The organism is Rubrobacter calidifluminis, from assembly GCF_028617075.1.
Taxonomy (GTDB): Bacteria; Actinomycetota; Rubrobacteria; order Rubrobacterales; family Rubrobacteraceae; genus Rubrobacter_E; species Rubrobacter_E calidifluminis.
The window spans coordinates 1-49,849 of the sequence record NZ_JAQKGV010000018.1 but is presented as its reverse complement, the minus strand read 5'-3'; the positions used below and the strand labels follow the sequence as shown (position 1 = coordinate 49,849).

At 66.0% G+C, this 49,849-nt stretch carries 50 protein-coding genes, 2 pseudogenes and 2 riboswitches; of the genes and pseudogenes, 14 read left to right on the top strand and 38 right to left on the bottom strand.

Annotated elements, in window-relative coordinates; genetic code table 11:
- A pseudogene (locus PJB24_RS13590) lies at positions 1-274 on the bottom strand (aminomethyl transferase family protein); the annotation flags it as partial.
- 115 nt (positions 275-389) lie between these two features.
- Between PJB24_RS13590 and PJB24_RS13585 the strand changes: the two are divergent.
- Genes PJB24_RS13585 through PJB24_RS13570 form a run of 4 tightly spaced genes read left to right on the top strand, consistent with a single transcriptional unit; the run spans position 390 to position 4,557 of the window.
- Complete coding sequence (locus PJB24_RS13585) at positions 390-1,238, top strand: methylenetetrahydrofolate reductase (protein ID WP_273846740.1); 849 nt, start codon at positions 390-392, stop codon at positions 1,236-1,238.
- Between the two features lie 48 nt (positions 1,239-1,286).
- Positions 1,287-2,990: a formate--tetrahydrofolate ligase gene (locus PJB24_RS13580; protein ID WP_273846738.1), complete on the top strand. Its 1,704-nt coding sequence runs from the start codon at positions 1,287-1,289 to the stop codon at positions 2,988-2,990.
- Between the two features lie 47 nt (positions 2,991-3,037).
- On the top strand, positions 3,038-3,649 hold the full coding sequence (locus tag PJB24_RS13575; protein WP_273846744.1) for a cyclodeaminase/cyclohydrolase family protein: 612 nt from the start codon (positions 3,038-3,040) through the stop codon (positions 3,647-3,649).
- Complete coding sequence (locus tag PJB24_RS13570; RefSeq protein WP_273846736.1) at positions 3,646-4,557, top strand: bifunctional 5,10-methylenetetrahydrofolate dehydrogenase/5,10-methenyltetrahydrofolate cyclohydrolase; 912 nt, start codon at positions 3,646-3,648, stop codon at positions 4,555-4,557. The genes PJB24_RS13575 and PJB24_RS13570 overlap by 4 nt, the downstream gene beginning before the upstream one ends.
- Positions 4,558-4,560: 3 nt before the next feature.
- Here the strand turns inward: PJB24_RS13570 and PJB24_RS13565 are convergent, their stop codons facing one another.
- The 6 genes from PJB24_RS13565 to PJB24_RS13540 are packed head-to-tail and all read right to left on the bottom strand — an operon-like array spanning position 4,561 to position 11,150.
- On the bottom strand, positions 4,561-5,415 hold the full coding sequence (locus tag PJB24_RS13565) for an amidohydrolase family protein (protein ID WP_273846734.1): 855 nt from the start codon (positions 5,413-5,415) through the stop codon (positions 4,561-4,563).
- 13 nt (positions 5,416-5,428) lie between these two features.
- Entirely contained in the window at positions 5,429-6,586 is a 1,158-nt protein-coding gene (locus PJB24_RS13560; protein ID WP_273846732.1) for an acyl-CoA dehydrogenase family protein, read from the bottom strand.
- 9 nt (positions 6,587-6,595) lie between these two features.
- Positions 6,596-7,933 (bottom strand): MFS transporter, encoded by a 1,338-nt coding sequence (locus PJB24_RS13555; RefSeq protein WP_273846730.1) that lies wholly within the window; start codon positions 7,931-7,933, stop codon positions 6,596-6,598.
- Positions 7,934-7,965: 32 nt separating this feature from the next.
- Entirely contained in the window at positions 7,966-8,736 is a 771-nt protein-coding gene (locus PJB24_RS13550; RefSeq protein ID WP_273846729.1) for a 3-hydroxyacyl-CoA dehydrogenase, read from the bottom strand.
- A gap of 11 nt (positions 8,737-8,747) precedes the next feature.
- Complete coding sequence (locus tag PJB24_RS13545) at positions 8,748-9,512, bottom strand: enoyl-CoA hydratase/isomerase family protein (protein ID WP_273846743.1); 765 nt, start codon at positions 9,510-9,512, stop codon at positions 8,748-8,750.
- 33 nt (positions 9,513-9,545) lie between these two features.
- On the bottom strand, positions 9,546-11,150 hold the full coding sequence (locus PJB24_RS13540; protein WP_273846727.1) for a long-chain-fatty-acid--CoA ligase: 1,605 nt from the start codon (positions 11,148-11,150) through the stop codon (positions 9,546-9,548).
- A gap of 139 nt (positions 11,151-11,289) precedes the next feature.
- Here PJB24_RS13540 and PJB24_RS13535 point away from each other — a divergent pair, with 139 nt between their 5' ends.
- A complete protein-coding gene (locus PJB24_RS13535; protein ID WP_273846725.1) occupies positions 11,290-11,934 on the top strand; it encodes a TetR/AcrR family transcriptional regulator in 645 nt (214 codons plus the stop codon).
- Between the two features lie 70 nt (positions 11,935-12,004).
- Here PJB24_RS13535 and PJB24_RS13530 read toward each other — a convergent pair whose 3' ends face one another.
- Together PJB24_RS13530 and PJB24_RS13525 are read right to left on the bottom strand one after the other, a co-directional pair.
- Positions 12,005-13,366, bottom strand: a complete 1,362-nt coding sequence (locus PJB24_RS13530; RefSeq protein WP_273846723.1) for an aminomethyl transferase family protein — start codon at positions 13,364-13,366, stop codon at positions 12,005-12,007.
- A 99-nt stretch (positions 13,367-13,465) separates the two neighbouring features.
- Positions 13,466-14,137 (bottom strand): GntR family transcriptional regulator, encoded by a 672-nt coding sequence (locus PJB24_RS13525; RefSeq protein WP_420541949.1) that lies wholly within the window; start codon positions 14,135-14,137, stop codon positions 13,466-13,468.
- Between the two features lie 285 nt (positions 14,138-14,422).
- Here PJB24_RS13525 and PJB24_RS13520 point away from each other — a divergent pair, with 285 nt between their 5' ends.
- From PJB24_RS13520 to PJB24_RS13500, 5 genes are read left to right on the top strand one after another with little or no spacing between them, the layout of a single operon-like run.
- Positions 14,423-15,361, top strand: a complete 939-nt coding sequence (locus PJB24_RS13520) for a DUF6282 family protein (RefSeq protein WP_273846719.1) — start codon at positions 14,423-14,425, stop codon at positions 15,359-15,361.
- Positions 15,358-16,080: a PIG-L deacetylase family protein gene (locus PJB24_RS13515; RefSeq protein ID WP_273846717.1), complete on the top strand. Its 723-nt coding sequence runs from the start codon at positions 15,358-15,360 to the stop codon at positions 16,078-16,080. The genes PJB24_RS13520 and PJB24_RS13515 overlap by 4 nt, the downstream gene beginning before the upstream one ends.
- Entirely contained in the window at positions 16,077-16,706 is a 630-nt protein-coding gene (locus tag PJB24_RS13510; RefSeq protein ID WP_273846715.1) for a 4-carboxy-4-hydroxy-2-oxoadipate aldolase/oxaloacetate decarboxylase, read from the top strand. The genes PJB24_RS13515 and PJB24_RS13510 overlap by 4 nt, the downstream gene beginning before the upstream one ends.
- Positions 16,703-17,668 (top strand): VOC family protein, encoded by a 966-nt coding sequence (locus PJB24_RS13505; protein WP_273846713.1) that lies wholly within the window; start codon positions 16,703-16,705, stop codon positions 17,666-17,668. The genes PJB24_RS13510 and PJB24_RS13505 overlap by 4 nt, the downstream gene beginning before the upstream one ends.
- Positions 17,665-18,456, top strand: coding sequence for a DUF1932 domain-containing protein (locus tag PJB24_RS13500; RefSeq protein ID WP_273846711.1), 792 nt, complete (start codon positions 17,665-17,667; stop codon positions 18,454-18,456). The genes PJB24_RS13505 and PJB24_RS13500 overlap by 4 nt, the downstream gene beginning before the upstream one ends.
- Positions 18,457-18,466: 10 nt before the next feature.
- On the opposite strand, the gene PJB24_RS13495 is transcribed toward PJB24_RS13500, so the two are convergent.
- The 16 genes from PJB24_RS13495 to PJB24_RS13420 form a co-directional block, all read right to left on the bottom strand.
- Positions 18,467-19,051 carry a hypothetical protein gene (locus PJB24_RS13495; protein WP_273846709.1) on the bottom strand — a complete coding sequence of 195 codons (585 nt, stop codon included), beginning with the start codon at positions 19,049-19,051 and terminating at the stop codon, positions 18,467-18,469.
- Positions 19,052-19,064: 13 nt separating this feature from the next.
- Positions 19,065-20,450 carry a vanillate/3-O-methylgallate O-demethylase gene (gene ligM / locus PJB24_RS13490; RefSeq protein ID WP_273846708.1) on the bottom strand — a complete coding sequence of 462 codons (1,386 nt, stop codon included), beginning with the start codon at positions 20,448-20,450 and terminating at the stop codon, positions 19,065-19,067.
- A gap of 165 nt (positions 20,451-20,615) precedes the next feature.
- A complete protein-coding gene (fabF, locus tag PJB24_RS13485; protein ID WP_273846707.1) occupies positions 20,616-21,863 on the bottom strand; it encodes a beta-ketoacyl-ACP synthase II in 1,248 nt (415 codons plus the stop codon).
- The gene (acpP, locus tag PJB24_RS13480; protein WP_273846704.1) at positions 21,860-22,105 is read right to left on the bottom strand and encodes an acyl carrier protein; all 246 of its coding nucleotides are present in this window, start codon (positions 22,103-22,105) and stop codon (positions 21,860-21,862) included. The genes fabF and acpP overlap by 4 nt, the downstream gene beginning before the upstream one ends.
- A gap of 67 nt (positions 22,106-22,172) precedes the next feature.
- The gene (gene fabG, locus PJB24_RS13475; RefSeq protein WP_273846703.1) at positions 22,173-22,919 is read right to left on the bottom strand and encodes a 3-oxoacyl-[acyl-carrier-protein] reductase; all 747 of its coding nucleotides are present in this window, start codon (positions 22,917-22,919) and stop codon (positions 22,173-22,175) included.
- Entirely contained in the window at positions 22,916-23,353 is a 438-nt protein-coding gene (gene fabZ / locus PJB24_RS13470; RefSeq protein ID WP_420541951.1) for a 3-hydroxyacyl-ACP dehydratase FabZ, read from the bottom strand. Before fabZ ends, fabG begins: the two co-directional genes overlap by 4 nt.
- Before the next feature lie 8 nt (positions 23,354-23,361).
- A complete protein-coding gene (locus PJB24_RS13465; protein ID WP_273846699.1) occupies positions 23,362-24,171 on the bottom strand; it encodes an ACP S-malonyltransferase in 810 nt (269 codons plus the stop codon).
- Between the two features lie 10 nt (positions 24,172-24,181).
- On the bottom strand, positions 24,182-25,129 hold the full coding sequence (locus tag PJB24_RS13460) for a beta-ketoacyl-ACP synthase III (RefSeq protein ID WP_273846697.1): 948 nt from the start codon (positions 25,127-25,129) through the stop codon (positions 24,182-24,184).
- Positions 25,126-26,127 carry a phosphate acyltransferase PlsX gene (gene plsX / locus PJB24_RS13455; RefSeq protein WP_273846695.1) on the bottom strand — a complete coding sequence of 334 codons (1,002 nt, stop codon included), beginning with the start codon at positions 26,125-26,127 and terminating at the stop codon, positions 25,126-25,128. Before plsX ends, PJB24_RS13460 begins: the two co-directional genes overlap by 4 nt.
- Positions 26,128-26,145: 18 nt before the next feature.
- On the bottom strand, positions 26,146-26,331 hold the full coding sequence (gene rpmF / locus PJB24_RS13450) for a 50S ribosomal protein L32 (RefSeq protein ID WP_273846693.1): 186 nt from the start codon (positions 26,329-26,331) through the stop codon (positions 26,146-26,148).
- A gap of 44 nt (positions 26,332-26,375) precedes the next feature.
- Positions 26,376-26,834, bottom strand: coding sequence for a YceD family protein (locus PJB24_RS13445; protein ID WP_273846690.1), 459 nt, complete (start codon positions 26,832-26,834; stop codon positions 26,376-26,378).
- A gap of 10 nt (positions 26,835-26,844) precedes the next feature.
- Positions 26,845-27,300 carry an ATP synthase subunit B family protein gene (locus PJB24_RS13440; protein WP_273846688.1) on the bottom strand — a complete coding sequence of 152 codons (456 nt, stop codon included), beginning with the start codon at positions 27,298-27,300 and terminating at the stop codon, positions 26,845-26,847.
- Between the two features lie 2 nt (positions 27,301-27,302).
- On the bottom strand, positions 27,303-28,358 hold the full coding sequence (coaD, locus tag PJB24_RS13435; RefSeq protein ID WP_273846687.1) for a pantetheine-phosphate adenylyltransferase: 1,056 nt from the start codon (positions 28,356-28,358) through the stop codon (positions 27,303-27,305).
- 2 nt (positions 28,359-28,360) lie between these two features.
- Positions 28,361-30,505, bottom strand: coding sequence for an ATP-dependent DNA helicase RecG (gene recG, locus PJB24_RS13430; protein WP_273846685.1), 2,145 nt, complete (start codon positions 30,503-30,505; stop codon positions 28,361-28,363).
- On the bottom strand, positions 30,486-31,298 hold the full coding sequence (locus tag PJB24_RS13425) for a DegV family protein (protein WP_273846683.1): 813 nt from the start codon (positions 31,296-31,298) through the stop codon (positions 30,486-30,488). Before PJB24_RS13425 ends, recG begins: the two co-directional genes overlap by 20 nt.
- Complete coding sequence (locus PJB24_RS13420) at positions 31,295-32,869, bottom strand: DAK2 domain-containing protein (protein WP_273846681.1); 1,575 nt, start codon at positions 32,867-32,869, stop codon at positions 31,295-31,297. The genes PJB24_RS13425 and PJB24_RS13420 overlap by 4 nt, the downstream gene beginning before the upstream one ends.
- Before the next feature lie 158 nt (positions 32,870-33,027).
- On the opposite strand from PJB24_RS13420, the gene rpmB reads away from it, so the two are divergent.
- Positions 33,028-33,246 carry a 50S ribosomal protein L28 gene (rpmB, locus tag PJB24_RS13415; protein WP_273846679.1) on the top strand — a complete coding sequence of 73 codons (219 nt, stop codon included), beginning with the start codon at positions 33,028-33,030 and terminating at the stop codon, positions 33,244-33,246.
- A 27-nt stretch (positions 33,247-33,273) separates the two neighbouring features.
- On the opposite strand, the gene ribH is transcribed toward rpmB, so the two are convergent.
- The 8 genes from ribH to cytX form a co-directional block, all read right to left on the bottom strand.
- Entirely contained in the window at positions 33,274-33,777 is a 504-nt protein-coding gene (gene ribH, locus PJB24_RS13410) for a 6,7-dimethyl-8-ribityllumazine synthase (RefSeq protein WP_273846677.1), read from the bottom strand.
- Between the two features lie 13 nt (positions 33,778-33,790).
- Complete coding sequence (locus PJB24_RS13405) at positions 33,791-34,993, bottom strand: bifunctional 3,4-dihydroxy-2-butanone-4-phosphate synthase/GTP cyclohydrolase II (protein WP_273846675.1); 1,203 nt, start codon at positions 34,991-34,993, stop codon at positions 33,791-33,793.
- 2 nt (positions 34,994-34,995) lie between these two features.
- Complete coding sequence (locus PJB24_RS13400) at positions 34,996-35,610, bottom strand: riboflavin synthase (protein WP_273846672.1); 615 nt, start codon at positions 35,608-35,610, stop codon at positions 34,996-34,998.
- Between the two features lie 13 nt (positions 35,611-35,623).
- A complete protein-coding gene (gene ribD, locus PJB24_RS13395; protein WP_273846671.1) occupies positions 35,624-36,706 on the bottom strand; it encodes a bifunctional diaminohydroxyphosphoribosylaminopyrimidine deaminase/5-amino-6-(5-phosphoribosylamino)uracil reductase RibD in 1,083 nt (360 codons plus the stop codon).
- Between the two features lie 19 nt (positions 36,707-36,725).
- A riboswitch (FMN riboswitch) is annotated at positions 36,726-36,874 on the bottom strand.
- Between the two features lie 49 nt (positions 36,875-36,923).
- A complete protein-coding gene (gene rpe, locus PJB24_RS13390; protein WP_273846667.1) occupies positions 36,924-37,604 on the bottom strand; it encodes a ribulose-phosphate 3-epimerase in 681 nt (226 codons plus the stop codon).
- Positions 37,605-37,680: 76 nt separating this feature from the next.
- Complete coding sequence (locus PJB24_RS13385; protein WP_273846665.1) at positions 37,681-38,562, bottom strand: serine protease; 882 nt, start codon at positions 38,560-38,562, stop codon at positions 37,681-37,683.
- Between the two features lie 140 nt (positions 38,563-38,702).
- Positions 38,703-39,191, bottom strand: a complete 489-nt coding sequence (locus PJB24_RS13380; RefSeq protein ID WP_273846662.1) for a type II secretion system protein — start codon at positions 39,189-39,191, stop codon at positions 38,703-38,705.
- 149 nt (positions 39,192-39,340) lie between these two features.
- Positions 39,341-40,627: a putative hydroxymethylpyrimidine transporter CytX gene (gene cytX, locus PJB24_RS13375; protein ID WP_273846660.1), complete on the bottom strand. Its 1,287-nt coding sequence runs from the start codon at positions 40,625-40,627 to the stop codon at positions 39,341-39,343.
- 49 nt (positions 40,628-40,676) lie between these two features.
- Positions 40,677-40,797: riboswitch (TPP riboswitch) on the bottom strand.
- 104 nt (positions 40,798-40,901) lie between these two features.
- Here cytX and PJB24_RS13370 point away from each other — a divergent pair.
- A complete protein-coding gene (locus PJB24_RS13370) occupies positions 40,902-42,239 on the top strand; it encodes an NAD(P)/FAD-dependent oxidoreductase (RefSeq protein ID WP_273846657.1) in 1,338 nt (445 codons plus the stop codon).
- 153 nt (positions 42,240-42,392) lie between these two features.
- A complete protein-coding gene (locus tag PJB24_RS13365) occupies positions 42,393-43,463 on the top strand; it encodes an AI-2E family transporter (RefSeq protein WP_273846656.1) in 1,071 nt (356 codons plus the stop codon).
- Between the two features lie 21 nt (positions 43,464-43,484).
- Here PJB24_RS13365 and speB read toward each other — a convergent pair whose 3' ends face one another.
- The 4 genes from speB to PJB24_RS13345 all read right to left on the bottom strand — a co-directional run bounded on the left by speB (position 43,485) and on the right by PJB24_RS13345 (position 47,891).
- Positions 43,485-44,435: an agmatinase gene (gene speB, locus PJB24_RS13360; protein ID WP_273846653.1), complete on the bottom strand. Its 951-nt coding sequence runs from the start codon at positions 44,433-44,435 to the stop codon at positions 43,485-43,487.
- A complete protein-coding gene (locus PJB24_RS13355; RefSeq protein WP_273846651.1) occupies positions 44,432-45,280 on the bottom strand; it encodes a nitrilase-related carbon-nitrogen hydrolase in 849 nt (282 codons plus the stop codon). The genes speB and PJB24_RS13355 overlap by 4 nt, the downstream gene beginning before the upstream one ends.
- 42 nt (positions 45,281-45,322) lie before the next feature.
- Positions 45,323-46,345: an alcohol dehydrogenase catalytic domain-containing protein gene (locus PJB24_RS15960; RefSeq protein WP_420541950.1), complete on the bottom strand. Its 1,023-nt coding sequence runs from the start codon at positions 46,343-46,345 to the stop codon at positions 45,323-45,325.
- A 100-nt stretch (positions 46,346-46,445) separates the two neighbouring features.
- A complete protein-coding gene (locus tag PJB24_RS13345) occupies positions 46,446-47,891 on the bottom strand; it encodes a purine-cytosine permease family protein (protein ID WP_273846645.1) in 1,446 nt (481 codons plus the stop codon).
- Positions 47,892-48,039: 148 nt separating this feature from the next.
- On the opposite strand from PJB24_RS13345, the gene PJB24_RS13340 reads away from it, so the two are divergent.
- Entirely contained in the window at positions 48,040-49,488 is a 1,449-nt protein-coding gene (locus PJB24_RS13340; protein ID WP_273846642.1) for a PucR family transcriptional regulator, read from the top strand.
- Here the strand turns inward: PJB24_RS13340 and PJB24_RS13335 are convergent.
- Positions 49,458-49,849: pseudogene (locus tag PJB24_RS13335) on the bottom strand (alanine dehydrogenase); the annotation flags it as partial. The gene PJB24_RS13340 and the pseudogene PJB24_RS13335 overlap by 31 nt on opposite strands.

Sequence of the window (49,849 nt, the reverse complement as noted above, 5' to 3'; positions counted from 1 at the left end):
TATCCTTCCCAAAGCCCTCAAAGCTGTTTATCCCAAGCTCGGAGAGAAGCCTCTTTGTGTCAGGACCCTCTATGTAGAGGTCGGTCATGTGGTAGGACTGGTCGAAGAGCACGCAGCTCTCCCTCCACGCCCGCTGCTCGTCACGCCAGTTGGTGAACTCTGATGGTACCCCGGGGAAGGCATAGGGACCTATCTGAGAGTTGCGCAGCATCCGCGCGATCCCATCCCGCCCCGCCTCCCGCACCACATCTTCGAGGCTCTTCGATCCCTCCATCCCTCTCCTCCTTCATCCTCTCCGGGGAACGTTCCCCCGCTCTCCATTCCTTCCAATGGAGTATGATATATTGCACTCGACAAGATTGTCAACATTTTTGTAAAAGGTGGATGGGATGGGAAAAGCGGGCAGAGAAGATTTAAAAAGGTTTCTGCTTCATCCCCGCTATGAGATCATACCGCTCGGGGGGATCGAGGAGAGAGCAGGCAGGCAGCTTCGCAAAGTCGAGGGGTTGAAGCTCACGGTGACGGCCTCGCCGACCAAGGGGATCGGTGCGACGGTGGATCTCGCGGTCTCGCTCTCCGGGCGTGGGTACGAGGTGGTGCCGCATCTGTCGGCGCGTTTGATCCGTGACGAGGAGCACCTCTCGGGGATACTGGAGAGGCTCGGGGAAGCCGGGGTGAGAGAAGCCTTCGTCATAGGCGGGGATGCGAAGAGCCCTCTGGGCGTTTTCGAAGATGCGCTGAGCCTGCTCCGGGCGATGGATGCGCTGGGGCATCCCTTCCAGGAGATCGGGATAGCAGGATACCCCGAGGGGCACCCGCTCGTCGAAGAGGAAGATTTGGGGCGCATTCTCAAGGAGAAAGCACCCTACGCCAGCTACATCGCCACCCAGATATGCTTCGACGCCGAAGTCATCGGCGGTTGGATCGGCCGGGTGAGGCGCACGCTCGGGGTGGAGCTGCCCGTATACATCGGGTTACCCGGTCCGGTAGACGCCAGGAAGCTCGCCAGGATCGCGGGCGGCATCGGGCTCGGGCAGTCCGCACGCTTCCTGCAGAAGCAGAGGAGCTGGGTGTTGAGGCTGCTTCTCCCCTTCGGCTACAGGCCAAACCGCCTGCTCGAAGAGCTGGAGGGTGTATTCGAAGATCCCGAGGCCAACGTAGCCGGACTGCACATAAACACCTTCAACGAGCTCGCAAGAGCAGAGGCGTGGCGTGCCGAGATGCTGAGAAAGCTCTAGAGTAGAAACCAAACGTCGAGCAACCTTTTAAGGAGGTCCCGGAGGAAGATGAGCGGCAGGTTCCCGTCCAACCTCGAGGTCGCGAGATCAGCGAAGCTACTCCCCATAGAAGAGATAGCCCGCTCGATGGGGATAGAAGAGCGCCACCTCTACCCCTACGGCAAACACGTGGCGAAGATAGACCTCTCCGCCATCGAAGATCTCTCCGAGAGACCAAAGGCCAGGTACATCCTCGTCTCCGCCATAACCCCCACCCCCCTCGGAGAAGGCAAGACCACCACCACCGTCGGCCTGGCGCAGGGGATGAAGCAGATCGGCAAGAGGGCGACCATAGCCATAAGACAGGCCTCGATGGGGCCGGCTTTCGGGATAAAAGGCGGGGCCGCGGGAGGCGGCTACAGCCAGGTGGTGCCGATGGAGACGCTCAACCTCGGCCTCACCGGTGACGGGCACGCCGTAACAGAGGCACACAACATGCTCGCCGCCATGATCGACAACCACCTCTACCAGGGCAACGCTCTGGGGATAGACGCCCACTCCATAACCTGGAAGCGCGTCATGGACGTAAACGACCGGGCACTCAGGAACATCGTCATAGGCCTCGGGGAGAGAACGGACGGCATCCCGCGCCAGTCGGGCTTCGAGATAACCGCCGCCTCCGAGCTCATGGCCCTCCTCGCCCTCGCCACCTCGCTCGAAGACATGCGGGAGAGGATGGGCCGGATAGTCATAGGCTACACCGGGGAAGGCGAGCCGGTCACAGCGGAGGACATAAAAGGGGCTGGGGTGATGGCCGCGATCATGAAAGAAGCCATAAAGCCCAACCTCATGCAGACGACCGAGAACACCCCCGCCCTGGTGCACGCGGGCCCCTTCGGCAACATCGCCACCGGCAACTCCTCGGTGGTCGCGGACCTCATCGGCATCCACACCGGGGACTACCTCATAACCGAAGCGGGCTTCGGCACCGACATGGGAGCGGAGCGCTTCTTCAACATAAAGTGCCGCACCTCCGGGCTCACCCCCGACGCCGCGGTCATAGTCACGACCGTAAGGGCGCTCAAGGCCCACTCGGGGCGTTACCAGATCGTAGCCGGCAAACCCCTCCCAGAAGAGATGCTCGAGGAGAACCCCGAAGACGTCCTCGCAGGGGCCGAAAACCTCAAGAAACACATCGAGAACATAAAGCTGCACGGCATCCCTGCCGTGGTCGTCGCGAACTCCTTCCCTACCGACCACCCCTCAGAGCACGAGGCCATAAGAGAGGTCGCGGAGCAGGAGGGCTGCCGCATGGCCGTGAGCAACCACTTCGCAAAAGGAGGGAAAGGAGCGGTGGAGTTCGCCGAGGCCGTCGCCGAAGCCGCAGAGGAGAAGAGCGACTTCAGGATGCTCTACCCCGAGAAAGCTCCCCTCAAGGAGAAGGTAAAGACCATAGCCCGGAAAGTCTACGGTGCAAAAGACGTCGAGTACTCTCAGGAGGCGAACAGGCAGATAGAGAGCTTCCAGAAGAGAGGTTACGGCAACCTCCCCGTGTGCATCGCCAAGACCCAGCTCTCCATCTCCTCCGACCCCGCGCTCAAAGGAGCACCGAGAGGCTGGACGCTCCCGGTGAGGGAGGCGCGCCTCTCCGCAGGGGCAGGCTTCGTCTACCTCATCTGCGGCCAGATGCGCACCATGCCCGGGCTCTCGGCCCACCCGGCGGCGGAGAGCATAGACATAGACGAGAACGGCGAGATCGTGGGGCTCTTCTAGAGCCCCGGTCTTGCCCTGGAAGACCAACCTGGGGTACGGTGTTGCGCGTGAACGAGACCGAAGCATCCTCCAAAGGGTACGCAGCTCTACCTCTGCAGGATTTCCTGGAGATGGTCGGCTCCTCCGAGCCGGACCCGGGAGGTGGGGCGGTCTGCGCGGTGGCATCCTCGCTCGCGGCGGCTCTGGCCGAAATGGCCTCCCGCTTCTCCGAGAAGCACCTGGACGGCTCACACCGCCTCGTCCAACGTGCGAAGGAGCTGCGGGAAGAAGCCCTGCCGCTCGCCGGGAGAGACGCCGAATCCTACAAAGAGGTCCTGGCAGCCTACAGACTGCCGAAAGAAGACCCGCAAAGGAAACAGAAGATCAGAGAAGCACTCTCCAGAGCGGCTGATGTGCCCCTGCAGATAGCAGACATCTCCTGCCGCACCGCCGCCCTGGCCTCGACCCTCTCCCGCTCGGGCAACCCGAACCTGAAAGGGGACGCCGTCGCGGCGGTGCTCCTCGCCGAAGCCACGGCAAAAGCCGCGGCGAACCTCGCAGAGATCAACCTCAAACAAGCCGGTCTCAACGACGATCCCAGGCTGAAGGAACTCGGGAACCTGCAAGAAGAAGCAAAGAAAGCGAGAGAAGAAGCCCTCTCCCCGGAGGTCTCCGCTTGAAAGAGCTGTGCGGAGCCCGGCTCATAGACGGCATCTCCGTGGCCTCTTCTCTGAAAGAGCGCCTGCGTGGGGATCTCCTCTCCCACCTCTCTGCAGGCGACGTGGCACGCAGGCCGACCCTCGCGACGCTGCTCGTTGGGACCCCCCACGAAGCGGTGGCCTACGAGAGACGCCTCAGGGACCTCACGGGCGAGCTCGGATTCGGGTACCTATGCGCCTCCTTCGAGGAAGAGGCGACGGAAGCAGAAGTCCTGGAAGCCCTGCACCGGCTCTACGCCGACGAGAGCGTCTGCGGCATCCTCATCCTGAAACCTCTTCCGGAGCACATCCCGGTGGAAAGACTCTCCGAAGAGCTCTCCCCCGCAAAAGACGTCGAGGGAATCCACCCCTACAACGCGGGGCTTCTGGCGCTCGGAAGGCCGCGTTACGTCCCCTCGACCCCCAAGGCCTGTTTTCTCATCCTCGACGACTACCTGAAGAGGAGCGGGAGAGACCCGCGGGAGTTCTACGAGAAGAGCCACATCGTCGTCATCGGACGCTCTGCCAACGTAGGAAGGGCCGCGCTGCAGCTCGCGATGAGGCGGGGGGCGACGGTCACCTCCTGCGATGTGAACACCTACCGCGCGGGGAGGCTGCGCGAGTTCACCGGCCAGGCCGACGTCCTCATCTCCGCAGCGGGGGTGGCCGGCCTCATAGACGAGAGCCACGTAAAAGAAGGCGTGATCGCCATAGACGTGGGGATAAACCCGGTCGAAGGGCCGGGAGGCAAGGTCAGGCTCGTCGGGGACATGGACACCAGGAGCGTGGCGAAGAAGGCCGAGGCCATAACACCCGTTCCCGGGGGCGTGGGCCCCGTAACCGACGTGTGCCTGCTCGAGAACGTGCTGCTCGCGGCGAGAGCGACATGACTCTCACCGCAGGCCGAGCAGCTTAGCAGCGTTCTCCTTCAGGATGAGGGGTTTCACCTCCTCGCGGAAGCCCGCCTCCTCGAAGTCCTCGATCCACCGCTCGGGTTTTATGGCCGGGTAGTCCGAGCCGAAGAGCATCTTCCTCTTCAGCAGCGTGTTGGCGTAGTGGATTAGGTTCTCCGGGAAGTACTTCGGCGACCAGCCGGAGAGGTCTATGTAGACGTTTGGCTTGTGCAGGCACACCGAGAGCGCCTCGTCCTGCCAGGGGAAGGAGGGATGGGCGAGGATGATCTTCATCTCCGGAAAATCCACCGCCACGTCGTCCACGTACATCGGGTTGGAGTACTTGAGGCGCACCCCGCCCCCCCCGGGCATCCCGGTGCCCATCCCGGAGTGTCCGGTGTGGAAGAGGGCTACGAGCCCGGCCTCGTCGATGACCTCGTAGAGCGGGTAGGCCATCCGGTCGTTGGGGTAGAAGTCCTGCAGGTTGGGGTGGAACTTGAAGCCCTTGACCCCCATCTCTATGAGGCGCCTCGCCTCCTTTACCCCCATCTTCCCCCGTGCCGGGTGGATGCTGGCGAAGGGGATGAGGACGTCCGGGTTCTCCCTGGCGGCCTCGAGCACCTCCTCGTTTGGGACGCGCCGCTCGCCGGTCTTCATCTCCATGTCCACGGTGAAGATGACCGCGGCCATCCGGAGGTTGCGGTAGTACTCGGCGACCTCCCAGGCGGTGGGGTGTTCGCTCTCCCCGAAGTATCTCTCCGCGGCTTCTGCGAAGGCGTGTTTGGCGCCGGGTTCCTCGCGCGAGGTCTCGGCGTGGGTGTGCACGTCTATCGCCCTGAGCTTCTCCACGTCCACAGGTTCCTCCTTCTCAGACGAACGCGCTCACGCCGGTGATGTCGCGGCCGACTATGAGCGCGTTGATGTCGTCGGTCCCCTCGTAGGTGTAGACGGCCTCCATGTCCGCCACGTGCCGGGCCACGTGGTACTCGAGCAGGATGCCGTTGCCCCCGAGGATCTCACGGGCCTCCAGGCAGACCCTGCGGGCCTTCGCCGCGTTGTTCATCTTCGCCAGCGACGCCATCGGCCCGGTTATCTTACCCCGGTCTGCGAGCTGGCTGAGCCTGAGGCACAACAGCTGCATGGAGGTGATCTCCGCGAGCATCCCGGCGAGCTTTTTCTGCACGAGCTGAAAGGCGGCTATGGGCCGGCCGAACTGCCTCCTCTCCTTGGCGTAGGCGAGGGCCGCCTCGTAGCAGGCGACGGCGTGCCCCAGGGCGGCCCAGGCCGCCCCGTAGCGCATGGCGGCGAGCACCCTGTTAGTGTCCGCGAAGGTGCGGGAGTGCTCCAGGCGGTTCTCCGCCGGCACCCGGACGCCCGCAAGCTCCAACTCCGCCTGCCAGGAGGAGCGCATCGCGGTCTTGCCGGTCATGAGCCGGGTGCTCATGCCGGGGGCGCCCTTCTCCACGACGAAGACCCCCACCCCTCCCTCCTCGTCGCGGGCCCAGACCAGGATCACGTCGGCGAAGGAGGCGTTGCCGATCCAACGCTTCCTGCCGTCTATGACGTACCCGCCGCCCACGCGGCGTGCCCGGGTCTCGAGGGAGACCACGTCGGAGCCGTGCTCGGGCTCGGTGAGGGCGAAGGCCCCGACCTTCTCCATCCGCGCCATCGCCGGCAGCCAGCGCTCCTTCTGCTCCTCGGAGCCGAGCATGGCTATGGCGGGCATGACCAGCGAGGAGGTCCCCCCGAAGAGGATGTGCAGCCCGCCGTCTCCCCGGGAGAGCTCCATGTTCACCAGCCCGTCGGCCACCGCGCTCAGGCCCGGGCAGCCGTAACCCTCTATGGTGCCCCCGCAGAGGTTCAGCCCCGCGAGGGCCGGGAGCAGGGAGAGGGGCGGCTCCCCCCTCTCCCAGTATTCCCCTATGACCGGGAGCACCTCCCGGTCCACGAAGGCCCTCACCTTCTCGCGCACGGCGCGCTCCTCGCCGGTGAGGAGCTCGTCCAGGAGGTAGTAGTCAGGGACCACCGCTGATACCTACTCGTAGCCGACCGCGGGAACGTCCTCGAGCATATCCGCCCGCACCGTCTCGGTGAGCAGGTAGGTGCACGCCGCCGCCACCAGGCCCACTACCACCAGGTACAGCGAGATCGGCCAGGGCCCGCCGCCGGACCAGGCCAGGATCGAGGCCGCTATCAGGGGGGAGAAGCCGCCGCCGACGGTCGCCCCGAGCTGGTAGCCGATGGAGGCCCCGCTGTAGCGCAGTCGGGTGCCGAAGAGCTCGGCCAGCAGGACCGCCAGAGGACCGTAGATGGCCCCGCTGGAGACCATCATCACCGTTATCGCAAGCCACACCAGCGCCGGGACGCCGGTCTGCAGCAGCCAGAAGAAGGGGAAGGCGAAAGCCGCGGAGACCAGCGCGCCGCCGATGATCACCGGCCGGCGCCCCACGCGGTCGGAGAGCGCGTTGAACCCCAGGATGGTGGCTATCTGGAAGGCCGCCCCGATTATCGTCCCCACCAGGAGCATGCTGCCGGAGATCCCAAGCTGCGAGGTGCCGTAGCTCAGCAGGAAAATGATGGTGATGTAGAAGATCGCGGCGAAGCCGAAGCTGACACCCCCGGCCAGAAGCACCCTCCCCGGGCTCCTGCGCAGCACGTCGACGATGGGCATCCGGGCCTCGGTGCCGGTCTCCCTCACCCGCCTGAACGCCGGGGTCTCGTAGATCTTCAGCCGGATGTAGAGCCCGATGGCCACGAGCACGATGGAGAAGAGGAACGGCAGCCGCCAGCCCCAGGCGAGGAACTCCTCCCGCGGCATCAGGGCGACCAGAAGGACCGTGCCGTTGGCGAGCATCAACCCCACGGGCGAACCGGCCGGCACGAACCCGGAGAAGAAGCCCCGCCTCTCGGGGGGAGCGTACTCGGCGACCATCAGCACCGCGCCGGCGTACTCCCCACCGAAGGAGAAGCCCTGCACGAAGCGCACCGTCACCAGCAGGATAGGCGCCCAGATTCCGATGGCCGCGTAGGTCGGCAGCACCCCCATCAGGAAGGTGGCGGAACCCGCGATCAGGAGGCACAAAACGAGCATGCTCTTGCGCCCGATCCTGTCCCCGTAGTGGCCGAAGAAGATGCTCCCGAGCGGCCGGGCGACGAAGCCCACCGCGAAGGTAGCCAGAGCAGCCAGCGTCCCGGCCAGCTGGCTGAACTCCGGGAAGAACAGCGGTCCGAAGACCAGCGCCGCCATGGAACCGTAGATGGCGAAGTCGAACTGTTCGATGACGTTCCCGACGACGCTGGAAGCAATCACCCACCCCAGCGGCGTGCGCTCGCTTCGCTCCTCTCCCTCGACACGATCCAAGCTTTGCTCCACCTCGACTCCTCCTTTCCCCGCACAAAGAAGAACTACCTGGGCGCCATCCTGATGGCGCCGTCGAGCCGGATGACCTCCCCGTTGATCATCCGGTTCTCCACGATGTGCCTCACGAGCGCCGCGTACTCCCCGGGTCGCCCCAGCCGCCGGGGGAAGGGTATCTGCTCCCCGAGCGACCTCCTGACCTCCTCGGAGAGCTCCCCGAGCATGGGCGTCTCGAAGATCCCCGGGGCGATGGTGGCGACCCTGATCCCGCTGGAGGCCAGATCGCGGGCTATGGGGAGCGTCATGGCGACAACCCCTCCCTTGGAGGCCGAGTAGGCGGCCTGTCCGATCTGGCCGTCGAACGCCGCGACCGAGGCGGTGTTGACGATGACCCCGCGTTCGCCGTCTCCGTCGGAGGGCTCGTTCTCCATCATCAGCGCCGCCGCGAGCCTTATGGCGTTGAAGGTGCCCACGAGGTTGACCCGGATCGTCCGTTCGAAGAGCTCCAGAGGATGAACCCCCTTCTTCCCCACCACCCTCGCGGCGGTTCCTATCCCGGCGCAGTTGACGAGCCCGTGCGGCCCGCCGAAGGCCGACCTCGCCTCCTCCAGCGCCGCCCGCATGCTTCCCTCATCCGCCACATCGGCCCGCGCGAAGCGCACGCTACTTCCGAGCTCCCCGGCGAGGGTTTCGGCGCGCTCCCGGTCTACGTCGGCGATGAGTACGTTCGCCCCCTCACCCGCGAGCATGCGGACGGTCGCGGCACCGAGCCCCGAGCCTCCCCCGGTGACGACGAAGGTCTTCCCGCTTATCTCCACAGAGTCCTCCCTTAACGTCCCTTGAACTCCGGCTTGCGCCGCTCGGCGAAGGCCGCCATGCCCTCCCTCGCGTCCTCGGTGGTGAAGAGCAGGGCGAAGAGATCCCCCTCGCGCTCTATCCCGCTCGCCAGCCCCAGCTCCTCGGCGGTGTTCAGCGCGATCTTGGCGCTCTTCAGGGCCAGCGGGGCGTTCTCCGCCATCCGGCGCGCCATCTCCCTGGCGGCCTCCAGCGCCTCGCCCTCTCCCACCACCCGGTTGACGAGCCCGATCTCTTTTGCCTCCTGCGCGGAGACCATGCGGCCGGTGAAGATGAGCTCCCGGGCCACACCGCTGCCGACGATCAGGGGCAGGCGCTGGGTGCCGCCGGCGCCGGGCATGATCCCCAGCGTGACCTCCGGGAAGCCGAGCCGGGCGTTCGCGGCGGCGATGCGCACGTCGCAGGCGAGCGCGAGCTCCAGCCCCCCGCCCAGCGCATAGCCGTTTATGGCGGCGATAACGGGGAAGGGTGCACCCTGCACGGCCTCCATCATCCGGGTGCCGAGGCGGCCGAACTCCCGGATCCCGAGGGCGTCCAGCTCCTGCATCCCCTCGACGTCGGCCCCGGCGACGAACGCCCGCTCACCGGCCCCGGTGATCACGGCGGCCCGTACCTCGCCGGGGAGCACCTCCGCGAAGACCTCGGCGATCTCCTCCTGCACCCGGGCGTTCAGCGCGTTGAGCTTCTCCGGCCGGTCCACGGTGACCACCGCGACGGCCCCCTCGCGCTCCACCCTCACGTGATCCAAAACTCCTCCCTCCTCTGACACCCTCTACCTCGCCCCGCGGGCGCGCTCCTCCCGGGCGAGCACCCTCCTCAAGAGCTTGCCCACCGCGCTCTTGGGCAGCTCCTCCCGAAACTCCACCGCTTTGGGTACCTTGTAGGGGGCAAGCTCGCCCCTGCAGTGCTCCACGAGATCCTCCTCCGTGAGGGCGCTGCCCGCCCTCCTGACCACGAAGGCCTTCACCACCTCCCCCCTGTAGGGGTCGGGACTCCCCACCGCGACCGCCTCCACCACCTCCGGGTGTGCGTAGAGCACCTCTTCGACCTCCCTCGGGTAGACCTTGTAGCCGCTGACGTTGATCATGTCCTTCTTGCGGTCGACGATGTAGAGGTAGCCCTCCTCGTCCATCCAGGCGATATCACCGGTATGGAACCAGCCGTCCCGCAGCGCGAGAGAGGTCTCCCCGGGCATGTTCCAGTAGCCCTTCATGACCTGGGGGCCCTTGACGAGGAGCTCACCGGGCTCGCCCGGGAGCATCTCTCGCTCCCCCGTCTCGGGGTCCACGATCTTCACGTCCAGCGTCGGCATGGGAACGCCGACGCTGCCGGGAACCGGTCCCCTGAGGTAGGTGTTGATGGTGACCGTTCCGGCCTCGGAGAGGCCGTAGCCCTCCCAGATGGGCCGGCCGGTCCTGCGCTGGAAGGAGCGTAGCAGTTCGGCTGGGACGCTTGCCCCGCCGGAGATGTACAGGAGCACCTCGCCGAGCCCGTACTTCTCCATCTCCGGGTAGTTGTGCATGGCGGTGAAGATCGTGGCGACCCCGCCGAGCATGGCGGGCCTCTCGCGCTTTATGATCTGCATCATCTCGTCGACCTGGAAGCGCGGCACGAGGAGGAGGTTCATCCCGTAGTGGATGGAGGTGAGCAGGATGACCACGTTCCCGAAGACGTGGAAGAAGGGCGCGACGGCGACGGTCTTGCCACCGTCGAGAGCCCGCGGCTCCTCCATCGCGAGGCTTATGTTGGCCTCGATGTTGACGAGCAGGCTGCGGTGGGTGAGCATCGCACCCTTGGAGATCCCGGTGGTCCCCCCGGTGTACTGGAGCACCGCGACGTCCTCGTCGGGATCGACAGGCGCCTCGGGGACGGACCCGGCCCCGGAACGGAGAAGATCGCCGAAGGACAGATCCGAACCCTCAAGCCCCCCGCTCTCCCCCGCGACGACCGCGCGCTCGAGCGGCAGCCCCTCCCGCACCTCGCAGAGCGGGGGATAGCCCCCCTCGTGCACGACGATCGCCTTCGCCCCTGAGTCGGAGAGGATGTGCATCAGCTCGCGCCCGGTGTAGAGCGGGTTGAGCTGCACGACGATCGCCCCAAGCCGAGCCGCGGCGAAGAAGGAGATCACGTACTCGAAAGAGTTGGGCAGCATGAGCGCCACCCGATCTCCTTTCACCACCCCGAGCCCGGCGAGCGCCGCGGCGAACCGCTCGCTCCGCTCGAGCAGCTCCCCGTAGGTCACCCGCCGCCCCCCGAAGGTCATCACGGGCCTGTCGCGATACCTCGCCACGGCCCCCTCCAGAAACCGGGTCAGCGAGGTCTCGATGGTCCCGTAGGAGATCCTGCCCCCATACACCCCAAGCCAGGGCCTCCTCATACCCAAAGCCCTCTCCTTTCCCGCCATCCGCATTAATTCACCAACCGGTGAATTAACGTCTGGTATTCTACAGTGGGTTTCAGAACCCTGTCAACGCCATTGTCAACAATATTGAGATTGAGGGGATAGACGGAGAGGGATGAGCGGTCTCAGGCGGCGTGGGATAGGGCGTCCGCCGCTCTCCGGTCCGGAGGCGGAGGCCAACCCTTTGAGCGAGTTGAGCTTCGAGGAGCGGCGGGAGCTGTTTCTCGAGGCGGCGGTGAAGCTGTTCGAGGAGAAGGGGTACAAGAACACGTCGGTGGAGGACATCGCCGGGGAGCTGGGGTTCACCAAGAAGGTCTTCTACTACTACTGGAAGAACAAGCGGGAGATCGTGCAGGAGATCCACGACCGGGGCATGGCGCTGATGAACGCGCAGCTGGACGCCGTCATGGAGGAGGAGAGGGAGCCCGGCGCCCGGCTGGACGCGGCGATTCGCAACCACCTCAGGACGGTGCTGCGGGATCGTTCCATAGCCGGCACCCTGCTCGGCGACTTCGAGTTCTCCGAGGAAACGCTTCGGGCCCGCAGGGAGTACACCCGGCGCTTCCAGCAGCTCGTGGAGGAGGGGATGGCCGCCGGGGTGGTACGGAAGATCGACCCCCAGATGCTCACCTTCGCCATCCTGGGGCTCTGCAACTCCGTGGGTGCGTGGTACAGGAGCGACGGTCGTCTCACAGACGAGGAGATAATCGACATCTTCGCCGCCTTCGCAGCCTGCGGATGGCGCGCCGCAGCCAGCTGACGATTCCGCGCCGACCCGGCGGGTGAAGGCTCACGCGCCATAGAGGCAGGATACTCTCCAGAGCCCTGCCTCATCCTCTTCTGTAGGCAGTGCGGGCGTACTCGGCTACGGGCGCAGGGGCGACGGTGGCCTTTATCTCGACCTGCTCGTGCGGCTCGACCTGAGGCTTTCTGGAGTTCGGCTTCTCACCCCAAAGAAGGGTGACCTCCGTGCCGGGTTCGGCCAGATTCACGTCCACGCTCGCCAGAGAGAGCATCGATCTCTCGTTGTGGCTGTAGCCGCAGTCGGTGGAGACCCCGACCGTCCGGCCGTCCTTCAAGACCGTGTCGTAGTGGAAGAGGGCGTACCTGGCCTTGGGGAAATCTATGTATTTGGCGGGCAGGTCTTCTTTCTCGAAGAGGCTGCCAAAGGCTTCTTTTACGTCTTCTTTGTCCCACACGAGCGTGACTTTCCTGCGTGAGTGGCGCTCTGCCATCCGCTGGAGGGCTTCTCTTCCTACGAAGTCGTGGTCGAATTTCACAAAGCGTCCATACCCCAGCTCGTAGGGGGTGAAGTAGTAGTCCTCTATCCTCTCTGAGTAGAAGCTCCCGCCGAGTGAACCGGCTCTCTTTGCCGGAAGCCACTCCCTGTAGGGTTTCATCTCCTTACCGGTGTAGATGGCGGGACAGGGCGAGGGGATCCAACCGGATTCCAGGTTCGCCGCGGAGTATGCTTTTGATCCTGCACGCAGCATCCCGAACTCCTCCCCGGACCGCAGGAGCTCCTCGAGCACCCTCTCCCCCTCCTCCCAGGGACCGGAGAGTTCGAAGCCGGGCTGCCCGGCCATCCCGTGCCTGAGCGCCCGCACCCTGCATCCGGAGATCACGACCTCCGCCACACCGAAGAAGCGCACCTCAGGCAGTTCTCCTCCGGCCGCCCTCCGCAGGACCTCCGGCGCAAGCGGCCCCTGAACCTCGTACCTGTAGACCTTCGGGGGCCCCTGCCGCAGGAGAGAGTTCTCGTCCCTTTCTACCTCCACGTCGTATTCGCCGCTTTCGGCATGGTACTCGACCCAGTCGAGCGCCATGTGATGCCCGACCAGATCGAAGCTTCCCCCTCCGAGGCAGTAGAGGATTGCATCACCGATGACGTACCCCTCCGGGTTGCACGCAACAAACTGCTTGGCCCTCCCCGGCCCGAACCCCTCGAAGCCGTTCACGCCGAGGCGGGAGAGGAGTGCGAGAGCATCCGGTCCCTCCACGAACAGGTCGGTCATGTGGTGCGACTGGTCGAGAAGAGCGCAGCTCTCCCTCCATGAGCGCTGCTCGTCACGCCAGTTGGTGAACTCCGGGGCCACCGGAAAGGTGTACGGCAGAGCCTGCGCGTCGCGCAGCAGGTCCACCGGATTTCCCGCCCCCCGCAGCAAATCTTCCAGGCTTCTTCCTCGCTCCACGGCTCCTCCAGCATCCAGCGGGGACGAAAACCCCCGCTCACCACCAGATCACTCGAAGCCCAGGATAAACTGCGCTCTACAAAATTGTCAACAAAATCGTCAGGAGGAGACGCGGGCTGCCTGTCTGAGGGCCTCGGTGACGCCGGAGAGGTGGTTGCGCATGGCCTGCTCGGCCCGGTCGGGGTCTTTCGCTGCGACCGCTTCCAGTATGGCCTGGTGCTCGGCGAACGAGCGCGGTGGGCGTCCGGGGGCCAGGATGGTGCGGTACTGGAACCTTATGAGCTGGGAGTTGAGCATCCTGAGCAGCCGGGCGATGGTTGCGTGGTCTGCCGCCTCGATCAGGCGTCGGTGGAAGCGCCCGTTCACGTCGGAGGCGGCCAGGAGGTCTCCCTCCTCGAGACGCTGTTCCATCTCGGAGAGCAGCGCGCGCAGCTCCTCGACATCCTCCGGCGTACGTTTGAGGGCCGCGTGCCGCACGGCCATGCACTCGAGCGCCATCCTGGCCTCGAGGATCTCCACCGCCTCCTCCTCGGAGACGAGCCGCACCCGGGCCCCCCGGTTCGGCTCCCGGGTCACGAGCCCCTCCTGCTCGAGACGGATGAGCGCGTTGCGGATCGCGGCCCGGCTCACCCCAAGCTCCCGGGCGAGGTCAAGCTCGATGAGGCGCTCGTTCGGCTGGAGCCTCCCGCTGGTTATGTCTTCGTAGAGCCTTTCGTATGCTATGTCCGACAAGAAACTCTCCCCGCCATGCTCTCTTCTATTCTCCAGCATGTCAGTGCGTTCAGATTCAGACCCACACTCCATCAGAGATTATCATAATTGGCTACATTTTTGCATACTTCACAGTTGGATCCAATAAGAGTAAGGATTATTCCTCTAAGTTAACATCCGGAACATCCCGTGACGAAAGTTCGAGGCCTTCAAAACCACCCTTGACATGGGAATATGCCCCGCTTAGGATAATTGTTGACAATTATGTATGCGACATGGGAGCGCTGGGTGCGATGGATCGTGGGTTATCGTTTCGAGGGAGGACGGGCATGGTGAGGCGACGCGTTGGGTAGAGGACGAAACGTAGGGGCAGAGCCTTCCGGTCGGGCGAGAGAGCTCGTACGGGGAGCGTACGACAACCACGTCCATGTAAACCCGGACGTGATCGGACGACGCGTGGACGATCTGGAGCTGGCTCGGCGTTTCGGGGAGATGGGGCTCGGTGGGTTCACGCTCAAGTCCCACTACGTGCCGACGGCCGAGCGGGCGAGCGTCGTTCGTTCGGCGGTGGGCGGAGTAAACGTCATCGGCGCCATCGCGCTCAACGCCGCGGTGGGCGGGATGAACGCCCTGGCGGTCGAGATAGCGGCTCGGGAGGGGGCGCGCTTCGTGTGGATGCCCACGGTCGACGCGGTGAACGAGGTCCGGCGCATCGAGGAGGGTTCGGGGGGGCAGAAGCTCCCGCTGTGGGCGAAACTGCAGCGCGAGCTGAAGGAGAAGGGGCTCAAGGTCGATCCCGTACCCGTGGTGGACGAGACCGGAGCGGTGCTCCCGGAGACCCGGGAGGTGCTGCGGGTCGTCGCCGAGCACGGCATGGTGCTCGCCACCGGGCACCTCTCGCGGGATGAGATCTTCGCCGTGGTGGAGGCCGCGAGGGAGGAGGGGGTGCAGAGCATCGTGGTGACCCACCCCGAGTTCCCCTCGCAGAACCTCCCGGCAGAGGATCAGATCCGCCTCGTCGAGCAGGGGGCGCTCATGGAGCGCTGCTTCGCCCCGGCGTACGGCGGCAAGGTCTCGTGGGAGGTGATGTTCGAGAACATCCGGGCGGTCGGCGCGGAGAATTCCTTCCTCTCCACCGACCTCGGACAGCCGGCGAACCCGCCGGTGGAGGATGGGATCGCGCTCATGGCCGACCGGCTGCTCGAGGCGGGCTTCAGCGAGGAGGAGGTCAGGATCATGGCGGTCGAGAACACCCGGAGGCTCGCGAAAGGGGTCCTCGTATGACGCAGGGAGGCAGGACGCTCCTCGTCGTCGGCGCCCACTCGGCGGACTTCGTGTGGCGGGCGGGCGGGGCCGCGGCCGTCAACGCCGCCGCGGGCGGGCGCTCGGTGGTGCTCGCGCTCTCCTACGGGGAGCGCGGGGAATCCGGCGAGCTCTGGAAGGAGGAGGGGCAGACCGTCGAGAACGTGAAGAAGGTGCGCCACGCCGAGGCCGAGGAGGCGGCCGGGGCGCTCGGGGCCGAGTTCCGGTGCCTGGATCTCGGGGACTACCCCCTGCGGGTGGACGACGAGGCGCTGATGAGGCTCGTCGAGATCATGCGGGAGCTCGCCCCGGATGCGATCGTCACACACACCCCCGAGGACCCCTTCAACCCAGACCACCCGACGGCCTATCAGGCGGTCCGGCAGGCGCGGCTCCTCGCCGCCGGGGCCGGGGTGCCGAGCGCCTTCCCCGGCATACGGCCGCCCGCGCTCTACCTCTTCGAGCCGCACCAGCCGGAACTCTGCGGCTTCGTGCCGGACACCTTCCTGGACATAACGGAGGTCTTCGAACGCAAGAAGGAGGCGATGCAGGCCATGCGGGCGCAGAAGTACCTGCAGCAGTACTACCTGCAGCGGGCCGAGCAGCGGGCCAACCACGCGAGGAGGGTCTCGGGGGAGAAGGACATCCGCTACGCCGAGGCCTTCCAGCGGGTCCTGCCGCAGGTGGTGAGGTCGCTGTGAGCGGGGTCTACAGGGAACTCGCCCGGCTCGGGGTCGCGACCGTCTACGAGGCCTCCGGCAGGCGCGGGCTCGTGGACGCCTCCTTCGTGCAGGTCGTCCCCGGCTCGAAGGTCGCCGGCCCGGCCCGGACGGTCCTCTGCGGGCAGGACGACAACCTGATGGTGCACGCGGTGATGGAGCGGGTGCAGCCCGGGGAGGTCCTGGTCATAACCATGCCCGAGCCCGCCCCGGTCGCGCTCGTCGGGGAGCTGCTTGCGGTGCAGGCGAAGGTCCGCGGCGCAGCGGGCGTACTCGTGGACGCCTCGGTACGCGACCTCGAGGAGCTAAAAGAGCTCGGGCTTCCGGTGTGGGCGCGTTGGGTGCGGGTGCGCGGGGCGACCAAGGCGGAGGTCGGCAGGCTCGATGTGCCCGTCGAGGTCGGCGGCGCCAGGATCTCACCCGGGGACATCGTCGTGCTCGACGCCGACGGGGCGGTCGTCGTCGAGGCCGGGCGGGCCGAGGAGGTTCTCGAGGCGTCCCGGGCGCGGGAGGAGCGGGAGAAAAACCTCCGCAGGAAGCTCGAGGCCGGCGAGCTCTCCTACGACCTGCACGGCCTCAGGGAGGTCGTGGAGGGAGGAATTTCATGAGCGCGGAGCCCGTCAGAGACATCGCCCATCTCGGGCACGTCGAGCTCCTCACCCCCGCCTTCGAGGAGAGCCTGTGGTTCTTCACCGACGTCCTGGGCATGGAGGAGGTGGAAAGACGGGGGGAGTCCGCATATCTCAGGGCCTTCGGCGACTACGAGCTCTCCACCCTCAAGCTCACCGCCGCGGACCGGGCGGGCCCCGGGCATATCGCCTGGAGAGCCACGAGCCAGCAGGCCCTGGAGAGGCGGGTGAGGGCGCTCGAGGAGAGCGGGCTCGGCGAGGGCTGGGTCGAGGGTGACTTCGGGCACGGCCCCGCCTACCGCTTCGCCGACCCCGACGGGCACCCGATGGAGGTCTACTTCGAGACCGAGAAGTACCGGCCGCCGGACCATATGCGCCCGGTGCTCAAGAACCAGCCGCAGAAGTTCACCGCCAGAGGCGTCGGCGTGCGCAGGATAGACCACGTCAACCTGCAGGCCGTCGACATCGACGCCAACAGCGCCTTCATGCACGAGAGGCTCGGCTTCCGGCTCACCGAGGAGGTCAGGCTCGACAACGGGCGGCAGGGGGCGGCGTGGATGAACGTCACGCAGAAATCTTACGACATCGCCTACGGGGGAAGGGACGTGAGCGGAATGGGAGGCAGGCTGCATCACGTCGCCTACGCCCTCGACAGCCGCGAGTACGTGCTGCGGGCGGCGGACATCTTCCTGGATGAGGAGATCTTCATCGAGGCCGGGCCGGCCAAGCACGCCGTGCAGCAGACCTTCTTCCTCTACGTCTACGAGCCCGGGGGCAACCGCGTCGAGATGATCTCGGACATAAAGCTCCTGCTGGACCCCGACCCCGAGACCATAACCTGGAGCCAGGCCGAGCGGGAGAAGGGGCAGGCCTGGCGCACGATCATGCCCGAGAGCTTCTTCACCTACGCCACACCGCCGCCGGCCGGAGGAGACAGATGAGCGGGGAAGGGCACCTCGCGATCCTCGGGCTCGGGGAGGCGGGCGGTGAGATCTCCCGCGACCTCGCCGCCCGCGGCCGGCGGGTGCTCTGCTACGACATAAGGCTCGTCGAGCCGCCCGAGGGGGTGGAGGTCGTGGGCTCCCCGGAGGATGCAGTGCGCGGCGCCGAAGCGGTGCTCGCGCTCGTCCCCCCCGCCGACGCCCCGGAGGCCGCCCGCTCGGCGATGCCCGCGCTCGGGGAGGGGGCGCTCTACGCCGACTGCAGCAGCGCGAGCCCGCAGCAGAAGCGCAGCATCGCCGGGATGCTCGAGAAGACCGGCGCGGAGTTCGTCGACCTCACCCTCATGGGCACCGTGCCGGGGAGGGGACTCTCCACGCCGGCCTTCGTCTCCGGTCCGGGGGCCGGTCGGCTGGCGGAGATGCTGAGCTCTTTGGGGATGCCCGTGGAGAAGGTCTCCGACGAGCCCGGGGATGCGGCCGGGCGCAAGCTCCTCAGGAGCGTCTTCGTCAAGGGGATGACCGGCGCGATCATGGAGGCGCTCGAGGCCGGACGGGCTGCGGGTTGCGAGGAGTGGCTGTGGGGCAACATCGTCTCCGAGCTCACGAACGCCGACGAGGCGCTCGTCCGGAGGCTCGTGGAGGGGAGCTACAGGCACGCCCGGCGCCGGGCGGACGAGATGGCCGCGGCGGAGGAGCTCCTGCGGGAGCTCGGCGTCACGCCGCGCATCACCGAAGCGACCAAGGAGAGGTTGCGGAAGCTCGCTGCAGAGGGAGCCGGCGGAGGGTGAACCAGCTCACCTAACCCGGCACGGACTCGAGCCGCGCGAGAAGCTCCAGGTGTATCTGCCGGGAGCGATCCGGGCTCACGACCTCGGAGGGGTCGACCTCCTCGACCGAGATGCTGGTCTCGTCGACGTACAGATGCTCCCCAACCAGCCGGGCTTGCTCGTCGTAGGGCCACACGAACGCCTGACGGCTGGTGAAGTGGTAGTGAGCCTCCCTGTTCTCCACCTCGATTCCGAACTCTTCGAGGATGTCGCCGGTGGTGAGGAAGTGGAAGGTGAGCTCGTCGCAGAGCCCCCAGTCGGCCACCGCTATCCTGTCCTCCGAGTTCCACATGACGTAACGCTCCGCGCTGCGGTAGAAGTTGATCACGCCCTGCTTGCCCCGGATGACGGTCGGCCTGCCCCAGTTTATGCGGTAGACGGGTTCATCGACCATCATGTCGGGGGCGACTATCTTCTCGAACTGCCCGGAGCCCTCGAGGTGTACGTGCCGCCGGTAGTTCTCGAGGATCGCCCGGTGGTGCGGGTTCTCGGTGACCTCGAGAAGCCTGGCGACCGGGTCCATGCAGCGGTAGATCTCTTCCTCGAACCTGTTCATGATCGCCACCTCCTCAGCTCACCTCTCTGTAGGCGGTGCGGGCGTACTCGACGAGTGGAGCGGGGGCGACGGTGGCCCTTACCTCCACCTGCTCGTGCGGCTCGACCTGAGGCTTTCTGGAGTTCGGCTTCTCGCCCCAAAGAAGGGTGACCTCCGTGCCGGGTTCGGCCAGATTCACGTCCACGCTCGCCAGAGAGAGCATCGATCTCTCGTTGTGGCTGTAGCCGACGTAGGTGGAGATCCCGACCGTCCGGCCGCCCTTGACGACCCGGTCGTACTGGAGCGCCGAGTACCAGGAGGACGGAAGCTCCAGGTGTTTTGCGGGAAGACCGTCCCTCTCGAAGAGGCTCGAGAAGATCTTCTCCGTGACGTCATCCCCGTCCCACACGAGCGTCACCTTCTTCTTCGGCGGCCTCCCGGAGATCCTCTCGAGAGCCTCCCTGCCCACGAAGTCGTGGTCGAAGCCGACCATGTGCCCGTACCCGAGGTCGTAGGGGGTGAAGTAGTAGTCTTCTATGTCCTCGGAGTAGTAGCTTCCCCCGAGAGAGGCCGTAGCCTCGTAGGTGTTCGCCGGGAGCCACCTCCTGTAGTCTTCGAGCTCCTCACCGGTGTAGATGGCGGGGACGGGACAGGGGATCCAGCCAGACTCGGTGGTCGCGGACTGGTAGGCGAGGGAGCCGGCCTGCCTCAGACCGAACTCCTCCCCGGCCTCCACGATGGCTCCTCTTATCTCTTCGGCCTCCTCCCAGGGACCGAATATCTCGAAACCGGGCTGCCCGGCCATCCCGTGCCTCAGAGCCTTCACCTTCCTCCCGGCGACGTTTATCTCCCCGACGTTGAAGAAGGGGATCCGGGGCACGGGACCGCCGTTGAGCTTCTCCACCAGCCCGAGGGCGTTGGGGCCCTGGATCTGGTAGCGGTAGAGCCTGCGGCGGCCGGCAGGGTTGAGGTCGGTCCGCTCGTCGATCTCCATCTCCACCTCGGCCCCACGCTTCTCGGCGTGGTAGCGGACCCAGTTGTGCACGCTGGGACGTCCGACGAGCAGGAACCTCTCCTCGCCCAGCCGGTAGAGGATCACATCGCCTATGACGTACCCGTCCGGGTTGCACGCCACGTACTGCTTGGCCTTATCAGAAGCGAAGTTCCTGAAGCTGTTTATCCCGAGCGACTCGAGCAGCCCGAACGCATCGCGCCCCTCGACGTAGAAGTCTGTCATGTGGTGCGACTGGTCGAAGAGAACGCAGCTCTCCCTCCACGCCCGCTGCTCGTCGCGCCAGTTCGTATACTCCGGCGGCACCACCGGAAAGACCCGCGGCCCGGTCTGCGAGTTGTACAGAAGCTCCACCGCCCCCCCCGCCTCCCGCAGTACGTCCGCGAGACTCCTCTTCACCTCTCCCATATCTCCCCTCAAACCTCCTTGCAGAGACGAACCCAGAAATCACATTCCTCTCCTGAGACCTCAGGATATTACATATCGAACAATATTGTCAACAAGGTTGGAGACTCACAGGAAAACCCGCCCCATTCGGGGCGGGTTCGAACGATTACGGGGTTTGTACCCTGGCTACCCTATGCTCTCGAAGACAACGACGACGTTGTGGCCACCGAAGCCCATCGAGTTGGAGATCGCGGCCTTAAGACCGGGAACCGCCCTGGCTTCGTCGCGCACGTAATCGAGCGGCTCGCAGTCGGGGGCCACCTCTTCGAGGTTGATGGTCGGGGGAAGGACGCCGTCGCGCAGGGCCAGGGCGCACATTATCGCCTCGGTCGCGCCGATGGCGCCGAAGGAGTGACCGGTCATGGATTTGGTGCCGGAGACGGCGGCGTGGGGCAAAAGGCGGGCGATGGCCTTCGTCTCCGGACCGTCGCCGGTCGGGGTGGCGGTGGCGTGGGCGTTCACGTGGCCGACCTCCCCGGGTTCGACCCCGGCGTCCTCGAGCGCGAGGCGCATCGCCCGCTCGACGCCGCGCCCCTCGGTGTCCGGTGCGGTGACGTGGTAGGCGTCGGTGGTACGCCCGTAACCGGAGACCGCGGCTATGGGCTCGGCGCCGCGCCGCTCGGCGTGCTCGGGGCTCTCGAGGACGAGCGCGCCGGCTCCCTCGCTCATCACGAAGCCGTCACGCCCGGCATCGAACGGGCGGCTGGCGCCGCGCGGGTCGTCGTTGCGGCGGCTCACGGCCCGTATGGCGCAGAACCCGGCCATCGAGAGCGGGGTGATCGGTGCCTCGGAGGAGCCGGCGATGACCACGTCGGCGTCGCCGCGTCGGATCATCTCGAGCCCTTCGGCGACCGCCTCGGCCCCGGTCGCGCAGGCGAGTACCGGGCACTGGGTCGGGCCCCTGGCGCCGAGCAGGATGGCCAGGTATCCGGCGCACATGTTCGGGGCCATCATGGTTATGAGGAAGGGGCTGACCCGTCCGGGACCGCGCTCCTGCAGCACCCGGTACTCGCGCTCCCAGGTCGATAGCCCGCCTATGCCGGTACCCATGATTATCGCGACGCGCTCGGGCTCGTTCTGGACGGCTCCGGAGACCCCGGCGTCCTCCACCGCCTGCAACCCGGCGCTCACACCCATCTGGGTGTAGCGGTCCATGCGCCGGATCTCCTTCTTCCCGATGAAGTCTGAGGGGTCGAAGTCGCGGCACTCACCCGCTATGCGGGAGGGGTAGGGGGAGGGATCGAAGAGGGTTATCTCGCCGATCCCGCTCTTCCCGTGCAGGGCGGCGTCCCAGAAGTTCTCGACGCCGACGCCCAGCGGGGTAACCGCCCCCACCCCGGTTATGTAGGCGTGTCCCCTGCCGGAGTCCGTCACGCCGTCTGGTGCTCCGCGACGTAGTCTACGGCCTCCTCGACGGTGGTGATCTTCTCCGCCTCCTCGTCGGGGATCTCCATGCCGAACTGTTCCTCGAGCTCCATGATGAGCTCGACCAGATCCAGCGAGTCCGCCTCGAGATCCTCCCTGAAGGACGCCTCGGGCGTGATCTCGCTCTCGTCCACGCCGAGACGCTCGGCGGTTATCTCGCGGATCTTCTCGAGTATCTCCTCACGGTCCATCAGATCTCTCCTTGGTTTCGAGCCTGCTTTCCTCTATCCGGTAGCGGGTAGTGTAGCGTAAATCCTCCTAGTGCATAACCATACCGCCGTCGACGGCGATCGTCTGCCCGGTTATGTAACCGGCTCCCTCTCCAGCGAGGAAGACCACCGCCTCGGCGACCTCGTCGGCCGAGGCGAATCGACCGGCGGGTACCTGATCCCGGATCTGCTCTTTTATCTTGTCCGGCAGATCGGCGGTGAGCTCGGTCTCGACGTAGCCGGGGGCGACGACGTTGGCGGTGATGCCGCGGGAGGCGACCTCCCGCGCCACGCTCTTGGTGAAGCCGATGATGCCGGCCTTGGATGCTGCGTAGTTGGCCTGCCCCGCGTTGCCCATGAGACCGACGACGGAGCTTATGTTGACGATCCTGCCCCACCGCGCCCGGATCATGGGCCTGAGCGCGGCCTGGGTGCAGAGGTAGGTCCCCCTCAGGTTGGTGGCGACAACCTCGTCGAACTCATCCTCCTTCATTCTCAGGAGGATGTTGTCCCTTGTGGTCCCGGCGTTGTTGACGAGGATGTCGAGCCGCCCGAAAGCCTCGCCTACGGCATCGAAGATCGCCCTCACGTCCTCGCCGTCGGCCACGTCCCCCCGGAAGACCTCGCAGCGCACCCCAGCTCCCCGGACCTCCTCCGCGGTCTTCCGGGCGGCCTCCTCGTTCGACCTGTAGGAGATCGCCACGTCAGCGCCCTCGGCGGCGAGACGGAGCGCGAGCGCCCTCCCGATGCCGCGACCGCCGCCCGTGACGAGCGCGACCCTCCCTCTTCGTATCATCTCTCCTGCTCCTTCTCCGCGAACGCGAACATGAGCCTCCCCTCGCAGGCCAGCTCCCCGCCGACCTCGGCCCTCGCCGACCCGCGTCCGATCCTCCCACGCGCCCGCTCTATCTCGACCTCCATGCGCAGCACGTCCCCCGGCACGACCTGCCGCCGGAAACGCACGCCGTCGATCCCGGCGAAGAGTGCGAGCTTGCCCTGGTGATCCCCCGAGGACATCACCCCTACCGCCCCGACCTGTGCCATGGCCTCGACGATGAGCACCCCGGGCATCACCGGATATCCGGGGAAATGCCCCTGGAAGAACGGCTCGTTCTGGGTGACGTTCTTCACCCCGACCGCCCTGACACCGGGCTCGAGCTCCTCGATCCTGTCGACCAGCAGAAAGGGATAGCGGTGGGGTATGATCCGCTGTATCTCGGCCGGGCCCATCGGAAGCCTCACGCGAGAAGCTCCCCGGCTCCGCGCCCCACCGGCTTCTCCTCGAAGTCCCTGAGCATCCTCAAGAGCGTTCCCCCCTCTCCTGCCTCTACCACTTCTTCGATCCCCATCCCGACCATTCTCTCGACGACCGAGACCCACCTGACCGGCGAGAGCATCTGTATTCTGAGCGCCGAGCGGATCTGTTCGGCGCTCTTCAGGAGGTTCCCGTCGACGGCGCTTATCATCGGGATGGACGGCTCACCGAACACGGCCTCCCCGAGCAGCCGGTCCATCTCCTCCGCCGCAGGGGCCATGAGAGGCGAATGGAAGGCCCCCGAGACCTTGAGCGGGATCTTCCTTCCCCCCAAACGAGAGACCGCCTCCCCGAGCGCCTCCTCGCGCCCGGAGACGACGGTCTGGCGCGGGCTGTTGAAGTTCGCCGCGACGACCCCGTCGATCCCCTCGACGACCCGCACGACCTCCTCGGGATCGACCCCGATCACGGCGACCATCCCCCCGGGGTTGCGCCGCGAGGCCTCCCTCATGAGCCTGTCCCTCTCCGCGACCAGACGCGCCGCCTCCTCGAGCGCGAGGCTGCCGGCCGCGTGCGCCGCGGCATACTCTCCCAGAGAATGCCCGGCCGCCACCTCGAACTCCACGCCTCGCGTACGCAGGGCGTGAAAGACCTCGACGGACCTGGCGAAGACCGAGAGCTGGTAGGGGACATCTCCATCCCCGACCACCCCCCGGACGACCTCCTCCACCCGACCGGAGATCTCCCCCCCGGGAGTTCCCTGGCCGGGGAAAACGACGGCTCTTCTCGTCAAAACCCTCCCTTCATATCCGGTACAGGTTGGCAGCCCAGGTGAGCCCCCCGCCGAACCCCACCGTGATGATGTAACGCCCCGGCTCCATCTCGTCGTAGATGTCAGGATAGGAGATAGGGATCGAAGCCGCAGAGGTGTTCCCATAACGATCCACGTTTATCACCACCCGCTCCTCCGGCATGCCCAGCCTGCGCACCGCCGCCTGTATTATACGTGCATTTGCCTGGTGCGGGATGAGGTACTGCACCTGATCGAGCGAGATGCCGTTCCTCACGAGCAGTTTCTCGACGAGATCCGGGATTATCTTGGTGGCGAAGCGGAAGACTTCGCGTCCGTTCTGGCGCAGCTTCTGCGGGCTCCCGGGGTGCCCGGCGCGCAGGAGCGGGGCGAAACGCCCGTCGGCGCCGAGAACGTGGTCGACGAAGCCAGAGCTCCCGTCCCCCTGTTCCAGGACCACGGCTCCGGCTCCGTCGCCGAACAGGATGCTCGTCGCGCGATCCTCGAGGTCCACTATCGAGGTCAGCTCGTCCACACCCACCAGCAGGATGGTCGTGGCCAGCCCGCTCCGCAGCATAGAGGCGGCGACGGCGGCGCCGTAGGCGAACCCGGCGCAGGCCGCCCCGAGGTCCATAGCACCCACGCCGCAGGCTCCGATCGCCTCGCCCACCTGAGAAGCGACCGAGGGCACCGCCTCCGGGGCGGTCGAGGTGGCGCATACAACCAGGTCCACATCACCCCCCTCCACCCCAGCGTGGGACAGCGCCCGGCGGGAGGCGTCGACGGCGAGCGAGACGCAGTCCTCCCCCTCGCCGACGAAACGCCGCTCCCTGATGCCGGTCCGCGACGAGATCCACTCGTCCGAAGTATCCAGCAGAAGCTCGAGGTCCCGGTTGGTCACCACCCGGCTGCCGAGCGCACGCCCGACGCCCGCTATCCTTCCGGCCGCGAGGGGGTTCACGACGCTTCCTCTCGGGCCCGGCGGAGAGCTGAGCCGAGCTCCTCTACGAGCCCCTCACCGGTGCGCGTGATCCCCAGCAGCGCGTTCTTCACACCTCGTCGACGCGAGTTGCCGTGCCCGATGACGACGAGGCCGCGCACCCCCAGAAGGAAAGACCCTCCGTAGGTCTCCGGGTCCACCCGGTCACGAAGCCCCAGAAGCCGCGGCCGGAGGACGGCCGCGGCGAGCCGGCTCACAACCCCCTCGGAAAGTGCCGAACGCAGCATCGTCATCAGCTCGCTCGCCACCCCCTCGGCCGTCTTCAGCATCACGTTGCCGGTGAACCCGTCGGTCACGATCACGTCCGCCACGCCGCGCCCGATGTCCCGGCCCTCGACGTTGCCGATGAAACGAACCATACTGGAAGTTTTCAACAGCTCGTAAGTCTCCTTTGTGAGGTCGCTACCCTTCCCCGCCTCTTCTCCGACGTTCACGAGCCCCACCCTCGCCCTCTCTTCGGAACCGAAGTAGCGGCGGGCGAGCCCGCTCCCTAGGATGGCGAAGTTCAGCAGGTCCTCGGGCCGGCATTGTATCGTGGCCCCCACGTCGAGCAGCAGGACCGGAGAAGAGAAAGGCAGAAAGGCGGCTATCGCCGGGCGCCGACAGCCCGGGAGTCGGCCTATCTCGATGAGAGCGGCGGCGACCGTCGCCCCGGTGCTCCCGGCGGAGAACATGGCCTGCGCCCGGCCCGAACGCACCAGCCTCGCGCAAACCGCCACGCTCGAATCCGGACGGCTCCTTACCGCCGCGGCCGGCTCTTCGTCCATCCTCACCGCCCCCCCGGCCTCCTCGAACGAGACGTTTCCGGGCAGCCCGGAAGCAGAGAACCTCCCGGCCGTCTTCGCGTCGGCGACCAGGAGGATCTCGTCGTCCGGCATCCGGGATGCCGCCGAGATGGCCCCGGCGACTATCTCATCCGGCGCGTTGTCGCCCCCGAGGGCGTCCACGGCGATGCGCACGCGTAGCGGACGTCCTCCCTACCTCGTCGGCTCCACCGCTACCGCGGTCCTGCCCTTGTAGTAGCCGCAGTTGGGACACACCCTGTGGGGAAGGTGCACCTCCCCGCAGTTAGGACACTCCACGAACCCCGGGGGCCTCAGCGCGTGGTGCGAGCGGCGCCGGTCCCGGCGGGCGCGGGACGTCTTCCTCTTGGGTACGGCCATACGTAAAACCTCCTCTTGTCTACGATGCCTGCAACGGGAACTCTTCAGAACCCGGACGCGAACAGGTCGCCCAGCCCACGCCAGCGCGGGTCCACGCGCTCTTCTTCCAGGCCGGGACGCACGGGCTCGGTGCCCGGAGCGAAGATTTGCATCGGGATCTCGGTCGGGATCGCCGAACGGGTGTAGCGCGGAAGATCGAGCGTCCAATCCTCGATGGAGAGCTCCGGGTCATCCGGACCGGAGAGGACCTCGGACTCCCCGAAGCACACCTCGATCTCCACCGGCTCGAGCGTCCTGTCGCAGGTCGTGCGCACCGTGGCCCTGACCTGCAGATCAATGTGCAGACCCTCGGAGACGCGCGTTATCCCGACCTTCGCCCGCGCGCCCGAGACCTCGTGGTGCCGGCCGTAGAGGTCGAAGGGCTCGACCTCGTACTCGGCCGTCTCCTCCCGGTAGTCCCCCGGCCTCGCGTCCGGCCGCTTCAAGGGTATCAGAGCATCCATACACCTTATTCTACTCCTCCTGGACGCCCTGCAATCTGGAGCGGCCCCGCTGTATGGCATCCAGGAGCTTGGTCAGATTGTCCTCGAGGTTGGCGAGCACCTCATCCGCGTAGTCTTCGGCCCCGAGGCGTATCTCCCGCTCGCGCCGACGGGCATCCTCCATTATCTCCTGGCTGCGCCGCTCGGCTATCTTCAGGACCTCCTGCTCGGAGACGATCTTCTCGGCCTCCTCACGGGCCTGGGCGATGATGCGGTCGCTCTCGTTGCGGGCCTCGTCGAGCATCGCCTGACGCTCCTTGACGATCCAGCGGGCCTGCTTGAGCTCCTCGGGGATGCTCTGGCGCATCTGGTCTATGATCTCGAAGGCCGCCTCCCGATCGACCATCGCGGTGTTGCCGAAGCCCGGGAAGCTGCGGGCCTCCTCGATCAACTCCTCGAGCCTGTCTATGAGCACCAGTACGTCCATCTCTACGAACCTGCCTCTTCTCCGCTTGACGCCGTCCGGTCCTTCGAGTAGACCTCCCGGACGACATCCAGTATCTCATCCGGAACCAGCCCCCGCAGGTCGCCCCCGAAAGCCGCTATCTCGCGCACCGCACTCGAAGACAGGAAGCTATGCTCCGCCGCCGACATGATGAAGACCGTCTCCAGCTCCGGGTAAAGCGTGCGGTTGAGCTGGGCCTGCTCGAATTCGGACTCGAAGTCCGAGACGGCCCTGAGGCCCTTCACGATGACCCTGGCGCCGCGCTCCCGGGCAAACTCGACCAGAAGACCGTCCATGACCTCCACCGAGACGTTCTCGAGGTGCGAGGTCACCTTCTGCACCAGCCGGGCCCGCTCGGACGCCGGCAGCCGGGGCCGCTTGCGGAGGTTAGCACCCACGGCTATGACCACGTGGTCGAAGATGCCCGCGGCCCGCCGGATAACGTCGAGGTGCCCGGCCGTGACCGGATCGAAGCTTCCGGGACAGATCGCCAGGTTCATCGTTATCTCTCGCTTTTCCAAGATGGTCACCACCGTGCCGCCGTATCGGCGCGCGTCTCCTCTCTCGAGCCCGCCCTCCCCCCGGGGCATCCGGCCCCGCTCGATGACAGCTCTGCCACCGGGTGCGAGCAGGGAATCCAGACGGATCAACAGGTTTTCTACCTCTGAGTCCGCGATTCTATATGGCGGGTCGACGAAGATCAAATCGTAGGTACGCCCTTCGCGCACGAGCCGCTCGACGGCCCGTCCGACGTCCTCCCGGATGATCTCGGCTCGACTCTCGAGCCGGGTGCGCCGGAGGTTCTCCCGGATGGCGAAGACCGCCCTGCGGTCGCGCTCGACGAAGGTGGCCCGGCCGCAGCCACGGCTGAGGGCTTCGATGCCGAGGGCCCCAGTCCCGGCGTAGAGGTCGAGCACGCTCTCCCCCGAAAAGAACTGCCCCAGCGCGCCGAAGAGGCTCTCGCGCACCCTGTCCGAGGTGGGTCGGACACCGCGCGGGACGGGCCCGAGCACGATGCCTCCCGCTTCTCCGGCGATCACCCTCATGCCCTGAAGAGCCACTCGACGTTCTCGCCGAGGAGATCGCGGACCTCACGCCGCAGGGTCCGGTGCTCGGGCCGACGCAACGACGGATCGCGTGAGACGAGCTCGAACGCCGCCTTTCGGGCCTCGACGAGCACGTCCACGTCGCGCAGGAGCTTGGCGATCTTCAAATCCGGCATCCCGCTCTGGCGGCTGCCGAAGAGGGTGCCCTCGCCCCGGATCGCCAGGTCGGCCTCCGAGAGCCTGAAGCCGTCCTGATGCTCGCAGAGGGCCTCGAGCCGCTCCCGCGCGGACTCGGTCTTCGGGTCGGCGATCAGGAAACACCTCGGCGGGTGCACACCCCGGCAGACCCTCCCTCTGAGCTGGTGCAGCTGGGAGAGCCCGAAGCGCTCGGCCCCTTCGATGACGATCACGCTGGCGTTCGGCACGTCGACCCCGACCTCGACGACGCTGGTCGCCGCCAGCACCTCTATCTCCCCGGTACGGAACGCCGCCATCACCTCTCGCTTCTCCTCCGGACGCATCCGGCCGTGGAGCATCCCGACCCTCCGCTCGGGGAAGATCTCCTGCGAGAGCTCCGCGTGGAGCTCCTCCACGGCGCGCACCTCCTCAAGGGCCTCGGACTCCTCGACGAGCGGGCAGATCACGAAGGCCTGCCTGCCGGCTTCGAGTTCGCCGCGCACCTCCTCGTAGACCGCCGGGCGCTCCGACCTCGAGGCCAGGACCGTCTCCACGGGCCTGCGCCCGGGCGGCAGCTCCTCTATCACCGAGACGTCGAGGTCCCCGTAGAGCGTGAGGGAGAGGGTACGCGGGATGGGGGTCGCAGTCATCACCAGCGTGTCCGGCGAGACGCCCTTCTCCTGGAAGACGGTCCGCTGCGAGACGCCGAAGCGGTGCTGCTCGTCCACCACCACCAGTGAGAGATCCCGGAACTCGACCTCCCTCTGGATCAGGGCGTGGGTCCCGATCACGATGTGGGCCCGACCGCGCCGCAAATCGTCGAGCACCTCCCTGCGCTCCCGCGCGCCGAGCGAACCGGTCAGCAGCACCACCCTCACCGGGAGCCCGGCGAGCGCCGAGCTAATCGAGAGGAAGTGCTGCTCGGCCAGCACCTCGGTCGGGGCCATGAGTGCCCCCTGTCCGCCAGCTTCGACCGCAGAGAGCAGGGCCGCGACCGCGACCACCGTCTTGCCGCTCCCGACGTCCCCCTGCACGAGCCGCCGCATCGGCCGCTCCGATCTCATGTCCGCGAGAACCTCCCCCACGACCCGCTCCTGCGCCCCGGTGAGCGGAAAGGGCAACCCGCAGAGAAATGGGTTCAGGAGGCTGCCGTCACCGGCGTGGGACCGCCCGATCTCATCCCGCGCGAGACGCGCCTTGCGGGCCGCGAGCCCCACCTGGATCAGGAAGAGCTCGTGGAAGACGAGCCGCCGCCGGGCCACTTCGAGCCTCCGCCAGTCCTCCGGGAAGTGCACCTCCCAGATCGCATCGTGCAGGAGCGGAAGCCCGTGACGCGCCAGCACCTCCGCGGGCAAAGGATCCAGGATGTATCCCGCCTCACACAGCGCCCGGTGGACGAGCGTCCTGATCCTGCGCGTCTGCAACCCCCGACCGGCCGGATAGACCGGGACGAAACGCCCGGCGTGAGGGCTCTCGTCCTCGAGATCCTCCGCGATCTCCAGGTTTCTGGCCACGATCTGAAGCCCGTAGCGCCGCTGCACCTCCCCGGAGACGACGACCCGCGTCCCTTCGGCGAGCTGCCCCGCCAGCCAGTTCCGACCCCACACCACGGCCGGTATGTACCCCGTCCCGTCGTAGAGCTGGGCGGAGAACCCCGGCGCCCTCCCACGCACCGGGCGTCCGAGCGGCCTCGTGCCCACGACCCTGGCCACCACCGTCGCCCGCTCCCCGACCTTCAGATCCCCGATGCGCTTGACGTTGGAGAGATCCTCGTAACGCGAGGGGTAGTGGGAGACGAGATCCGCGAAAGAACGGATGCCGAGCTCCCCGAGCGCGGCCTCTATCCGCTTCCCGACGCCGGGCAGTTCCCCGACCGGGCGGGATCTCAGCTCGGGCAGCGTCGTGCTGCGCAGGGAGACTTCCCTGACGCTCCGTCTCCCCGCTTCAGAGGTGGGCGACGCCATAGGTGCCGGGACCGACGTGGCACCCGACCACCCCTCCGATCTCGGCGACCGGCGCGTCGGGCACCCCGAGCTCCTCCATCAGCCGCCGGAGAGGTTCCGCGGCGTCAACGTGCCCGAAGAAGATGGGCCGGCCCTCCTCGACGACCGGGCGCATCCGTTCGGCGATCGCCGCGAGCTGGCGCTTACGGCCCCGCGTACGTTTGTAAGGCGAGATCACACCGTCCTCGAGCACCAGCACGGGGCGGATGTCCAGCGTCGAGCCGAGCAGCCGCTGCGCCCGCCCGATCCTGCCGCTGCGCTCGAGGTACTCGAGCGTGCCGACGGCGAAGAGCGCCCGGCAGCGCCTTATCGCCTGCCGGACCGCACGCAGCACCTCCCCGAAGTCTCCACCCGAGTCTATGACCCTGAGCGCTTCCATCAGGATGAGCCCCGATCCGACCTCCGCGCTGCGGCTGTCCACGACCTCGATCTTCCTGTCCACCATCTCCGCCGCCGCGCGGGCGGACTCGTAGGTCCCGCTCAGCTCGCTGGAGATGGTGAGCACGAGCAGGTCGTCGTAGGCCGAGAGCTCCTCGTAGGCCTCGACGAAGGCCCCGGCCGAGGGCTGGGAGGTGGTCGGGAAGTCCTTCGAGGAGGCGAGCCGGGCGAAGAACTCCTCGTTGGTCATGTCCACCTTGTCGGTGAAGACCTCCTCACCGAAGCGGAAGGTGAGCGGGACCACCCGCACGTCAGGCCGCCCCGCCACCTCCGGCAGCAGCGTGGTCGTCGAGTCCGTGACTATCCCCGTGGTCACTCGGCCACCATCTCCAGCGGGTACAACGGCTGTCCCCCCTCCCTCACCTCGACCTCGACCTCGCCGTCGAGCGCTTCGATCTTGGAGGCGATCTCCTCCACCTCCCCGGCACCGAGCCCTTCTCCGGCGAGCAGCGTGAGGAGCCCGGCACCCTCCTCCACGAGGGTGCGGGACACAGCGAGCGCCACCTCCTCCACGCTCCCCCCGACGCTGGCGAGCTCACCGTCGAGGAAGGCCATGTACTGCCCCTCGGAGATCCTGCCCCCTGCGACGTCCGCATCACGCACGGCGCGCGTTATCTGCACCTGACGCATCGCCGAGAGAAGCTCGCGCATCTCCTCGACGACCTCCTCCGGCTCCTCCTCGGGGTCGAAGGCGACCATCGCGGCGAGCCCCGATGCCACCGTCGTGGTCGGGATGACGTGCAGTCGGGCCTCGACGAGCTCACGCGCCTGCTCGGCGGCGGGAATCACGTTCTTGTTGTTGGGCAACACGACGACCTCCCGCGCCCCGCTGCGCCGGACGGCGCGGGCGATCTCTTCGGCGCTCGGGTTCGCACCCTGCCCGCCCTCGACGACGATCGCCCCCATCGACTCGAAGAGCCGGCGGTTGCCCTCGCCCCGGCTCACGGCGACCACGCCGAGCCCGGCGGCGGTTTCCTCCGAACGCTCGCGGACCTGGGCCTCCATGTCGTCCACCTTCACCCCGGAGAGCCGCCCGAAGCGTCCCGCGTACGACAGGGCCTCGCCGGGATCCTGGGTGTGCAGGTGAACCTTGACCACGTCCGCATCCGGCACGACGAGAACGCTGCGCCCGATCCGGTGGATGTGCTCCCGGAAGTCTTCCGCGTCACCCGTAAAGCCGGTGACGACGAACTCCGTACAGTACCCCCAGGCCTCCTCCTCGTGTCCGACGGACTCCAGGTCCGGAAGCCCTTCCCCGGAGGTCTCCTCATCGAACTCTGGGCTCTCCCCCGCGAGCGCCGCCCGGATTCCCTCCAGGATGGTCGCCACCCCGAGCCCGCCGGCATCCACCACCCCGGCCCGACGCAGCGTCTCGAGCATCCCTTTGGTCCTGCCCACGGAAGCCAGCGCCTCCCGAACCGCCACCCCGGCGAGCCGGGCAGGATCCTGCTCTCCGGAATCGAACGCCTCCCGGGCGGCCCGGGCGGCGTCCCTGATCACGGTGAGCATCGTCCCCTCCACCGGCTGCCGCACGGCGGAGCGGGCCCTCTCCGATGCTCCTTCCAGGGCGGCCACCAGAGAGGCCGCATCGAATCCTTCGGACTCCTCGAGCGCCTCACAGGCACCCCGCACCATCTGCGAGAGGATCACACCGGAGTTTCCCCGGGCTCCCATCAGAGCCGCCCGCGAGACGTCCCGACCTGCCTCCCGGGCCGTGGGATAAGTCTTTCCGGCGGTCTGCTGCACCACCGCGTCCAGGGTGAGCAGCATGTTCGTCCCGGTGTCCCCGTCCGGGACCGGGTACACGTTGAGCTCGTTTATCCGCCCGGCCCGAGCCTTCAGAGCATCACGCGCCGCCGAGGCGACCGGATGAACCTCTACCGCCACGCGCCACCCTCCGGCGAACGAACGACCATCTGTTTCGAACTCTCTGTCATGGCTGACGATTCTACTATTCTCCCCGACGGTCTGGTACAATCACTCTTCGCTGTCCGGAGGTTCCCGGCATCCCCGATCAGGCGGCTAGTATATAAGAGGAGGACATCGTGGCGAAAGTCTGCTATTCGTGCGGCAAGGCTCCTGGCTACGGAAACGCGCGCAGCCACTCGCTGAAGGCGACCCGGAGGCGCTGGAATCCGAACCTGCAGAAGGTCCGCATCCGGGATGGCGCGGGGACGAAGAGGGTCTGGGTATGCACCTCCTGCCTCAAGGCGTTCAAGGTGGACAAAGTGATCCCGGCCCCCCGCACGACGCAGAGCGCCTGACTTTCGGGGCGGCTGCACGAGGTCTCCTCACTCGGAAGCCCGCTCCAGTCCCCCGATACGTTCCAACAGGTTGGCCATCTCTATCGCCGTCTGGGCCGCTTCGAAACCCTTGTTCCCCATCTTGGTACCGGCCCGCTCGATGGCCTGCTCGATCGTCTCGGTCGTGAGAACACCGAAGACGACGGGCAGATCGACCTCCAGCGCCACGCCCGAGATGCCTGAGGAGACACCACCGGCCACGTACTCGAAGTGCGGCGTCGAGCCGCGGATGACGGCACCGAGGCAGATCACGGCGTCGTAGCGGCCGGAGCGGGCCATGCGCCGGGCGGCGAGCGGTATCTCGTAGGAGCCCGGCACCCACGCGACGTCCACCGCCGAGAGGTCACCACCGTGCCGCCGTATGGCGTCCAGCGCTCCTTCCAGAAGCTGCTTGACGATGAACTCGTTGAACCGGGATGCCACGACGCCGAACGACAGCCCGGCGGCGTCGAGGCCCCCCTCCATGTAGTTCGGTGATCCTTCCACGTTCATCTCTTACGACCCCCTAGAACTGCTCCAGTATGTGGTGCATCTTCTCCCGTTTGGTCTTGAGGTAGCGCTCGTTCTCCCCGTTGGCCCTCACCTCCAGCGGTACCCGCTCCAGGATCTCGAGCCCGAACCCCTCCAGATCGGCCATCTTGGCCGGGTTGTTGGTCATCAGGCGCACGCTCTTCACGTTCAGATCCCTGAGGATCTGGGCACCCGCGCCGTAGTCGCGCATGTCCGGCGCGAAGCCGAGCTTCTCGTTGGCCTCGACGGTGTCGAGTCCCTTGTCCTGCAGCCTGTAAGCCTTCAGCTTGTTTATCAGCCCTATCCCCCTCCCCTCCTGGCTGAGGTACAGGATCACACCCTCCCCCTCCTCCTGCACCCGGCGCATGGCGGCCTCGAGCTGCTCTCCGCAGTCGCAGCGCAGAGAGTGCAGGGCGTCGCCGGTGAGGCACGAAGAGTGCATCCGGACCAGCACCCCCTCCTTCCCCTCCGGATGCCCGGCGATGAGCGCCAGGTACGGTAGCCCGTCGAACTCGCCCTCATAGGCTCGCAGCCGAAACTCACCGTAGGCTGTGGGCAGCCGGGTCTCGACGGCGAAGGCGACCTGCATCTCGTGCGCCCGGCGATACTCGGCTATCTGCTGGACGCTCACTATCTTCAACCCGTGTTCGGCCGCGAACCGCTCGAGATCGGGCATCCGGGCCATCGTCCCGTCGTCTTTCATGATCTCGCAGATCACACCCGCGGGCTTCAGGCCCGCCAGCCGGGCCAGGTCGACGGCGGCCTCGGTCTGTCCCCTGCGCACCAGCACCCCGCCGGGGCGGGCCCTCAGGGGAAAGACGTGTCCCGGCGAGACTATGTCCGAAGGCCCGGCCCCGTCGGAGACGGCGACCCGGATGGTGTGCGCCCGGTCGGCGGCCGAGATGCCTGTCGTCACCCCTTCGCGCGCCTCTATCGAGACGGTGAAGCCCGTCTTCATGCGCGAGCGGTTGTCCTCGGTCATCATCGGCAGCTCGAGCCGGTCGACCATCTCCGGGCTCATCGGCAGGCAGATGAGCCCGCGGCCGTGGGTGGCCATGAAGGTGATCGCCTCGGGGGTCACCTTCTCGGCGGCCATCGTCAGGTCGCCTTCGTTCTCCCGGTCCTCGTCGTCGACGACGATGACCATCCTCCCCTCCCTTATGTCCTCGATCGCATCCTCGACCCTGCTCAAAGGCATCTCTAAATGCTCCTCTCGAAACCCTTCTCGAGATACGGCGCGAGCAGCCGCTCGACGTACTTCCCCATGACATCGGCCTCCAGGTTGACCTTCGTGCCGACCCCGATCTCGGAGAGGTCGGTCGCGGCCTTCGTCTGCGGCAGTATGGAGACCGAAAAAGACTCCCCGCCGACGGAGACGACCGTCAGACTTATGCCGTCCACGCATATGCTCCCCTTCTCGACCACGTAGCGCAGCACGCTCCCGGGAGCGGAGAACTCCCAGATCTCGGCCTCACCCTCGGGCCGTATCGAGACGACCTCCCCGACGCCGTCCACGTGCCCCTGGACGATGTGGCCGCCGAGCCTCCCTCCGGCTTCGAGCGCGCGCTCCAGGTTTACCGCCCGCCCCTCGGAAAGATCCCCGAGCGCGGTGCGCCGGAGCGTCTCCGGCATCACGCCGAAGACGAGCTCTTTTCCGCTTCTCTCTGCGACCGTCAGGCAGACGCCGTTGACGGCGACGGAGTCACCGACCTCGACCCCACCGGCGAGCCTCCCCGCATCCACGACGAGCCGGGCGAGCCCTCCTCTCGAAAGCGCCACGACCCTGCCCTTCTCTTCCACCAGCCCGGTAAACATACGAAAGTCCTCCTCACCTCCCGCGCGGATAGAACGTCACCGCGACATCATCCCCGAGCCGCTCGACCTCCGAGACGGTGAAGGGCAGCGCGTGGGCCATCCCCGCGACCCCCAGCTCCCCCACCATCGGACGTCCGTCCGATCCTACGAGCTTCGGCGCGTAGAAAACGGTCATCTTGTTCACAAGCGAGCGCCGGACGAAGTGAGCGGCGGTCTCCCCACCCCCCTCGACCAGAACCCCCCGCACCCCGAGCCGCCCGAGCTCGTCGAGCACGAAGCCGGGATCGAAGATCCCGTCGATCAGCGGGGCTTCGACCACGCGTACGCCCCGCTCCTGCAGGGCGAGCGTCTTCCCGGAGGGTGCACCTTCAGCGGCGAAGACGATCAGGGGCGTCTTTCCGGCGCTCCGCACGAGAGCACTCTCCAGCGGTATCCTGAGCCGGGCGTCGAGCACGACGCGCTTTGCGGCGGGCACCTCTCCGGGGACATCCCGCACCGTGAGCAGGGGGTCGTCGGCGAGCACGGTTCCGATCCCGACGAGGACCGCTCCGGCTTCCGCGCGCAACAGATGGGCGCGCCGGCGCGCTTCCGGGCCAGTCACCCACCTGCTGTCGCCGCCGGCGCAGGCGATCCTACCGTCCAGGCTCACCGCAAGCTTGAGGTGCACGAACGGACGGCCGGTGCGCTTGTACCAGAACCACTGCTCGTTCTGCCGCCCGAACTCGGGGTCGTCCAGGACCTCTACCTCTACGCCCGCATCGCGCAACAGACGCACGCTGCGGCCGTTCATCCGGGGGTTGGGGTCGATGTGGCCGATCACGACTTTTTTCACCCCGGCTTCGAGGATACGCCCGGTGCAGGAGACCTCCGAGGAGCGGCTGCGGCGGTTGCAGGGCTCGAGCGTGACGTACAGCGTCGCGCCGCGGGCATCTTCCCCAGCCGCATCGAGGGCCACGGCCTCCGCGTGATGGCTGCCCGCGCGCTCGTGCCAGCCCTCTCCCACGATTCGGCCGTCGCGTACGACGACGCAGCCGACCAGGGGATTGGGTGCTACGGTGTAACGTCCGCGCTCCGCAAGGTCGCGGGCGCGCTGCATGTGGAGATCCAGCGTCGCAACATCCTTTCTCCCATCCGGACTCTCACCGTCGGCGCCGGACTCTCACCGGCTCCACCCCCGGGATTTCTCCGGGGGGTCGCGGGCTTTCCGGGAGAGGCTCCCGGATCACCGCCGGTGCGGGAATTCCACCCGCCCCCGAAAGTTTTGCTCGGCAAAGCTATACCACAGAGGCCCGCCCCCGGCAAGGAGAGCGCATCTAGCCGAAAGAGGAAGCCGGGCGGGCCGCGGAGAGTATCTTCTTTATCTCCTCGGCCGGATCTCCTCCGAAGACGGCCGACCCCGCCACCAGTACCTGCGCCCCGGCCTCGACCACCGCCGGGGCCGTCTCGGGGGATATCCCCCCGTCGACCTCGACGGGGAGGCCGGTGATCTCGCGCACCCGCCTGACCTTGTCCACCATCTGAGGGATGAAACGCTGCCCCCCGAAGCCGGGGTTCACGGTCATCACCAGCACGTAGTCCATGTAAGGCACGGCCCACTCGAGGACCTCGGGAGGCGTGGTCGGGTTGATCGCGACCCCGGCCTCGCAGCCGCCCTCCCGGATCTCTTCGAGCACGTGGTGCAGGTGAGTCACCGCTTCGTAGTGGACGGTGAGGCTGTTCACCCCGGCGTCGATGAAGGCAGGGATCAGGTTCTCCGGGTTCTCGACCATCAGGTGCACGTCCACCGGGAGCTCGATGGCCCGCACGAGCGAGGCGGCCACCACCGGGCCGAAGGTGAGGTTGGGGACGAAGTGGTTGTCCATCGTGTCGAAGTGGACGAGCTCCGCTCCACCCTCCTGCGCCTTCCTCACCTCGGCGGCGAGCTCCGCGAAATCCGCGGAGAGTATGGAGGGGGCGCACACGACCCTACCGCCGAGCTCCCTGTAGAACGCCAAAGGCAAACCTCCCGAGTCCTCGCGCACGATGCCCGAGAAATTATTCTACAGAACGCAGGATGGAGACGTCCCGCCCCTACCTCGCCGCAGCCCGCACGATGAAAGATCTTATACCGGGGCTGTTGACCTCGGTGTAGACGCCGGGATGATGGGCCTGCGCACACCCGATGCCGTAGCTGACGATCCCGACCTCGACCGGCTCTCTGCCGGGTTCGAAGAGCGGCCCCCCGCTATCTCCCTGACAGGCGTCTCTGCCCCTGCTCCCGGCGGCGACCATGAGCGTCGGGAAGAAGCGCGCCTGAGGACCCTCGTGAGCGTAGTCCCTCTTCGCGATGGCGTCGGAGACCACAGGAACGATGGTCGCGCGCATCCGGTCGGAGGAGGAACCATTCTCTGACGTCGTGCCCCAGCCCGCGACCGTGAGAAGCCGCCCCGGACGCTCCAGGTAGTTCTGCGCGGCGGTGGAGAGCCCAACCGGCTTTATCCCCCTCACCGGACGGTCGAGCCTGAGGACGGCGGCGTCGTAGCGGTTGTCCCGCGCGCCGTCGTAGCGCGGGTGCACGTAGGCGGCCACCGCACGCCGGATGACCCCCTGATGGCTCGTGATGACCGTCCTCCCGACGGCGAGCGTCACGCTGCGGGCGTCCACCACGCAGTGGGCGGCGGTGAGCACGCTGTTGGGGGAGATCAGGGTGCCGCCGCAGCGGGCCTCCCCCCCTCCCCTGACCCCGACCTGCAAGATCGCCATGAACGGGTATTTCCCGTTCGGGACGGGGTTGCCGCCCACGATCTGGGAACCGCTGCCACCGGCGTGGACGAGCGCCGGGTCGAAGGCAGGACCACGCTGGAGCGCGATGCGGTGCAGGGTCACACTCTCACCCTCCGCACGGGCCGTCCCATGCACCACGGCTATGACTGCCACTGCGGCCAGCAGGGCCGTCAGTAACGCAACCAGCACAGTCACTCTGTTTTTAAATTTCCTCCCTACCCCGGCCAACCTGCCTTCACCTCTCCGGCTCACGATTCACGAGAAAGGGCGCCTTTTCCCTGGCGCCCTTTCGAACACTACATTCTTGGGTGGTTCAAGTCAACGATCCACTAACCCGGGAAGCCGCCAGACTGCCAGTTGGCAGCCACAGTATTGGGCGCAGTGCTGGTGCCGTAAGTAGTTCCTGTATTTTCGTTCGTCCTGATCCAGAAACACGTACCCGACTTGCTGCAGGCTCCAAGCGTCGCCTGGGAAGCAGAATCTGCATTGTAACCTATCGTATTTGGTGTGTTGGCCACCGGCTGATTCGCGAAGGTCAGAGAAGGCTCTGCCGCATTGAGTTTCGCAATCGTAACGTTGGTATAGTCCTGGTTATTGCCAGCCCAGACTGATTTCGCTGCTGTAAGCGCGTTTCGTACGCTGGACTGGGCCTGCGCATCATAAGCCTTGTTGCGCTGATTGAGAAACGTTGGGATCGCTATCGCGGCGAGAATACCGATGATGACCACGACGATGAGGAGCTCTATGAGGGTGAAGCCGCGTTCGTCACGCCGGGCCTCCCTCATTTGCTCGAGCTTTTTCCCTATCCAGAGCAGCATCAACCATCTCCTTTCATGCATCTTTCCGCCTGGTCTTCCCGCTCGATCGGTCCAGGTCTAGCTGCAACCGGTTTATCGGCCGGCAGTGAGGGTGGCTTTAGGAGTTTCGAGAAAATTCCTCAAAAATTTTTCCGGATCCGAAATCCTGGCTAGGACCGGCTCTCTCCGCCGCCGTGCAGCAACCTGACACCCGCACACAGAGCGAGGTAGAGCACCCCTGCGAGGACGAACGAGGGGATCGAAGCTCCCAGCCCGGGGAACTGGCGGGTGATGAACTGATAGGCGGCTACGCCCACAGCCCACGAGAACACGGCCATCCAGTCGAAGGCTGATCCGCTCTTCTCGTAGACGGCCTCCGCGTCGATTCCGCGGCGGCGCAGCAGGAAGTAGTCGACCGCAACGACGCCGAAGAGCGGGGCGAAGAACGCGCCGAGCATGAACAGGAAAGACTCGTAGCGCCCCATGGGAAGCACGGCCGCGGCGACGAAGGACACGACACCGAAGAGGACGACGAAAGCCCGCTGCGGTACGCGGGAGAAGATGTTGCCCGCCGAGACCGCGCAGGAGTAGAGGTCGGCGAAGGCATTGTCCGTCTCGTCCACGAGCACCAGGATCAGGGCTGCGACCCCGATCGGGAGGGCGAGTATCGCCTGCACGATGCCGCTCGTACCGAGCGCGAGCACGGCGAGCGCACCGAGGGCGTAGAACCAGACGTTGGTGACGAAGAACCCGGCGTAGGTGCCGAGTGCGGCACGACGGGCACTGCGGGCGAAGCGGCTGTAGTCGGCGGCGAGCGGGAGCCACGAGAGCGGCATGGCCACGACGAGGTCTACCGCCTGCGGGAAGGTGAGGCCTCCCTTCCCCGGCTGAGAGAGCGCGCGTGAGAGGCCGTAGTGCGAGAGCAGGTAGTAGGTCAGGTATACGGTGGTCAGCAGAAGCAGCCATATACCCACCTTCTCCAGCCACACCCTCACCACCACCAGCGGCCCGCCAAGAGCGAAAGCCACGCAGACGAGCGTGAAGAACACCAGCCAGAACCAGTGCAGCGAGGTACCGAGCAGACGGTGGGTGATGGCACCGGCCGCCCGGGTCATTATGATCAGCTCGAAGGCCGTCCAGCCGACGAGCTGCACGACGTTGACCACGGATGGCAGGTAGGAGCCGGCGGAGCCGAGCGTCGGGCGCAGGGAGGCCATCGTCGGGAGACCGTGGTCCGCCCCCATCACGGTGGGGACCAGCAGGATAAGGTTCCCGATGACCGTCCCGGCCACGATGGCCGCGAGCGCGGCTCCGAACCCTAAAGCCGGCACGAGCAGGGTGCCGGCGACCATGACGAGGAGCCCGGCCCCGTAGCTGCCCCACAGGACCGTGTAGTCCCAGGCTCCGAGCGTACGCTCACCGGGCGGCACGGGACGGGGGTCGAACGAGGCGCTCACGGCAGAAACTCCAAGTCAGGATCAAGGAAGATGCAAGAGCGTGGCGAGAAACCGTTCATCTTTTCGTCCCTCCGTCGGCATTACCCGAATCAGGTTCAAAGGGTCGGCGCCACCGTAAGAGAACGGCGCCCTCTCAGCTTCCTCCGGCGGAAGCTCCCCTCGTTCTGGTAGTGTACAGCAGGGCGCGGACACCTTCCAGAAGCAGCACCACCACCATACGGGTAGACTCTTCTCTGGAAACGAGCGGTTGCAAGCGAAGACGGAGGTGAGAGCGGTGAGGAACAAGCTCCTGGCGGCGGCGCTGGTCGGAGGGACGGCCCTGTACGCGCGTGATCGCGGCCGGAAGAGACTCGGCGTTCCCTATCAGGAGGCACGGCGTAGGGTAGTCATCGTAGGCGGGGGATTCGGCGGAATCTCCGCCTTCCGACAGCTGGTAGACAGCTTCACCGGAAGCGACGAGATCGGTGTACTGTTGCTCGACCGGGTGAACTACACGACCTTCTGGCCGATGGTCCCTTCGGCCATCTCCGGCAACGTCGAGGTCCGGCACATGGCCTACCCGTTAAGGCGGCTGGTCATACCCCGTGGGGGCGAGTTCTTCCAGGGCGAGGTCGTGGGGGTGGACTTCGAGCGCAAGAAGATCAGGACGGAGTTCGGAGAGTGCGACTACGACCACCTCATCCTGGCGCCGGGGAGCCAGACGGCGTTCTTCGGGACCAAGGGGGCCAAGGAGCATGCCATAGACCTCAAGGGCCTGAGGGAAGCGCTCGAGGTGCGCGGCAGGATCATAGACCGCTTCGAGGAAGCCGAGCGGCTGCGCGGTAAGGTCCCCGAGGAGCACCTCACCTTCGTCTTCGTGGGCGGAGGTCCGACCGGCGTCGAAGGCATATCCGACGCCCACGACCTCATCTTCGACGTCTTAAAGGACGACTATCCGAGCGTGGACTTCGACCGGGTGCGCCTTGTACTCGTCAACGCGGGCGAGAGGATCCTCAAGGGCATAGACCCTTCGCTCGCCAACGCAGCCTCGCGCCGCCTCGCCGCCCAGAGGGTCGAGGTCATAAACAACACCAAGGTCGATGAAGTATCCCCGGAGTACGTTAGGCTCTCCGACGGGAGGACGCTCCCGACGCGCACCACGGTCTGGGCCGCCGGTATACAGCCGCCGCCGCTCGTGGAGGGACTGGACATCGAAAAAGATGGGCGCGGGAGGATAATCGTCGATGAGTACCTGAGGGTAAAGAACCGCCCCGGCGTCTACGCGGTCGGCGACTGCGTAACGATCGACTACGACGGCCCACCCGTCCCGGCGCTCGCCCAGTCCGCCGAACAAGAAGGCAGAACGGCCGCGCTGAACCTCGCCGCGGAGCTCAAGGGAGGAGAGCTGACCCCGTTCCGCTACCGGCACCTCGGGCAGCTCGTCGACCTAGGGGAGAGTAGCGCCCTCACGGACATACTCGGGGTCCGGGTGAGCGGGCTGCTCGGGGCGCTCATCTGGAAGGGAGTCTACCTTTACGAGCTCGGCTACAACCTCAACCGGGCGCAGGTGCTCTTCGACTGGACGGTGGACCTGTTCACCAGGCCGAACATCTCGAAGCTCTTCGTCGACTGAAAAGCCCGCAGGGAAACACCGGGCAGGAATACAATTAGTAACCTCGCCGGGAGAGATGAGAACGGCGGCTGTACCGGACGAGGACGGAAACGGAGGCGAATGGGCCAGGCTCCACCGGAGAGCGAGACCGGAAATCCAAAAAGGGAGAACGGGGTGAGCTGGCTCAGGCGCGGCGCCCCGCTGGCGGTACCGGTGCTGGTCGCGGGGGCGCTGGTAGTCCTCTACGAGCTCATCCCGGTGCTCGAACTGCTCGCGATCTCCGCGATCCTCGCGCTCATACTGCGCTCTCTCGTACTGCTCCTGGGCCGGTTCGGCATCCGCTCGTGGGAGGCGGTCCTGATCCTGCTTGGGCTGCTCGCCGCGACGGGGGTCTTCATCTGGCTGGTTATGCTCCCGCACGTCGCGCGAGAGGTGGTAACGCTGGCCAGGATGATGCCCTCCTACATAAGCTCCCTGGACGGCCTCTCACGCCAGCTCCACGCGCGGCTGGACTTCTTCCCCAACCTCTCCAGCGACCTCAGTCACCTGCAGAGCTACCTGATGGGGCTTCTGGGCTCCGTTCCGGCTCTGCTCGGCACAGCGACACACATGCTCATCGACACAATAGCGGTCGTGGTCCTCTCACTGTACATGGCGCACGACCCGTCCTCGCTCATTCGGGGGATAGCCCGCTTCGTTCCGGATGGCAGGCGGCACGAGTTCTACGAGATAGTCTCGAACCTCGAAGGCAGACTTCGCGGCTGGCTGATAGGCCTGATACTCGCGATCGTAATCATCGGCACGGGGGCAGGGGTGGGGCTGTGGGCGCTCGGGATACCGCTCTCGCTCACCCTTGGCATCCTGGCGGGTCTGCTCGAGATCATCCCGTATTTCGGCCCCATCCTGGGAGGCCTGCTCCCGGCGCTGCTGGCGCTGACCATCTCCCCCCTGAAGATGATCCTCGTGGTCCTGCTGTTCTTCGCGCTGAACCAGTTCGACAGCCACGTGGTACAGCCGCTCATCGTCGGAAGGGAAGTGCGGCTGCACCCGGTGGCGGTCATCGTCTCGTTTCTGGTCTTCGGCAAACTTCTGGGGCTGGCCGGGGTACTGCTCGCGATACCGGCTGCGGCGTTCATCGTGACGCTCGCAGACGAGCTCATGCCGGAGAGGAAGGCGCCCTGTAAAGGGGAACCCGGCGACTCCGAGACCGAGCCGGCACACGCGGGCAAGGGCAACCCGGACTGAGCCCTCGGGGCAGAGATCTGCTCACCTCGAGGATTTTTTAGCGATCGCGGCGAGGGCAAGGAACTCGTGGGCGACGTTGGCGGCGAGGAGCGCCGTGATCTGGGCCGGATCGTAGGCGGGGTAGACCTCGACGACGTCGAAGCCCGCGGGATCCAACCCGGCGAGCCCCCGCACGAGCTCCTGTACCTCGCGGCTGGTGAATCCCCCGACCTCGGGCGTCCCGGTCCCGGGGGCGTAGGCGGGGTCGGCGAAGTCCACATCAAAAGAGACGTAGACCTTCGCATCCCCGACCCGCTCCCGGATGCGCTCTATGGTCCCGGGGATGCCGATCTCGCGCACCTCATCGGTCGTGATGAGCTCGAAGCCGAGTTCCCTGGATGCCTCCCAGTCGGAGGCGTCGTAGAGCGAGCCGCGCATCCCGACCTGAACCGACCTCTCCGGACGCAGCAGCCCCTCCTCGACGGCACGCTTGAAGGGGGTACCGTGGGTGTGCTTCATCCCGAAGTAGGAGTCCCAGGTGTCCGGGTGGGAGTCGAACTGCACCAGGGCGAGCGGTCCGTGCACCGCAGCCGCGGCCCGCAGCTCGGGCAGGGCTATGGAGTGATCTCCCCCGAGCACGACGGGGATCACGCCCGCCCGGTGGATCGGTGCGAGTCCCTCCTCGATGAGGCGGTAGCTCTCCTCTATGTAGCCCGGGACAACCGCGACGTCGCCGTAGTCTATGACCGAGAGGTGATCGAAGAGGTCTATCCCGTGCGAAGAGTTGTACCTCCGCAGCAGGTGCGAGACCGAGCGTATGCCTTCCGGGCCGAAGCGGGCCCCGACCCGGAAGGTCGCCCCGGTGTCGAAGGGCGCCCCGACTATCGCGGCGTCGGCGTTCTCGAGGTCCCTCGTGTTGGGCAGGCGCATGAAGGTCCTCACGTCCGAAAAACGCGGCGTCTCGAAGGAGTCCGCCGGCTCGTAACGGGTCACCTGTTCTCCCTCCTCCCTGCTCGGGTTCTCTCCAGGATGCCTGCGTAGAGCTCCGGGCGGCGGTCGGCGAACACGTCGTTGCGCTCCCCGATGCGCTTGTCGCGCGCCGCTTCGAGGTCGCAGCTGGCGCTGATGATACCCTCTCCCTCCCGCGGTCCGGCGAGCGGCCAGCCGTCCGGGTCGGCTATCACCGAGCCCTCGACCCACCGCACGCCCCGCTCGGGGCCCGTCCGGTCGCAGGCGGCGATGAAGATGCGGTTTGTCGCGGCGTTCGCCTGCACCCCTACGACCTCCATTGGACGCTCCCCTGCAGGCCGCGGGTAGAGCGGCCAGTTCGTGGGGGCGCACAGGATGTCGCAGCCGGCGAGGGCCGCGAGCCGGACCCACTCGGGGAACTCCAGATCGTAGCAGATCACGACCCCAACCCTGCCGAAGTCCGTCTCGACCACCGGTGGCTCCTCGTCGCCGGGTTCGAAGAAGAGCGTCTCCTCACCCCACAGGTGCGCCTTGCGGTAGACGGTCACCTCCCCCGAAGGATCGACAAGGACGGCGGTGTTGGAGATACGCCCGCCACGATCCTCACACAGCCCGCCCACAACGACGGCCCCGCTCCTGCGGCTGAGGTCCATCCACCCGCCCACCGTGGGTCCGTCGAGCGGCTCGCCGAGGCGTACCGCCTCGCCGAGATCGTGGAAGACGTAGCCGGAGTTGGAGAGCTCCGGTAAGACGACGATCCCCGCTCCCTCGCGGGCGGCGCGCTCTGCCGCCTCCAGGACCTCCTCGCGGTTGCGCCCGGCCTCCCCGACCGCGAGCGCCACCTGGCAGCATGCCACCCGGACGCTCAAGTCCTGCTCCCCCCGGGAAGGACAGGACGCGGACGTGTAAGTTCAACCGGCATCGAAAACCACCACCGAGCGCAATCCCGAGGCGTGCTTAAGATCGTAGAGGGCTCCATCAAGCTCATCCAGAGATATGGTACGCCCGATGAGCCTGTCGAGCGGAAGCCTGCCCGATGCGTACAGACGGGCCATCTTCGGAAAGTCCACGGAGGGGACGCAGCTTCCATAGTTGCAGCCGACGATGCGTTTACCTCCGTCCGCGAGATCGAACGGATCGAACCCGACCATCGCCCCTTCCGGCGTCATCCCTACCACTATCGCCTGCCCTCCGCGCCCCAGAAGAGACGGGAGAAGTTCGATGGTCTCGGGAAGCCCTATGGCCTCGAAGGCGTAATCTGCACCACCCCCGCTCACGTCCTTGATCTTCTCGACCAGATCAGGGTCATCCCCACGTAGCAGGTGGGTCGCCCCCATCTCCTTCGCGAGCGCGAGTCTCTCATCGGAGAGATCCACCGCGACGACAGGTTCGGCACCGACCAGGTTCAAACCCATCAAGATCGCCTGTCCGACTCCACCACAACCAATGACCACAGCTCCATCTCCGGGACGGACGCCAGCCGTGTTGACGACTGCACCGACCCCTGTCGTAACCGAGCAACCGATAAGTGCAGCGATCGGGAAGGGAACATCCGACGGTACGGGTACAGCAGCCGATTCAGGTACCACCACGGCCTCCGCGAAGGTGCCCAGCCCGAGGAACGAGCGTACAGGCGAACCATCGTCTCGATAGAAGACCGTCCTGCCACCGGGCAGCAGGTGCTCGAGCGCACTGGTACCGGTACACAGCCAAACCCTGCCCCTGGCGCACTGCCGGCAACGCCGGCAGGGAGAGAACCAGGAGAGAATCACATGATCCCCTGGTTCCAGCCCGGAGACGCCTGGACCGATGGTTTCGACCACCCCCGCGCCTTCATGTCCGAGAACAAGCGGAGAAGGCACGCTCCACTCACCCTCGACGACGTGTAGATCAGAGTGGCATACCCCGCTGGCCCGCACACGCACCCTGACCATCCCCTCACCCGGGGGACTGAGGAGAAGCTCCTCGTCGGTGAGCGCTCCCCCGGCCTCCACGAACACCCTGGCCCTGACCCCGGTATACTCAGTGCCCATTCTAAACCTGAGCCATGGGCGGAACGTCACGGTCCTCCAACTCGCGGTGGCTTCTCTTCACCTCCCGGTCTTCCGCCTCTACATCAAGCGAGCGAGAGAGCAGGTAATAGCTGCAACCGGATACCGTAAGGCCTACCAGCCAGGCAATATCCACCCCGTGAAGCGCATCGCCCAAAGGTCCGGTCCATATTCCAGGTACGACAAAGAAAGGTACGCTCGTTGCAAAACCGATCAGAAAAGCGCATATACCGCGCATTCCCCACGTTCCGTAGAGCCCCCTGGCGGTAAAAAGCTCCGTGATGGCGTAATGTCCATGCCGGACGAAGAAGTAGTCCACGAGGTTGACAGCGGTCCAGGGAGCCAGAAGGTAGAGCATTATTATCAGCGTGGAGGAGAGCGTATCTATGGCGCTGGCGGAGATACCGATCGAGACCACGGTCCAGATGATGGCGAGCACCAGGATCGTCACTATGCGTATCCTGCGGGTTGGGGTAACGCTTCGGAAGGCATCGACGGCTGTAACCGTCGTGAGCATGCCACCGTAGGCGTTCATACCCATGGTCGCAACCAGGACTGCGACGGACGCGAAGGCCAGCAGTGTACCCAGACCACCGAAGACGTTCTCTCCCGCATTGTGCAAAGAGACCAGTGCGTCTGTCGCGTGTAACCGGGTCGCCAGCCAAGCCCCGAGCGCGATGAGCCAGACCGCAGAACCGGAAGCTCCTAAAAACACCGATGTGATAATCGCACGTGGCTTCGTATCGTGTGGCAGGTACCGGGAGTAATCGGATACGTAAGGCGCATAAGTTATGTTGTAAGAAGCACTCGCCGTAAACTGAGCCATAAAGGCCACGATGTTGAAGTCTCCCGAACCCGGGCCGGTGCCTCCGGCATCACCGAGAAAAACAGCCAGGGTTAGAATGGCATACAAAGGCAGAGATATCCAGAAAAGCGTCCTGAAAACCAGATGAACCCAGTCGTGCCCGTAGATCGCGATCAGCGCTGCTACGGCCGAGATCACCAGCATCACAACGGCCCTATCCCAACCGAAGAGCCCCCCAAGACCACTGGAGATCAAAACGCTATCCACCACGTTGAAAGCGACGTAGGTGAAGAAAGTCGCGAAAAGTGGCAGGATCACCCCGCGGTACCCGAACTGGGCACGGCTCTGTACCATCTGTGGCAACCCAAGCTGTGCTCCCTGGATGGCGTGAAATGCCATAAAAAGTGTACCGAAGAGTATTCCGAGCGTCCCGGCAAGTACAGTCCACCACATTGATAGACCGAGACTCGGTCCTATGAAGCCTATGGTGATCGTGAAGAACTGGAAATTGCCCAGAAACCAGAACGGCCCCTGATGCCATACCTTGCCGTGTCGCTCATCGTGGGGCACGTAATCAATGGAGCGGCGCTCTATGGACTGGCCAAGCCCTCTCCTCTTCTGCATTTCTCCTTCTCGGCTCATTTCCTCCACACTCCTGAAGACATCCCGTCCCGGCAGTTTAATGGGCAACAAATAGAAACAAAATGTACTTATCTACATAACCTTCCGCGAAACGTCGTATGAACCTACAATCACGGCCATGAAAGGGGACATGACGCTGCGAGATTTCGTCGATGACAGCTCGCTTTCACTGGAGGTCGTGGTGGGTGGTGATCTCAGGCGAACAGTGAGGTGGGTGCACGTGACCGAGCTGATCGACCCTGCGCCCTACTTAGAAGGCGGGGAGTTCATCCTGAGCGCCGGTGTATGGAGGGAACGCGGAGGGGAGGTAGAGCGGTTCGTCGGGGCGTTGCGACACAGCGGAGTGGCGGCTCTCGGGTGGGGGCTTCTGGCAGAGGACGAACGGGTGCCGGAGGAGGTGGTGGCGGCGTGTCGAAGAGTGGATCTGCCGCTCATCTCGGTACCGACGAATACGCCTTTCATTGCGATCGAACGACGGTTCTTCGAGTATCTGCAACGCAGGCGGGAGGAAGAGCTCAGGCGAAGCCTGGCGTACAACGAGCGGCTCATAAGATCCATCTCATCTCTTCCCGGTGGTGTACGCGGCGTGTTGAAAACACTCGGGGAGGAGCTCGGCGTATGGGTTCGGCTGGAGAGACGCGGCGAGAAGACCGGAAATGGCATGCCAGAGGATGGAACAAGGTTCCCAGTGGTTCACGGGGAGCACCTGGTAGCAAGGCTCCTCGTTGGCATTCCGCCGCGAGAGCTCGGCCCCCGGCAGCGAGCCGCGATCGATCAGGCCATACCCCTCCTGGAATTCGTCCTGGCCCACGAGCAGGAGCTCCGGCAGGCCGAGAGGAGGCTCGCCGCCGAATTGGTCGAGGGGGTGCTCACAGGCCGCACCCGGTTCGCCGCCGGGCGGCTCAGGGCCTACGGGCTCGACCCGGAAGGTACGCTCGTGGGCCTCGTGGTCAGGAGCGGCACTCCGGAGGACGACGCCGGCCGGGTACAGCGGGTGCTAACCGCCCTGGGGGGAGAGGCGGTCGTCGCCGTCTGGCAGGGAGACGTAACTGCCATCTTCCAGCCCGCGGGAGGGAGACCCGACCTGGAGAGGCTCGGAGACGCGGCGGTACAGGCACTCGGTTCCGGACGCGCCGTCGGGGTGGGAAGTCCTGCCGGAGGGGTGGACGAGCTCAGGCGCAGTCTGATCCAGGCGCGCCAGGCCGCGGAGCTCGCCCGCAGGGAGCCCGGGAAGGGATATGTCGTGCACGACCGGGTCGAGTCACAGGCCCTGCTGCTCGCCCTGCAGGACCAGGACGTACTCGCCGCATTCCGCAACGCACTCCTCGGCCCCATCGTGGAGTACGACGCCAGGCGGAACACCCGGCTGCTCGAGACGCTCGAAGCCTTCATCCTCTCCGGAGGCCGGTGGGAGGAGACGGCCCGCAACCTCCACATCCACGTCAACACCCTGCGCCACCGTCTCTCCCGCTGCGAGGAACTGACCGGAAGAGACCTCTCCACGATGGAGAGCCGCGTGGACTTCTACCTGGCCCTGCGCTCCCGCCCTCAGAGGAGCACCTCCTCCGGAGGGGTGTAGGCAAGGGAGTGCGCCTGCGCTACAGGCTCTGAGGTGAGATGACCTGCTGTGGTGGCAAGCCCTCTCCTCAAGGCTTCGTCTTCTTTTGCCGCTCTCTCTATGCTCCCACTTTTGGCTATCTCAACCACATAGGGCAGCGTGGCGCTCGTGAGTGCCAGCGTGGAGGTCCTCGCTACAGCTCCCGGGATGTTGGAGACGCAGTAGTGGATTACGCCTTCTTCTTCGTAGGTGGGATGGGTGTGGGTGGTGGGGCGGCTGCTCTCAAAGCACCCTCCCTGGTCTATGGCTACGTCTACCACCACAGAGCCTCTCCTCATCTGGCTTATGGTCTTCCTGTCTATGAGCTTTGGGGCTTTCGCTC

What these genes read in the sequence shown, in the direction of transcription:
- PJB24_RS13585 (WP_273846740.1), top strand. Translation starts at nt 390, where the DNA reads ATGGGAAAAGCGGGCAGAGAAGATTTAAAAAGGTTTCTGCTTCATCCC.
- PJB24_RS13580 (WP_273846738.1), top strand. Translation starts at nt 1,287, where the DNA reads ATGAGCGGCAGGTTCCCGTCCAACCTCGAGGTCGCGAGATCAGCGAAG.
- PJB24_RS13540 (WP_273846727.1), bottom strand. Translation starts at nt 11,150, where the DNA reads ATGAGGAGGCCCTGGCTTGGGGTGTATGGGGGCAGGATCTCCTACGGG.
- PJB24_RS13535 (WP_273846725.1), top strand. Translation starts at nt 11,290, where the DNA reads ATGAGCGGTCTCAGGCGGCGTGGGATAGGGCGTCCGCCGCTCTCCGGT.
- PJB24_RS13525 (WP_420541949.1), bottom strand. Translation starts at nt 14,137, where the DNA reads ATGCTGGAGAATAGAAGAGAGCATGGCGGGGAGAGTTTCTTGTCGGAC.
- PJB24_RS13515 (WP_273846717.1), top strand. Translation starts at nt 15,358, where the DNA reads ATGACGCAGGGAGGCAGGACGCTCCTCGTCGTCGGCGCCCACTCGGCG.
- PJB24_RS13505 (WP_273846713.1), top strand. Translation starts at nt 16,703, where the DNA reads ATGAGCGCGGAGCCCGTCAGAGACATCGCCCATCTCGGGCACGTCGAG.
- PJB24_RS13500 (WP_273846711.1), top strand. Translation starts at nt 17,665, where the DNA reads ATGAGCGGGGAAGGGCACCTCGCGATCCTCGGGCTCGGGGAGGCGGGC.
- PJB24_RS13495 (WP_273846709.1), bottom strand. Translation starts at nt 19,051, where the DNA reads ATGAACAGGTTCGAGGAAGAGATCTACCGCTGCATGGACCCGGTCGCC.
- ligM (WP_273846708.1), bottom strand. Translation starts at nt 20,450, where the DNA reads ATGGGAGAGGTGAAGAGGAGTCTCGCGGACGTACTGCGGGAGGCGGGG.
- acpP (WP_273846704.1), bottom strand. Translation starts at nt 22,105, where the DNA reads ATGGACCGTGAGGAGATACTCGAGAAGATCCGCGAGATAACCGCCGAG.
- fabG (WP_273846703.1), bottom strand. Translation starts at nt 22,919, where the DNA reads ATGATACGAAGAGGGAGGGTCGCGCTCGTCACGGGCGGCGGTCGCGGC.
- fabZ (WP_420541951.1), bottom strand. Translation starts at nt 23,353, where the DNA reads ATGGGCCCGGCCGAGATACAGCGGATCATACCCCACCGCTATCCCTTT.
- rpmF (WP_273846693.1), bottom strand. Translation starts at nt 26,331, where the DNA reads ATGGCCGTACCCAAGAGGAAGACGTCCCGCGCCCGCCGGGACCGGCGC.
- PJB24_RS13445 (WP_273846690.1), bottom strand. Translation starts at nt 26,834, where the DNA reads ATGGATGCTCTGATACCCTTGAAGCGGCCGGACGCGAGGCCGGGGGAC.
- PJB24_RS13440 (WP_273846688.1), bottom strand. Translation starts at nt 27,300, where the DNA reads ATGGACGTACTGGTGCTCATAGACAGGCTCGAGGAGTTGATCGAGGAG.
- recG (WP_273846685.1), bottom strand. Translation starts at nt 30,505, where the DNA reads ATGGCGTCGCCCACCTCTGAAGCGGGGAGACGGAGCGTCAGGGAAGTC.
- ribH (WP_273846677.1), bottom strand. Translation starts at nt 33,777, where the DNA reads ATGAACGTGGAAGGATCACCGAACTACATGGAGGGGGGCCTCGACGCC.
- PJB24_RS13405 (WP_273846675.1), bottom strand. Translation starts at nt 34,993, where the DNA reads ATGCCTTTGAGCAGGGTCGAGGATGCGATCGAGGACATAAGGGAGGGG.
- PJB24_RS13400 (WP_273846672.1), bottom strand. Translation starts at nt 35,610, where the DNA reads ATGTTTACCGGGCTGGTGGAAGAGAAGGGCAGGGTCGTGGCGCTTTCG.
- ribD (WP_273846671.1), bottom strand. Translation starts at nt 36,706, where the DNA reads ATGCAGCGCGCCCGCGACCTTGCGGAGCGCGGACGTTACACCGTAGCA.
- PJB24_RS13380 (WP_273846662.1), bottom strand. Translation starts at nt 39,191, where the DNA reads ATGCTGCTCTGGATAGGGAAAAAGCTCGAGCAAATGAGGGAGGCCCGG.
- PJB24_RS15960 (WP_420541950.1), bottom strand. Translation starts at nt 46,345, where the DNA reads ATGGTCAGGGTGCGTGTGCGGGCCAGCGGGGTATGCCACTCTGATCTA.
- PJB24_RS13345 (WP_273846645.1), bottom strand. Translation starts at nt 47,891, where the DNA reads ATGCAGAAGAGGAGAGGGCTTGGCCAGTCCATAGAGCGCCGCTCCATT.
- PJB24_RS13340 (WP_273846642.1), top strand. Translation starts at nt 48,040, where the DNA reads ATGACGCTGCGAGATTTCGTCGATGACAGCTCGCTTTCACTGGAGGTC.